This is a genomic window from Demequina lutea (assembly GCF_013409005.1).
Classification (GTDB): Bacteria; Actinomycetota; Actinomycetes; order Actinomycetales; family Demequinaceae; genus Demequina; species Demequina lutea.
The window spans coordinates 1,775,737-1,832,187 of record NZ_JACBZO010000001.1 but is presented as its reverse complement, the minus strand read 5'-3'; the positions used below and the strand labels follow the sequence as shown (position 1 = coordinate 1,832,187).

Here is a 56,451-nt window from a genome sequence, read left to right as displayed (position 1 = left end):
CCAAATGGCGTCAGTCATGGGTTGGCCTCTCTTCGCGGTCTCGGACTCCATCTTCGCCGATGCTGGACGGCGGCGGAACCCGCGAGGGTCCCCGGGGCTACCACTCGGAGCCGCACGCGCCCCCTGCGCCGTCCTCGACCTGGACCGTTGCATGCGACAAACCGTGCTCGCGCAACACCGTCTGGGCCGCACGCACCACGTCCGCAGTGCGGGCCGCCTCGCTCACCAGGTGCACGCTCGCCACGTCCATGCCCGACGTGAGGGTCCAGACGTGAACGTCGTGCACGTCGGTCACGGAAGGCAGCTCGCCCAGGGCGCGGGTGAGGGCGTCAACATCGATCGACGGGGGAGCGGACTGCACCACGATGCGCAGCGCCTCGCCCGCGAGGCGGAGGGCCCGCGGCACGATGAACGCGGCGAGCACGAGGGCCACCACCGCGTCGGTGTATGGCCAGCCGGTGGTGAGGATCACGATTGCCGACACGATCACGCCCACCGAGCCGATCGCGTCCGCCATGACCTCCAGATAGGCGCCGCGCACGTTGAGGCTTTCCTTCGAGCCCGCGTGCAGCAGCCGGAAGCTCACGAGGTTGACCGCGAGTCCCACAACGGCGACCGCGAGCATCGGTCCGGCGTCCACCTCGACCGGGTGGCGCAACCGACCGATGGCCTCGACGGCCACGAAGGCGGCGACGCCGAGCAGCAAGGTGGCGTTGGCGAGTGCGGCGAGCACCTCCCAGCGGTAGTGGCCGAACGTCTGCTTGGGGTTGCGGGCGGCCCTGCGGGCAGCGGTGACGGCGGTGAGAGCCATTCCCACCCCGAGGGCGTCCGTCGCCATGTGCCCCGCATCGGCGAGCAGCGTGAGCGACCGCGTCAGGAGGCCCGCCGCGACTTCCACGCCGACGAATGCGACCACGAGCGCCAGGACCCATGCGAGCGCGCGCCGGTGCTTGCCTCCGGCAGACGCGGCGGTTCCGCCGTGCGAGTGGGTGCCGCTCATCGGGTCTCGGCCGCGTTCTCGCCCAGGTAGTGCTCGGCTGCGACGTCGAGGAGGAGGCGAATGTGGGCGTCGGCCAGCTGGTACCAGATCTCGCGGCCGCGTCGCTCGGACCGCACGACCCCTGCGGCGCGGAGTTTGGCCAACTGGTGGCTCGTGGCCGACTCGCCCGTGCCTGCGGTGGCGGCGATGTCGGAGACGCACATGGGGCCGGCCTCGACGAGCGCGTAGACGATGCGTAGGCGCGAGGGGTCGGACAGGAGTGCAAAGGGGGCGGCGAGGCGAGCGGCTGCCTCGGCGTCAATGCCGCGTGGCAAGGGAGAGTGGAGGTGCGGTTCGGTCATGGCCATCCCTGAATATCTGAACAAGTGTTCATATATTACAGGACGACGGTGCGTCCCGTCGCGGGACTGCGATACTCAAGGCATGCGCCTGCCCCTGATCGGTACCGTCGACCTCACGCCTTCCGGGCTATTTCTCGTTTTCGCCGTGCTGGTGGCGGTCGGCTATGTCGTGTGGCAGATCGTCGAGTCGCGGCGGAAGGGGAGCGGTACGAATTCCGAGGTGGGAGCCGCGGTGAAGGCTGGCGCCGACGACCCCCAGGCGGACAGCGCCGAGGGACAACGCGCCAAGGGAGACGACGAACTGCACACTCCGTAGCGCCCAGCGCCGATCTTGTGCGCGGCTACACGCCCATCTGGTCGAACAGCGTGGCGCGGTTCGCATTGATGGTGGCGCGGTGGCCCGTCACCCAGTCGCCGCGAAAGCCTCTTGGCACGATCTCGATGAGCTGGACGGTGTTGCTCCACAGGCGGTACAGGGCGAGACGCGCGTCGGCCAGCTCGTCGAAGCCGGTGGGGGTGGAGGCTTCCTTGTCGCGGGGGACGGAGCCGCCAGCGCGCGCATAGCCCCTGAGAAGCGGCTCCTCAACCCGTCCCGTGTTCATCGACTGTGCCCCGCAGAAGTCCTGAAGAGGGTCGCCAAAGAGGGCTCGCTCGAAGTCGAGCACGCCGTGAACCCGCCCCGTCGCGGGATCCAACAGGACGTTGCCTGGCCAGAGGTCGTTGTGCACGAGCGTGGGTCTCGTGACCGCTACTAGCGCGTCAGCGCTCGCGGCAAGGGCGTCGATCATGCGGTCGGGCTCGATATCGACGCCCCATAGCTCGGCATCGGCGATGGTGGCATCGATGAGCATCGCTAAGAACGTGGGCCAAGACCGTGCGCCCAGGGCGAAGTCGTGCGCGGGATAGCCAAACACCTCGCCCTCGATGGCCTGCATGGCGGCCATGATGGACCCGACCTGTTCCCAGGCGTGCGCATTCGCCTCGCCGGTCATGCGGTCTGAGACCGTGTCCCAACGCGTGCCTTTCACGTGTTCCATGACGACCACGTCCACGTCCGCAACCTCGCGTGTGAAGTCGCTGAGGATGAGACGCGGGCTTGGCACGCCCTCCAGGCTCGCGAGCAGCGTCAACATGTCTCGCTCTGCGCCGAGCATGTCGTGCTCGTAGGTGAGGAGCCTCGTGCGTTCCGGCGGCGCGGCTTCCGGCACCGAGGTCTTCATGACGACGGTGGTGCCGTCCGCGAGGTCCGCTGACTGGACGGCGCTGAATGTCCCCCCAGACAGAATGCGGTGACTCGTGACCTTCCCGAGCGGTGCGAGGATCCGATCCAACTCGGGGCGGGTCAGGGGTCTTTGTGTGGGCAACATCATCGCGTCGTCGCTCGCCATGACACGAGGCTACGCCCCCACACCGCTCGTGTGGACCCCGCTAACGACCCGTACCCGACTCGTCGAACTCGACGCCCATCTCCCCGAGCAGCACGCGCACCTTGGCCTCGATCTGATCGCGCACGTGGCGCGTCGCCTCGAGGCCCTCGAGCCCCGCGGGAACGTCGAAGGACCAGTCCTCGTAGCGTCGGCCGGGGTAGTAGGGGCACGCGTCGCCGCAGCCCATCGTGATGACAACGTCGGCCGCCCTGATGCGCTCGTCCGTCCACGGCTTGGGGTACTCGCCCGTGATGTCGATGCCCCTTTCGCTCATCGCCTCGACCGCTGTCGCGCTGAGCGACTCGCCGGGCTCGGAGCCTCCCGACCATGCGATCGCGCGTTCGCGCGCGAGTTCCTTGAACCAGCCGAGCGCCATTTGGGACTTGCCGCCGTTCTTGACGCACAGAAAGAGCGCCGCAGGACGGTGGTCATCGGCGCTCGGAATGGGTGCCTGGGAGGTGTCGTCTGTCATGGTTCCTGTCCGGGGGTGAGTGAGTCGGCAAGACGCGCGATGCCGGGATCGGAGAGCCTTTGGGGCGCTGGGCGGCTGGTCGAATATCGCCACCCTAGTCGCCGTCGGCAGCCGACGGGGCGCGCCGGCGAACCAAGGCCACGGTCACCGCCACGAGTGGTATGCCGATGAGGGCAAGGATGCCTGCTTCGAGAGGCCAGTCCTCGGCCGACTTCCCGATGGCGGCCACCCCCAGGATCACTCGCGTGAGCGCTCCGAGCAGGGCGAGGGTGCCGAGGGTTCCGGTCGCCCATGCCATCCGGACGTCCCGAGCGCGGCGGCTGGGTCGATCGGTGAAGGCTTCGGGGCGAGCGCCCGTGTAGCGGCGGCGCCACACCTGAAGACTCGAGAGCTCACCCACGTACTTCCAGCCTGCGTCTTCATAGGTGGCACGGTAGTTTCCGTCGATCTTCTGCTGCGGGTCGACGACGTAGCGGACCTTGGCAGGCTTGGCCTGCTGAAGATGCATGCGAATGGCGCTCATGTCGTCGAGCTCGCGTGGCTCCCAGCCTCTTGAGGCCTGTAGCTCGAGCCAGTCTTCGAGCCTGGCGGGCGTGGGGTGAACGAAGGCGGCGAACCATGCGGTGCGGCGGGTCATGCGATGCCCCTTCCATACGCGTAGAGGCGTTCGATGCGGCGAGTCTGTTCGGCAAGCGCCCTCGTGCCGCGTTCGGTGAGCACGTAGTAGTGCCTGCGTTCCTCGGTCCGCGTGCGATCGATCCATCCGGCGTGCTCGAGCTTCTTGAGACTCGTGTAGATGGTGCCCGCACCGATCTGGACGTATCCCGCGGTGAAGTCGGCGACGTGCTGGATGATGCCGTAGCCGTGTCGTTCCTCGCGCAGCGACAGCAGGATGCAGTACATCGTCTCGCTGAGTTCTTCCTTGAGATCCGCCATGCGGGAACTATATCACGGCGCGATATAGCGCGGAGTAATGTAGCGCGGAGTGATGGAACGTGGCGTGATTCAGCGAGGCACGATGCGGCAGGCGGATATTCACTTGCATCGGTCCGCCGCGCGCGATGACCTTGGTCCCGTTCTCGTCGCTCGCAAATGGACGTACACTTCGATGGTGATCGAACTGACAATGCCCCGCTGGGCACCCGAAAGCGAATCCACTGCCGTGGATCTCCTCGCTGCCGCCACCGAGCCCACTCGCTGGCGCATCCTCGCGACCCTTGCGTCTGCCGGCACGCGCTGCGCCTGCGAGATCGAACCCGTCGCAGACGTGGCCCCCAACGTCCTGAGCTACCACCTCAAGGTTCTCCGCGAGGTGGGCCTCGTCACGTCCGCACGGCGCGGCAAGTGGATCGACTACACGATCGCGGACGACGCGGCTGCACGGCTAGCGATGGCGCTTCCCACCGCTCTGCCAGGTACGATGCGAGACCTGCCATGACCATCGTCGAGCGCCTTCCCGAGACCAAGAGCGGCATCGGCGTCGTCTCTGCGGCCGCCGTGGGCGCCTGGGCGGGGGCATACGCACTCAACGAGCGCATGTGGGACTGGCTCCTGTACGACCGCATCGGCCTCAATCCCGACGCCCGCTCCGTCAGCGCGCTTCACTTCTTCCTGTACGACACCACCAAGATCGCGCTGCTACTCACCGGCATCATCTTCGTGGTGGGGGTGCTTCGCACGTTCATCACGATCGAGCGCACGCGTGCCCTGCTTGGCGGCAAGCGCGAGGGCGTCGGCAACGTCATGGCGGCCGGCCTAGGTGTGGCCACCCCATTCTGTTCCTGCTCCGCGGTGCCGGCGTTCATCGGCTTTGTGGGCGCGGGCGTACCCATCGGCGTGACCCTGAGCTTCCTCATCGCGTCGCCGTTGGTCAACGAGATCGCGGTGGGCCTGTTGTGGACCACGTTCGGTTGGAACATTGCGCTCATGTACATCGGGGCGGGCCTCACGATCGCGATTGTTGCCGGCTGGGTGCTTGGCCGGATGGGCGTCGAGCGTTGGGTCGAACCCTTCGTGCTCAAACAGAACCTGCTCGCCGCGGCGAATGCGGGCGCGGGTGTGGAGTCGCGAATGTCGCCGCAATTGCGCGTGCGCATCGGCCTGCAGGAAGTGCGCGAGATCTTGGGCAAGGTGTGGCCCTACTTGCTCGTCGGCGTCGCCTTGGGCGGGATCATCCACGGCTGGGTGCCTTCGAACTTCTTCGCGGCTCACGCGGGTCCTCACAACCCCTTCGGGGTGCTTGTCGCGGTGGTGCTCGGCGTGCCGCTCTACTCGAACGCCGCAGGTGCACTGCCGCTCGTCCAGGCGCTCGCGGACAAGGGCGTGCCTATGGGCACGCTGCTCGCCTTCATGATGAGCGTCGTCGCGCTGTCCCTGCCCGAAATGATCCTGCTCAAGCGCGTGCTCAAGGTCCCGCTGCTGGGGGCGTACACGGCCGTCGTTTCCGTGGGCATCATCGCGGTCGGCTATCTCTTCAACGCCATCCTCACTTAACGCCATCCTCACATAGGGAGAACGAAATGATCATCAAGGTTCTTGGATCCGGCTGTGCAAACTGCGTGCGCCTCGAGGCGAACGTCAAGGAGGCCCTCGCGGCCAGCGGCATCGTCGATGCCACGGTCGAGAAGGTCACCGACTACGCCGACATCGCGGCGTACGGAATTATGTCGACGCCCGGCCTCGTGGTCGACGAGAGGGTCCTCGTGAGCGGACGAGTGCCCGATGCGGCGGAGGTTGCTCAGCTGATTGCTTCTGCTCGCTAAGGTGGCCTGGTGCGGGCGCGAGGCGCCCGAAGTGTCCTGAGGAGAGTCATGGCCATTGTCGACTGCGCGGTGTATGTCGAGGGCGCCCGTGTCCACGACGCGGTGAGTGTTGAGGACGCGGTCTCGCGGGCCAAGCGGTCGACGGGATTCGCGTGGGTGGGCCTCTTGCGGCCGAGCGACGACGAGCTCGAAAGCGTCGGCTCCGCCTTCGGGATGCACGCCCTCGCGATCGAGGATGCCATGAAGGGCCACCAGCGATCCAAGCTCGAACGCTACGACGAGAACCTTGCGTTGGTGGTGCGTTCGGCTAGGTACCTTGAATCCTCAGAGACGGTGGAGTTTGGCGAGATCCACCTCTTCGTGACGCCCAAGGCGGTCGTGTCCGTCCGGCTTGCCGAGGAGCCCGATCTTGGTACGGTGCGCTCGAGGCTGGAGGAGGAGCCGCGGCTTCTGGAGCTTGGCCCACGCGCCGTCCTGTACGCCGTGCTCGACCAGGTGGCCGACTCCTACGAACCCGTTGTCGCTGGGCTGGAGAACGACATCGACGAGGTGGAAGACCAGATCTTCGGCGAGGAGATCACCGCGAAAGTGTCGAGGCGCATCTATGCGCTCCACCGCGAAGTCATAGGCTTCCAGCGTGCGGTGCAGCCCTTAGCCGGCGTACTCGACGAACTCCGCTTGTTGGCCGCGACCGACGAGACCGACATCGAGTTGCGCCGCCTGTTCCGAGACGTGCATGACCACGTGATCCGGGTGGGGGATCGCGTGGATAACTTCCGTTCGCTGCTCGACAACGCGCTGTCCACGCACATGGCGCTCGTCGCCCAAAGGCAGACCGAGGCGAGCCTCGCCCAAAACGAGCAGACGAAGCAGATCTCCGCTTGGGCCGCAATCCTGTTTGCGCCCTCGCTCGTTGGCACCATCTACGGGATGAACTTTCACCACATGCCGGAACTCGCGTGGGCGTGGGGCTACCCGTTTGCTCTAGGCCTCATGGCGACGCTTGGTGGGGTGCTCTTCGGGGTGTTCAAGCACGTCAAATGGATCTAAACGCCCCTGCGCCTCAGTCCCCACTTACGCAGTTCGGTCACGAGCGGCACCACGGCGGATAGGGCCACGCACGTCGCCCATTGACTCACACTGAGCGGCGCCGTCGAGAACGCCCTGTTGAGCAGCGGCACATGGACGACGGCTACCTGGAGTAGCGCCGACAGGGTCACCGCGCCCCACAGCCATCGGTTCGTGGCCAGGTTCTTCACGACACTGACGGTCTCGGATCGAGCGCTGAACGCGTTCATCAGTTGTGTGAGCACTAGCACCGTGAACGCCGCCGTGCGAGCGGTGTCGAGCGACTCGGAGCCCTCGATCAGGCCGCCAGGCAAGAACGCGTCGAGCGCAACCAGCGTCACCACCGCCATGACGATGCCCGTCAACGCCACTCCTCGCCACATGCGACCGTCGATCAGCCTGTCCGTGGGCTTGCGCGGCTGGCGCGACATCAGGTCGGCCGCATAGGGCTCGGCGCCGATTGCGAGGGCAGGCCCCAAGTCCGTCAACAAATTGATCCACAGGATCTGGGTGGCCAGTAACGGCACCGCAACCACCTCGCCGTGACCTGACAGCCCCAGCACACCAGCGCCGGCGACTCCGAAGAACACAGCCAGCACCTCGCCAGCGTTGGACGCCAGGAGGTAGCGCAGGAATCGCTTGATGTTGTCGAGGATTCCGCGGCCCTCACGAACCGCCGTCACGATCGTCGTGAAGTTGTCGTCCGCGAGGATCATGCTGGAGGCCTCGCGTGCCACCTCGGTGCCGCCGAGTCCCATCGCCACGCCGATGTCGGCGCTGCGAAGTGCGGGCGCGTCGTTCACGCCGTCGCCCGTCATGGCGACTACCTCGCCGCGGGCCTGAAATGCGTCGACGATCCGCAGCTTCAGCTCCGGGGCCACCCTGGCGAAGACCGCGCAATTGGCGACCGCCTCGCCGAGCTCGGCATCGCTCATAGATGCCAACTCCGCTCCCGTCAGTACGGTCTCGTCCGCCGCGATGCCCAGGTCTCGGGCGATGGCAAGGGCGGTCGCCGGGTGGTCGCCCGTGATCATGACGATGCGGATTCCGGCGAGCTGGGCATCGGCCACGGCGTCGCGCGCCTCGGGTCGCGAGGGGTCCACAAGCCCCGCCACGCCGATAAAGGTGAGGTCTTGCTCTGCCGCCTCGTCGCAGGCCTCGCCGTCGCTCAAGGTTCGGAAGGCGACCCCGAGCGTGCGCATGCCACGACCTGCCAAGGTGGCAGTGTTCGCCAACACGCGCTCCCTGGCCGCCGCGTCGAGGGGCACCTGGGTCTCGCCAACGAGCATGCGCGTGGATAGAGACAGCAAGACCTCGGGGCCACCCTTCACGTGAAGAGTGCGCTCGCCGCTGGCGTCCTGCGTCGCCGCCGACATCCGTGCGCGCGCCGCACTGAACGGCACACCCGCGACCCGGTTTTCGGAGGCGTTCCCGGATCCGCCGAGGCTCATTAGCCGCTCTGCGTCCAGGAATGCCACGTCCGTCGGGTCGCCATTGATCTCCCCTCCGTCTGGGTTGGCGACCGCATCGTTTGCCACGCAACTCGACCTGATGAGAGCGGTGAGTTCCGGGCTGGCGCCGGGGTGGGAGGCGGCTGCGTCGGCGATGTCCATGAGGCCGTGAGCGGTAGCCACCGTCATCAGGGTCATGCGATTGAGCGTCAGCGTGCCCGTCTTGTCGGTGCAGATGACCGAGGCCGACCCGAGAGTCTCGACCGACGACAGGTCCTTCACGATCGCGTGGTGATCCGCCATGCGCCTCACACCAAGCGACAGGACGACGGACAGGATGGCGGGCAGGCCCTCTGGCACGGCGGCGACCGCGAGCGCCACGCCGAGCAGCAGGATGCTCACGACTTGTGAAAGCGTGGTCACGTCAGACGTGAGCCATACGGTGCCGATCACCACCACCGCGATGACGACTACCGCGATCCCAAGCGTGCGGCTCAGGTGTGCGATTTCGCGCTGCAGGGGGGTGGGGTCCGGCTCGGTCTCGCCCAGCATGCGCGCGATGCGCCCCGTCTCGGTGTCCATGCCGATGCCCGTCACGATGGCGCGACCCGTGCCCCGGCTGACGGCCGTGCCCGCGAAGACCATGCATGTGCGGTCGGCGACCTCCGCGTGTGCCTCGAGCGGTTCCGTTCGCTTTTGGGCAGGCGCGCTCTCGCCCGTCAGTACGGCCTCGGCCACGCGCAGCTCGGAGGTCACCAGGCGCGCATCGGCGGCTACCGCGTCGCCCTCGGCGAGCAGGAGCAGATCGCCCCTGACGACGCCTGCCGCCGGGATGCGCTGGGCGTTGCCGTTGCGCATGACGAGGGCGCTCGCGGCGCTCATGTGCTGAAGGGCGGCAACCGCAGACTCGGAGCGGCGCTCCTGAACCAGCCCCAGGATCGCATTCGCGATCACCACGATGGCGATGACGATCGAGTCGTAGGGGACGCCTTCGCGGCCGTCGACGAGCCATACCGTGATCGTGACCGCGAAGGCCGCCAGCAGCAGGTAGACGAGCGGGTCGGCAAATTGGAGGAGCAGACGCCGTTGCCACGACACACGCTTTCGCTCGGTGAGCGAGTTCGGGCCGTCGGCGGCTAGTCGGATTGCGGCCTCTTCGCTGGAAAGCCCGAAAGTCGTATCCGCGCCTGCCAGGCGAACGACCTCGTCGGCGGTGAGGAGGGACACATCGGCTGCCAAGCCTAATTCCATCATCCTCAATCGTATGTCTAGGACGCGTCGCATTGCAGGGGACGTCGGGCTACGCCGCGTTAGCGCGAGGAGAGCCCGCCCCGCGCGTGCGTTGCCTGAACGAGTGAGGGGCCGCGCTTCACCCACGCCGAGCTTCGCCACTTCGTCATTCGGCACCCAGCGCGAGCCGTCCTTGACCTCGGATCGAACACGTGTTCGAATGGTGGCATGCGATGGGAAGGTCAGGCACTCGAGGCGACGGAGCCGGACACCCTGCCGGGCCTCGCCAAGATCAGCAACCTGATCCGCTCGGTGCAGACCCCGGAGTTCGCCGGGGTCACATTTCATGAGGTCGCCGCCAAGTCGGCCCTCAACAAGGTGCCGGCTGGCGGGCCCGTGCCGTTCGGGTGGACCATCAACCCCTATCGGGGCTGTTCGCATGCGTGTGTGTATTGCTTCGCCAGGCCCAGCCACCGATACCTCGAGCTCGATGCGGGCACGGACTTCGACACCCAGGTGATCGTGAAGGTCAACGTGGCCGAGGTGCTCAGGCGCGATCTTGCCAGGCCCTCCTGGGCGGGGGAGCACGTGGCGCTAGGTACCAACACGGATCCGTATCAGCGAGCGGAGGGGCGTTATCGGCTGATGCCGGGGATCATCTCTGCGCTCGCCGAGGCACGAACGCCGTTCTCGATCCTCACCAAGGGCACCTTGTTGCGCAGGGACCTGCCGCTCCTTGTGGACGCGGCGCGGTCGGTCGACATCCAGTTGGCCATGTCGATAGCGATATTCGATGACGATCTGCAGTCAACGATGGAACCGGGAACCCCCACGACCGCCGCGCGGCTGTCCACGGTTGCCGCCGCCGCTGACGCCGGTTTCCGGGTGTCCGTGTTCATGATGCCGATCCTGCCGTTCCTCACCGACGGCGAGGCGCACCTCGACGCCGCCCTGGCTCGGATCAAGGCCGCGGGTGCCACGCAAGTCACCTACTCGAGCCTGCATCTGCGGCCCGGCGTGAAGGAGTGGTTCGCACGGTGGCTCAACACTTACCGTCCCGACCTCACGCCGCGATACCGTCGGCTCTACGGCGACGGCGCCTACGCCCCCAAGGATTACCGCCGTCACCTCGCCTCGGTCATCAGGCCGCTCATTGCAGCACACGGCCTCGCTCAGGCAGAGGCGGACGCGGTGCCCGGCAGCGGAACCGCAAGGGCCGAGGCTCGAGACGGGAACGGCGAGTGGCGGAGGGCGCGCGTGGCGTCGCAGGCGCAGGCGGCAATGCAAGTGCAGGCGGCTGCTGCGTCGGAGTCGGCGCTCTTCTGACGGCGCTCCGCACTCGGGCGACTGCGAGGCTTCGTGCCGCCGCGTGGGTGCGTCGGTCGTATGGGATAACCGGTATCGGCCTCAACGGTCGGCGGCCCCCGGTCGCTCCGATTCCTAAAAGATGGGTGCAACTCCTAGGGGTGCGGTGACTCCTACAAGAGGGAGGTGCGCGGGCCGGACACCGCGTTGCGCCCAGCGGACTTGGCCAGATACAGCGCCTCGTCAGAGCGGGCGAGAATGTCCTCGGCCTCGTCATCCGCGCCTTTCCAGCACGCGATCCCGATGCTGACCGTGACGGGAAAAGCGGTGGCCCAAGAGGCGTTGTAGATCGCGCGCCGCATCCTCTCGGCGATGACCTGTGCGCCGCGTGCATTCGTGCCAGGCAGGATTGCCACGAACTCGTCGCCGCCGAGCCTTCCCACAAAGTCGTTGGGCCTCAGACACGTTCGCACGAGCGTGCACGCTGCGGCTAACACGGCGTCGCCTTGGCTGTGCCCGTGCAGGTCGTTGACGTCCTTGAAGTTGTCGATGTCAATCATCAGCAGCGCGTACGGGGCCCCATAGCGAACGGTGCGTTGGTGTTCTTCCACGAGGCGAAGCTCGCACGCGCGCCTGTTCGGACCGTTCGTGACGGGGTCGATTAGAGATTCTTCCCTATACCTTGTCGTGGCTTCCTCGAGTGCTAGACGGTGTTGCTCGAGTGCGTCAACATGGGCGGCCTTCTCGAGCATGAGGCGCTCGAGGTCGGCAATGTGGCGACGTTGCTCCAGATGGGATGCGACGGTCCGTGACAGCGCCTCAAGCGCGGCCAACTGGGCTGCGGTGATATCGCGCGGGATGGTGTCGATGACGCACAGTGTGCCAAGCGCATGGCCCTCCGGTGTGACCAACGGCGATCCTGCGTAGAAGCGAATATGCGGATTTGCGGTGACCAGTGCGCTGTCCTTGAATCGTTCGTCGACCAAGGCGTCATTCACGACGAGTGGCGCGTTGGGAGTCATGATCGCGTGTGCGCAGAACGCGTCCCTCCGGTGAGTCTCGGTCGTGTCGACGCCCACCTTGGCCTTGTACCACTGGCGGTCGTTGTCAATGAGCGACACCATCGCGATGGGGGTTCCGCAGACGGCCGCCGCCAACGTCGCGGCGTCGTCGTAGAAGCGCTCTGGCGGCGAGTTGAGCACTTGGTAGCGCTCAAGGGCCGCCTGTCTCGCGGCCTCGTTGGAGGGCCTAGGATAGTCGCGTTTGTGCAATTGCTCGACTCCTTCCGCCAGAGATCCTTGCAGTAAGAAGGGCATCAACGGGCGAACTTTCTCCCCATTGTCATCGGTCCCTTTTCAGGAAAGTGAAACACATCCGGCGTGTTCCTCTATTCCAAGCATCGCGGGGACTGGGGCCTTCGTCCGAATTGGGGCAAGATTTTCGTGAAATTCTGCGGCTGTCCGCATGTAAACCGAGGAAGCGCAAGCCGCCGCGTCGAAGCGTCGCGATGAGCGCCGGGCCGGGCACGAGGAAGGGCAGCGTGAAGCTAAGGACGGTCAAAAGTGCCATGCGGACGCTCTTTCCGGGCATCGCGGTGGAGCCGCGCAGCGCTGCCCGGGCGGGGGTTCTGGCGCGCCCAAGAGCGAACACACTTCATGGAATCCGCTTGACCTGATACCCTGGGGAGTACTTGCAGGGCCACCCCGGTCCTCCTGCGTCGCAGATTGCTTCTCCTTCTCGTCAGCGCATCAGCCCTTGTGGTAGCGCGGCTCGTAGAATTTCTCTTCGGCGAACGAGCGCGAACACCTTCGCGATTCGCCACCACTGCCGGTGCCGTGACAGTCACGGTTTGCGCGCATGCGCGCCCGGCACGATGCCCGAAAGGCACCATCCCCTTGTCTAGCTCTTTCGCCGAACTCGGCGTTCCCATTCAACTCACCGACGTGCTCGAACGCGAAGGTAAGTCCAAGGCGTTCCCCATCCAGGAGGACACCCTTCCTGACACTCTCGCAGGCCGTGACGTGCTCGGCCGCGGCAAGACGGGCTCGGGTAAGACGCTCGCGTTCGCATTGCCGATGGTCGCGCGCCTTGGTCGCAGCGGCGGCAAGTCTCGGCCCGGTCACCCCCGCGCCTTGGTGCTTGCGCCGACGCGTGAGCTCGCCACCCAAATCGACGCCGTCATCGCGCCGCTCGCGAAGGCCTACGGGCTCACGACCGCCACGATCTTCGGTGGAGTGAGCCAGCAGCGCCAGGAGCGCGCCCTGCGTGCAGGCGTCGACATCGTCGTGGCCTGCCCAGGCCGCCTCGAGGACCTCATGAAGCAGCGCCACGTGACTCTCGACGCCGTCGAGATCACCGTGCTTGACGAGGCCGACCACATGGCCGACCTCGGCTTCCTTCCGGGTGTCACTCGCATCATGGAGGCGACGCCCAAGCGCGGGCAGCGTCTGCTGTTCTCCGCGACGCTTGACAACGGCGTCGACAAATTGGTGCGCCGCTTCCTCGACGCGCCGATCACCCACTCGGTCGACGAGGTCGACAGCCACGTCGAAGCGATGACACACCATGTCTTTCACGTGTCGGGCGTCGACGCCAAGCGTCAGGTAGTCCAGGCTCTCGCGTCCGGAACAGGCCGCCGCATCCTCTTCATGCGCACCAAGCACCAGGCCAAGAAGCTTGCCAAGCAACTCAATGAGGCGGGAATCCCGTCTGTTGACCTGCACGGCAACCTCTCTCAGGGCCAGCGGGACCGCAACCTCGCGCTCTTCCAGGGCGACTCGCACCGTGTGCTCGTTGCCACCGACGTTGCCGCCCGTGGCGTGCACGTCGACAACGTCGAGCTCGTTGTCCACGTTGACCCGCCGGCCGAGCACAAGGCGTACCTGCACCGTTCGGGCCGTACGGCCCGCGCAGGCTCCGCCGGCGACGTGGTCACCGTGGTACTTCCCGAGCAGCGTCGCGAAACCGAGCAGCTCATGAAGAGGGCAAACATCCAGGTGCGTCCGCAGGCCGTGAGCGCGGACTCGTCTCAAGTGAAGTCTCTCGTTGGCGAGGTTGCCGCATACGTGCGTCCGGCCGAGGTCGCCATTCGTACGAGCAACCCGGGTCCGCGTCGGGGCGCCGGGCCGCGTCAGGGTCAGGGCCAGGGCCAACGCCGCGGCCAGGGCCGCGCCGGTCAGGAACGCCACTCGCGTCCCGAGGGTGAGCACGGACAGCATTCCAGTGCACCGCGCTCCAGTGCACCGCGCTCCAGTGCACCGCGCTCTGCTTCACCGAGGAACGGTCGCACGGGCAACGGCTACGCGAGTGCCGCATCGTTCTCGTCGAGCGGCACGTCCAACCGTCGTTCGCGCTAACTAGCTACCGGCACGTCGCGCCCGTCACAAGGGCGCGACGCCCGCCGGTGCTAGATTGTTCGGTGTGCCGAACATTGCGATGGCGCCGGTGTTTCAGCGGGCGAAGACCCACCCTGAGCGTGGCCTGTGGCGCCTGCTTGGCCCCGCCTTTGTGGCGTCGATCGCCTACGTAGACCCCGGCAACGTCGCCGCAAATCTCACGGCCGGCGCGCAGTACGGCTACCTGCTTGTGTGGGTGCTGGTGGCTTCAAACGCCATGGCCGTGCTCGTCCAATATCTGAGCGCCAAGCTCGGTCTGGTGACCGGGCGGTCGCTTCCCGAACTGCTGGCCGTGCGCATGGGGCGCGGGAAGCGGCTCTCCTTCTGGCTACAGGCCGAGGTGGTAGCGGCGGCGACGGATGTGGCAGAGGTCGTGGGCGGAGCGATCGCCCTCGGCCTGCTGTTTCATCTCCCTCTCGTGTGGGGCGGCGTCATCACCGGCGCAGTCTCGATGGTGCTTCTTTCCGTCCAATCGCGACGGGGGCAGCAGCCCTTTGAATTCGTCATCATGGGGCTCCTCGCAGTCATCGCATTCGGCTTTCTCGCGGGATTGTTCGTGAGCCCCGTCGATTGGGTTGGCGCCGCGGGCGGACTACTGCCGCAATTCGCGGGTTCCGGCACCGTGGTGCTCGCGGCATCGATGCTGGGTGCCACCGTGATGCCGCATGCCATCTACCTGCACTCTGCGTTGGCGCGTGACCGTCACTTGCCATCCTTCGGCACGGAGAATCGACGACCGGACGATTTCAAGGGTCCGGGAGTAGCGGCCGAAGCGGATGCGGAAGCCGCGATCGCGCACCTTGCCCGCCTTCCCCGTTTGCTGCGTGCCACGAAGATCGATGTGATGTGGTCGCTCGTGATCGCTGGTTCGGTGAACATCGCCATGCTGTTGCTCGCCGCGGGCTCTCTGCGGGGAGTTGCGGGGACCGACACCATCGCGGGCGCGCACCACGCGATCGTCGTCGCACTCGGTCCGGCGATCGGCGTCATCTTCGCCATCGGCCTCTTGGCGTCGGGGCTTGCCTCCACGTCGGTGGGAGCATACGCGGGCGCGATGGTGATGGGGGGGCTCATCAAGCGACGCATTCCTTTGCTGGTGCGGCGCCTCGTCACCCTGGTGCCCGCGCTCATCGTGCTCAGTATCGGTACCAATCCCACGCAAGCGCTCGTGATCAGTCAGGTGGTATTGAGCCTCGGAATCCCGTTTGCCCTCATCCCGCTCGTGAGGCTCACGTCCTCTCGCGAAGTCATGGGAGGGCACGCCACGGCAGTGGTGCTGCGTTCCGTCTCGTGGCTGGTGGTGGGCCTGATCCTGGCGCTCAATGTGGCGCTCCTGGGCATTACCTTTGCTGGGCTGTGGTGACCCACACGGCCGCCGCGTCGTCAGACTTCAACGCGATCGTCGTCTCACCCACGCGCGCTTCTCCGGCATGCGCGACCTCAACCGGCACGTCCGGCACAATTCCCGCCTGAGCGAAGCGCCGCAGCCTTTCGGGATCCGCATCGGAGACGCGTACCACGGTGGCCATTCCCGGCGCCGCCTGCGCGAGCGTGACCGCATCGGGCAGGTGGGCATCTCCGCCCGCTGATGGGATGGGGTCGCCATGCGGGTCTCGCGTGGGGTGACCCAGAAGCGTGTCAATCGCGTCCAGCATGCGATCAGACACCGCGTGCTCAAGGACCTCCGCCTCGTCATGGACCTCGTCCCAGCCGTAACCCAAGGCGCTTACCAGGTACGTCTCGAGCAGGCGATGGCGCCTGACCATGGCGATGGCGTGCGCGCGACCCGCGTGCGTGAGGGTGATGCCACCGTACGCGATGTGCTCGACGAGGCCCTGCTCGACGAGCTTCTTGATTCCGTCCGATGCGGTCGAGGTGCGCACTCCCAGGCGTTCGGCGAGCGCCGTCATCGACACCGCGCCCTCCGACCACTCTTGGAGCGTCCAGACGCACTTGAGGTAGTCCTGGGTTGCTTGGCTCAAGTCGGTGACGGCCATGGCGCAAGTGTAGGCGGGCACCATGGGCGCGCGACGCTACAGGAACATCGGAGTGAGGGTCTCGTAGTCCTCGATCGTCCCATCGGACATGCAAAGTTCGATGATCTGGCGGCCCAACGGGTCTATGTCGTCGGTGAGGAACTGCTGCAGCTCCGCCTTGAAGAACCCCGCGAGAATCGCCGCACCCGCGTCGTAAGCGGTCACGCCCACTCCGGACTGCAATTCTGGTGTCAGGAGTGTGCGGCGCACCGGCTGGCCGTCGAGCGTGATCTCGGTGGGCGTGTAGCCGAAGAGGGCGCAACGGGCGGGCTCGAGCTGGTTGGCGCGCATGCGGCCGCCACCCTTACGGGCGAGCCACTCGCGCGTCAGCCACTCGGCAGAGAATCCCACCTTGTAGGCGCCGATGTGCTGATTGGGCGTGAGCACGTAGCGCGTGCGTGGGTAGGCCATGATCTGGCGGAGCAGCAGGTTCGCGGCATCGACCTTGGTTCCGGTCGAGAAGGGCCAATACGAGCCGACGCCCTCTGCGACCATGCCGCCGTGCTCGAGCCTTTCGACGGCGTCGGCGGCCTCTCCGATCGAGGGGTTCTTGTCTCCGCGCGGCGCGATGAGGCGCCACAACCAGGCGATCGACGGCGGCACGAAGTGGGTCATGCCCATGATGCCGTACGTGGGCTTGTCGCTCGTGCACGCCGGCATGCGTACTCCAAAGGTGCGCACATCGACCGACTCTGGAGTGTTGATGATGTTGTCGATGTTCGAGCGGGGGATCACCACGCGCGGGTTGGGGCACGGCTTTCCGTTGGAGTCGAGCGTGTGCTCCCACGGCAGCACCGTGGCATCCGGGGCGCCGTCCATGTTGAAGAACACGAGCGGCTCCTTGGGGTGGATCACCGCGCGCTCGAAGTGAACGTCCTCGCCGTACTGACGGAGGTTGTCGACCCGCACGAACCAGCCGTCCTCGGCATCGGCCACAACCATGCGGCCGTCCCCGGTCTGTACCGCTGGGTGGCACAGGGTCATGTCGTCGGTGACCGGGCTGAGCTCACAGGTCTCGCTGAGCGTGATGTAGTACGGCTCGCGTGTGATGACATTCATCCCCAGCAGGATGCGGCCGTCATCCTCGCGTCGCAGGTCCTGGCACATCTCGGACTTTCCTCCGCCGGAGGCGCCCTCGTGCATGACGATCGTCTCGTTGTCGTATGGCGTGGTGACGCGGACGCTCGAGGCGTGGGCGGTGATCCAGCCCTCTTGTTCGCCGATGTCGAGCAGGACGGAGAACACGCCCTTCTTGGCGCTCGGGCCCGGGTACAAGTTGTAGGCGAAAATCTCGTGCAAGGTCTCGCTGCGGTCGTGGACGACAACCTGCTTGCCTTCGTAGTGCGTCTGGCGGAACGGGGGAGCGACGTACAGGATCGAGCGCGGCGTGTACTCGCCGAGTTCCTCGAACGTGACCCAGCCCTGGAGGTCAACGAGGGTCAGCGCGAAGAACGCCGAGTTGAGCGGCATGACCGCGAGCGAGGGCGAGCCGAAAGTGAGTCCTCCCGCCTTGAAGGGAACGACCACGAGCTCCTGAGTGGCAAGCCAATCGAGCGTCTCTTGCTTGACCCGGTCGAAGCTCTCTCCGAAGCGGTCGATGTAGCGGTCCTTGTTCGTGGGGCGTTCGTCCGCGATGAGCATGCAGCGAGGGTCGCGCCTGCGCATGTAGTCCTCGGGGTAGTTGACTGCGATGCCGTTGCGACACCGCGTCACGGTGGCCTCGGTGACCGTCTCGCCATTGGCCTCGTAGTCGACCGAGAAGACTGGCCCGCCCTCGGGGCCGAGAGCGAGCTGATAGAGCTCCGCCCGCGTGGCGGGGATCACCACACGAGGACTCGCCGCGATGGCCGCGCGCACGGACGCCGGCATGTCGACAAAGAGCGGGACTGCGGACTCGGCGGTGGTGCTCACATGTGCTCCCTTGGAACGCGGGCACGCAAAAGTACCCGAACCCGAACTTTACCCAAATTTTGCCGTTGCATGTGCGCCATGAGGCGGGACGTTTGTCTCGCTGAGAGCAAAAGGCAAAACCAGAAGGAGCTGAACCGGTGCCCAGCGGTGGAGTGGATTACTCCCCGGTGGGCTTGCTTTCCGCGTGGCCGCCGAAGCCCTTGCGCATCGCGCTGAGGACCTTCTCGGAGAAGATGTCCAGGTCTCGGGACGCGAAGCGCGAGTACAGCGCTGTGGTCAGCACGGGAGTGGGTACGCCCTCGTCGATCGCGGCGATCGATGTCCACCTGCCCTCGCCGGAATCCGAAACGTGGCCGGAGAACTCCTCGAGGTCGGGCGACGTGCTGAGAGCCTCTGCGGTCAGGTCGAGCAGCCACGACTGAATCACGGAGCCGCGGCGCCACACCTCGGCCACCTGTGCGGTGTCGATGTCGTATTGGTAGAACTCCGGGTTCGACATGGGTGCCGTCTCGGCATTGGCGGTCACCTCGCGGTTGCCCGCATTCGCGTTCTTGAGCACATTAAGGCCCTCCGCGTACGCCGCCATCAGTCCATACTCGATCCCGTTGTGGACCATCTTGACGAAGTGACCGGAACCGCTGGGCCCGCAGTGAAGCCATCCCTCCTCGCCAGGCAGCGGGTCGCCGGACTTTCCGGGAGTGCGTTCCTCGGCGTCGATTCCGGGGGCGATCGTGCGGAAGATCGGGGTGAGGCGTTCCACGTCGGCGTCGTTTCCGCCGATCATGAGGCTGAATCCGCGCTCGAAACCCCACACGCCGCCCGATGTGCCGACATCGATCAGGCCGATGCCGGCTTCGACGAGTTCAGTCGCGTGCCGCAAGTCGTCGCGGTAGTAGGTGTTGCCTCCGTCGATGATGGTGTCGCCGGGAGAGAGCACGTCGGATAGTGCCGCGATCACGTGGTCCGTGATCTGCCCTGCGGGGACCATGACCCACACCGTGCGGGGAGCGTCGAGGGCCGACGCGAAGCCTGCAAGCTCGTGAACCGGAACCGCGCCCTCCTTCGCAAGTTTGTCGACGGCATCGGTGCTCACGTCGTTGACGGCGACGGTGTGGCCATCCTTCATGAGGCGCCTGGAAAGGCCTGTTCCCATACGACCGAGTCCCACCATGCCGATTTGCATGGGCGTGTCTGTTGTCATGACTTCTCCTGGGTTGTGGTGGTGCCTGATGGGGAGCCCGCTATCTCTTTGTCGTCGACCGGTTCGCGCCAGCCGCCCCAGTCAGCCGCGAGGGCGTCCGCAGCTTTGGGGCCCCAGGTTCCTGGGGCGTACGGCAATGCCGCGGCGTGGTCGGTGAGGACGTCATTGACGACTCGCCATGCCGCCTCGACCGAGCCCCGGGACGTGAACAGTGCCTTGTCGCCCTTCATGGCGTCGGACAGCAGCCGTTCATAGGGCGCGCGCTCGAGCGGGCTCTCGGTGTGAAGCACAAACTCCTGCTGGGTGCCAGTGAATTCCTGGCCCGGTGTCTTCACTCGGGCCGCCAGTGCGATTTCTGAAATGGGCGATAGTCGAAAGCGCAGGTAATTCGGGGTCTTGTCCGCCTCGGCGTCCTCGAACAGGACTTGGGGGGGTCGCTTGAAGAACACGACGACCTCGCCGGCCGTGACGGCAAGCTTCTTGCCGGTCCGCAGGAGCCACGGCACCCCCGACCAGCGCCACGAGTCGATGTAGAGGCGCACGGCTGCGAAGGTCTCGACGTCCGAATCGGCGGCCACTCCCTCTTCGTCCTTGTATCCGTCGAATTGCCCACGCACCAGGTCTTCGCGCGCGAGCGGCCGCATGGCGCGGAACACCGACTCCTTGGCCTGCTGCACCGCTTCATAGCCCTGGTAGGAGGGGGGTTCCATGCCGAGCAGCGCGACCACCTGGAAGATGTGGTTCTCGACGACGTCTCGCAGTGCGCCCGCGGACTCGTAAAACGCGCCGCGTCCCTGTACGCCAAAGTCCTCGGCAACGGTGATCTCGATGTGGTCGATGTGATCGCGATTCCACACTGGCTCAAAGATCGAATTCGCGAACCTGAAGTACAACAGGTTCATGATCTCGTCCTTGCCGAGGTAGTGATCGATGCGGAAGATCGCATCCTCGGGGAATGCCCTGTCGACCAACTCGTCGAGCTTTCCGGCGGAGGCGAGGTCGCGACCGAAGGGCTTCTCCACGATTACGCGGGCGTCCTTGTGAAGGCCCGTGCCGCGCAGGCCGTCAATGACGGTTCCAAAGAGTGAGGGCGGGATGGCGAGATAGTGTGTCGGCCTGGAGGCGCCCTTGAGCGCCTTCTTGAGCGCGTCGAAGGTCCCGGCGTCCTTGTAGTCGCCGTCGACGTAGTCCAGAAGCTTGAGCAGCTTCTTGAGGTCGGCGTCGTCCTTCATACCGTTTTCCAGACACGACTCCTTTGCCCGGTCGCGCAGGTCGTCAACCGTCCACCCGGAGTGAGCCACGCCGACCACAGGGACGTCGAGTTCTCCCGCCGCGACCATGGCGTGCAGAGCGGGGAAGATCTGTTTGCGAGCGAGATCGCCGCTCGCACCAAAGAAAACAAATGCATCTGCATGAACGTTGGTGGTGCTCATGGTCCTCCTTTCGAGGCGTGCTCGGGGAGCGACGCGCTTGGGTAGCGCTCTTGGGTACAAGCGCTGTTGGGGACACGGCTCGGGGCGTCAGGCGCCCACCATTCGACAGTAGGCCGCTCCACGAAGTGCTCGCTACCAGTTTCGCCCGAGGCATGATCTGGGTCAGGCTTGGGGGCGCAGGAATCGAATGGCTGGTGTCGTTCGTTGCCGAAGCGAAGGGCTAGCCGGATAGCGGTTTACCGGACGGCCGCGGGAACCACTCGCGGAATCTCGATGACACGCCCTCCGTCGATCAATCTTTGTCGATCAAAGGAGCACGCGATGGCCACTGCAACACTGAAGAACTCTCCCCTCCAAGCGCTCGCCGCAGCGGGAGTGTCAATCTGGCTCGACGAATTGGGCAGGGACAGGCTTCGTTCGGGAGCGCTCACCGCGGACGTCGCCGAACGAAACGTCGTCGGAGTCACGACCAACCCCAGCATCTTCGCCAAGGCCGTCTCGGGCTCTGACATGTACGACGACCAGATCAGCGACCTCGCCGAGCGCGGCGTGTCCGTGGACGAGGCCGTACGGATGATTACCACGGCCGATGTTCGCGACGCTTGCGATGTGTTGCGTCCCGCTTACGATGCGTCGGGCGGCATGGACGGTCGGGTTTCGATCGAGGTCGACCCTCGTCTTGCGCGCAATACGGCCGCGACCATCGCGGAGGCCCGTCAACTGTGGTGGCTCGTTGACCGACCCAACGTCATGATCAAGATCCCGGCGACGCGCGAGGGCCTTCCGGCCATTACCGCGGCGATCGCCGAGGGAATCAGCGTCAACGTGACCCTCATCTTCGCCCTCGACCGCTACCGCGAGGTCATCGACGCTTACCTTTCCGGCCTGGAGCAGGCTCACAAGGCGGGAATTGACCTCTCCTCGATCCGTTCCGTTGCCTCATTCTTCGTGAGCAGGGTCGACACAAAGGTCGACAAGGCCCTCGGGGACGGGAGCCCCGTACGTGGCAAAGCCGCGGTCGCCAACGCGAGGCTCGCCATGGAGATCCACGAGCACACGTTGGCCGGCGCCCGATACCTGGCGCTTGAGAAGGAGGGCGCCCAGCCGCAGCGCCCGTTGTGGGCGTCGACTTCGGTAAAGAACCCCGACTACCCAGACACCATGTATGTGGATGAGTTGGTGACCCGCGGCGTCGTGAACACGATGCCCATGGGAACGCTGGAAGCCGAGGCCGACCACGGCGCTGTTCACGAGGGCGACTGGGACACCGTCACGGGAACGTACGACGCGGCGAGGGCGGCGATCAAGGCCGTCGAGGATGCGGGAGTGTCCATCGATGCCGTCACCAAGCAGCTCGAGGACGAAGGCGTCCAATCATTTGTCGAGGCGTGGGAGAAGCTTCTCGACTACGTCGCCTCGGCGATGAAGCGGTAGAACTCAAGGAAGCGCAAGCAGCGCTACGAGAACATTGTTCCTACGCCGCGAAGGAAGCGCGCGGAAACATCGTCGTACAGGGCGTTGGCTGCGGCGTCGACGCTGCGCCGCTCCGGCTTCTCCATGAACCACTCGATCGACTCGTGGATCGAGTCTTCGAAGCGGTGCTGCGGGCGGTAGCCGGGGACAAGCGAGCGCACCTTGGAGTTGTCGAAGATTGCGGCATTCGCCTTGTCGCCCTTGATGGGGCCCTCGAAGGCTTCTCTGTCGAAACGGACGAGGAGATCGGTGGGGATAAACACGGTCTGCTCGTAAACGCGCTCGGGATCGAGGCCTGCGGCGCTCGCGATGGCCGCGTTGATCTGATTCCAACTCAAGACGTCGTCCGACGTGATGTGGAACTCGTCCGCGATCGCCTTCTCGTTGCCCAAGAGACCGACGAAGGCGAACGCGAAGTCCCTGTGATCCGTCACGGTCCACAGGCTCGTGCCGTCTCCATGCATGAGGATCGGTGCGCCGCGCTCCATGCGGTCGACGACGGTCCACGGGTGCGTCCACGAGTTGATCGCGGCGGGGATGTCGGTTCGCGCGTACGTGTGTGACGGCCGCACAACGGTGTACGGGAAGCCGGTTTCGCCGTAGGCGACGCGGAGTCGCGCCTCCGATTCGGCCTTGTCCCTGCTGTACTTCCAGTAAGGGTTGGTCAGAGGTGTCGAGTCTTCGTGCGTGATGTAGAAGCCGGGAGGGGTCTCGTAAGCCGACGCGGACGAGATAAAGACATACTGCTTGGTGATCCCCGAGAACGTCTCGATGTCGCGGCTGATGTGGTCGGGGTCGAAACCGATCCACTGGACCACGGAGTCGTATTCACCGTGGGCTGCCACGTCCGCCTTGATCGCCGCACGGAACGCCTCGGTGTCGTTGACGTCGGCCACGATGGTGCGCGCACCTTCTGGGGCGTTGGCCTTGAGCGATGTGCCCCTATTGATCAGGGTGAGGTCGTGTCCTCGCGACACGACGAGCGGCGACACCGCCGAAGAAATCAATCCTGTTCCCCCGACAAACAACACGCGCACAGCGGGCTCCCTCAGTCCGTTTGGCAATCCATCGAAACGATTCGACGATCCCGGTACTGTACCTCATCTTGGGCGTCGAGTGAAGCGATTCAACCGCTGCGAGGAGTTATCTCACTCTCGCTTCCCTATGGATGCCTCGAGAGCGACGGAGGGACGTGGCGGGCCGTCACGCGTTGCAGAGTTCGCCGCTGACGCCTTGTGAAATGCCCGTGCCCCAGTACATGTCGCTCACCATGCCCGAGGTCACGTCGAAGACGAGAGAGGTGCCGCCGGGGCCGGCGACAACGAGTTGAGTTCTCGCACCTCGCGCGATGTCATTGATGGAGATGGCTGTCGCGGCGGGATACGCCGTGGTTACCTCGGCCGTCGTCGAACCGACGGAGATGCCCTTCACCGTTTTGGGGGCCCCGAAGGCTGCGGCCGCAGCAGGGTCTCCCTCCCACGTCATGCGGAACATGGAGATCGCGGCGCCGGGATTGTCGGGTCGCGTGATAGCAGCCACATACAGCCCGGGATCCTGGACCGTGAGCAATAGGGCGTACCACGGGCACACCGATTCGCCGTTGACGGGCGGCCCTGGCATCGCGGCCGACGCTGCGGCGAACGACATGCCGAGACATATCTTCGCGTAGCGATCGAAGTCGATGCCTGCGAGCCCATCGAAGCTGACGCTCGGATCGGTGCAAGGGTCGCCTTGAGCGGTGACAGGGGGCGCGGTGTGTGTGGTCTGTGTGGTGGCGGGCGCCGAAGTCGATGGGACGGGCGTCGGTGAGGCCGAATCGGATGGGGTGGCAGAGGGCACGGCGGCCGCCACCGACGGGAGCGAGGTCGGCGTGCTCGAAGCGGTATTCGCGGTGGAGGCGCCCGAGCATCCCCCAAGCGTGAGGCCGACAAGGACCACAAGGGCCCCCTTGATTCGCTGCATGCGCTCAGGTTCCCACACCGCAACAAGGCGCGCCATGGGGCATACGTCTCAGCCGATGGCCGCGGAACGAAGGGCGCCTCGGTAGATCGCGCCGAGCCTGTCGAACATGGCATTCGCCTCGTCGTCGATCGTTTGCCACTCGGGGTGCGCCTCGAACGCTCTGATCGCATTCCCGATGCCCTCTGCGAAGGTGGTCTCCGCTTCCCACCCGGGCACCAGGGATCTCAGCAGCGACGTGTCGTAGACGGCGCAATGCATCTTGTCGCCTCTGATGGAACCAGCCTGAGAAGGGACGGCCGCGATGAGTGCATCGGACGGTACGTGCACCACTTGGGACTCGAATTGGGCGTCGCTCAGCCCCGCCGCATGCGCGAGCGCGCGGTAGATGCCGGTCCACGTGAGCGCCGTATCCGACGTGATGTGAACCGCGAGTCCCCGCGAGGCGTCGGTGTCCAGGAGGCCCCTGATGCCCGCGGCGACATCCGACGCGTGGGTGACGGTCCACAGCGCGGTGCCGTCGCCTGGAACCAGAATGTCCGCGCCGCGGCGCATCCTGTCAATGATGGTCCATGGATGGCGCGAGTTGCCCGTGAAGGCGGGGATCTTGGTGTCACCGTAGGTGTGCGCGGGACGCACAATCGTGAAGTCGAGGCCCGCGGCAGGCGCGTCATTGCGCAAGACGTCCTCGCACGCGATCTTGGCTTGCGCGTAGTCCCACTCGTTGTTCTCGAGAGGGGTGTCCTCCGTCAGCATCTGGAAATGCTCGACGGTGGTGTAGGCGGCCGAGGTCGCAATGAGGACGTACCGGTCGGTGAGCGGCGCAAACGTCACGACATCTTCAGCGACTCGCTCGGGTGCAAAGGCCACGAACTGGACCACCGCGTCCCACCTTTCGCGGCGCAGTCGCGCACCCTGCAGCGCCGAGCGCAGGGCCCCGGCGTCCGTCGCGTCGGCGTGAATGACCTTCGACGATGCGGGGGTGCCCGCCGAGCCGTGCACGCCCCTGGTGATCAGGGTGAGGTCGTCGTCGCGATCTTCGCACTCGCGAGCGAAGGCCGATGAGATGAGTCCGGTGCCGCCGACGATCAGGATGCGCATGACGCGATCGTACTTTGGGGGCGACGATGGCGCTCGCGGCCGACCGCTCGGATAGAGTCGAGGAATCCGTCCTGGGCGACGAGCCCCGAGCCGCCCGCCGCGTCGCGATCACCCGCCGCGACTGAACCGAGGAATCCCCATGACCAGCGAACGCGAAGCCTGGCGTGCCCTCTGGGCGCTCGTCATCGGCTTCTTCATGATCCTCGTCGACACCACCATTGTCACCGTGGCCAACCCGTCAATTCAGCGGGGCTTGCACACCGGCACGAACTCGGTGATCTGGGTGACGAGCGCCTATCTGCTCGCGTACGCGGTGCCCCTGCTGATTACCGGAAGGCTCGGCGACCGGTATGGACCCAAGCGCATCTATCTCGTGGGACTCGTCATCTTCACGCTGTCTTCGCTTGCGTGTGGCCTTGCGGATGCACTTCCCGGCAGCGGCATCGGCAACCTGATCGCCGCGCGTGGCGTTCAGGGAATCGGCGCCGCTCTCATGACGCCCCAGACGATGGCCGTGATCACCCGGACCTTCCCCGCGGCCAAGCGCGGAAGCGCCATGGCGTTGTGGGGTGCCACTGCGGGGGTGGCCAGCCTGCTCGGTCCTTTGCTCGGCGGCGTGCTGGTTGACGGCCCCGGCTGGGAATGGATCTTCTTCGTCAACGTCCCCATTGGCGTGGGCGCATTCATCGCGGCGCGGGCGCTCGTGCCCGATCTTGAGACGCACTCGCACACCTTCGACTGGCTCGGGGTGGCCCTCTCTGGGTTAGGCATGTTTGGTCTTGTGTTCGGTCTCCAGGAGGGGCAGTCCCACGACTGGGTCGCCTGGATTTGGGTCTGCATCGGCGGCGGGGTGGCCCTCCTGGTCGTCTTCGTACTGACTCAGGGCCGCGGCGGACGTGAGCCGTTGCTGCCGCTGAAGCTCTTCAAGGACCGCAACTTCTCGCTGGCCAACGCCACCATCGCCAGCGTCGGATTCATGGTGACGTCGGCATTCATTCCGATCGCCTACTTCTTTCAGGTGGTGCTCGGGCTCAGTCCCACCCAGTCGGCCCTGATGACCGCGCCGTCGGCTGTCGCGACCATGGTATTGGCGCGAGTGGCGGGCAAGTTGACTGATGCCGTGCACCCGCGATACCTGGTGGTGCCTGGAACGCTGCTCGTATCTGCTTCCCTCTGGCTGTACTCCCTGCTCATGGCCCCGGGTGCGTCGATCTTGGCGCTGCTCGTGCCCTCACTGATGCTCGGGGTCGGGTCCGCCTTCATGTGGGGCCCCATATCGTCTACCGCGACGCGCAACCTGCCGCTCCAGGACTCGGGCGCGGGAGCGGGCGTGTACAACACCACGCGTCAGATCGGCTCGGTCCTGGGTTCGGCCGCGATTGCGACCCTCATCGCCAATCGCCTTGCCGCCCACATGCCTGCGGGTTTCGGTGCCTCCCAGGGGCAATCGTCTGCGGGGTTGCAGCTTCCCGCTGCGCTTCAGGGCGGGTTCGCGACGGCCATGAGTCAGACTCTCGTGCTGCCCGCGGTGGTCGTCCTCGCAGGCACGCTGGTTGCGGCGTTCTTCGTGCGGCCTCTTCACCTGCGGGACGGCGCGCAGGGGCCTAGTAAACGGAGCGTGCGAGAAGCGCGACCCTGATGCTGCCGCCCTTGGTCTCCTGCTCAGACAGTCTTTGGAAGCCAAGCCGTTCGTGAAACGCCATCGAACTTGGGTTGGCGGGGCGCACGTTGATTTCGGCCGTGACCTCGTTTGCCCCGCATTGGCGCGCGTGTTCAAACACGGATTCGTAGAGCGCCCTTCCCACACCGGTCCCCTTGGCTGAGGGGCTCACGACGACTCGGTCGATGTACTGGTGGCGCACGCCCCGCTCCTCGAACCAGCGGTAGTTCTCCGACTCGTACGGCTTTCCCATGTTGATGCTCAGCAGAAAGGCGGTGACCTGCTTGTCCCTGTTGGTGGCGACGAGCGAGATGTCACAGAGGGCGAAGAGGTTGGCCATTTCCTCCTCGGTGAGGATCGTGACGGCAGGGTAGGCCGAGTTGTTGAGCTCGGTGACGGCGGGCACGTCGCTCGCACGCATGATGCGCATCCGCAGGTTCTGCATAGGTCCATTGTGACGGAGACGCGTGTCAGCCGCGTCACGCGAGTGTGAAGAATGTGCGACGCGATGGCTTCGATGGTGGCCGCTGGAAATCTTCATTCAGTATCGCGTATAGTTATGCATATGGTGATCAGAGTGGCAGTCGCGGGGGCCTCCGGCTACGTGGGCGGCGAGGTGTTGCGCGTCTTCAGCGCCCATCCCGATGTTGAGTTTGGGGCGCTCACGGCGCATGCCTCGGCGGGTGACACCATCGGCGCTCACCAACCCCACTTGGTGCCACTCGCGTCTCGGGTCATTGAGCCGACGACCGTTGAGGCCCTCTCCGGGCACGACGTGGTCGTGCTCGCCCTGCCGCATGGCGCTTCGGGCGCTATCGCCGCCCAACTTCCCGCCGACGTCCTTGTTCTCGATTGCGGGGCCGACTATCGGCTCGCCTCCGCGGACGCGTGGGCCGAATATTATGGCGGCGAACACGCGGGCACGTGGCCCTACGGAATGCCCGAACTCGTCACCCCGAATGGGCTACAGAGGAGCCTCCTACCTGGTAGTAAGCGCATTGCGGTGCCCGGCTGCAACGTCACCGCTGTCACGCTCGCTCTGCAGCCTGGCATCGCGGCCGGAGTCATCGACGCCTCCGATGTGGTCGCCACCCTTGCGGTGGGATATTCGGGTGCGGGCAAGAAGCTCGCCGCGAACCTGCTCGCGGCGGAGGGTCTTGGCTCCGCGGTGCCGTACGCGGTGGGAGGGACGCACCGACACGTCCCCGAGATACTCCAAAACTTTGCGTCGGCTGGCGCTCCCAACCCGCGGATCAGCTTCACTCCCGTTCTCGTCCCGATGTCGCGCGGCATTCTCGCCTCGGTCACGGCACCGCTGGCACCGGGAGCGGACGCCGACTCCGTGCGCGCGGCGTGGATCGATGCCTACGCGGACGAACCCTTCGTGCGCGTGCTCCCCGAGGGGTCGTGGCCTGCCACCGCCTCGACGGTCGGCGCCAATACGGCACTCGTCCAGGTCACGGTCGACGCGAAGGCGGGCAGGGTGGTCGCCGTGTGCGCGATTGACAACCTGGTCAAGGGCACCGCGGGTGCCGCATTGCAGTCGATGAACGTGGCCTTGGGTCTGCCGGAGACGATGGGTCTGACGATGATGGGGCTCGCGCCGTAGGGTTTCACGGGCGGCCGACACGCCCACAGCGCGGCGAGTGTATCTAATTGCGCTGCATCTATTTACATCGTGATGTATGCTTATGCACATGACCGTTACCCACCCGCGCGGCTTCATCGCCGCTGGTATCACCGCTGGCCTCAAGGCGTCAGGGAAGAAGGACGTCGCACTCGTGGTGAACGAGGGCCCCACCTTCGTGGCCGCAGGAGTGTTCACGTCTAACCGCGTGGTCGCGGCTCCTGTCGTGTGGACCCGCCAAGTGGTCGCCGACGGTCGCGCCGACGCCGTCGTGCTGAACTCCGGTGGAGCAAACGCCGCGACTGGACCTGAGGGCTTTCTCGACACCCACACGACCGCGGAGCACGTCGCATCGGCACTTCAGGCGCAAGGGAGAGACGTTTCTCCCGGAGACGTGGCCGTGTGCTCGACGGGCCTCATCGGCATGCGTTTGCCGATGTCGACGCTGCTCGCGGGAGTCGACGCCGCGGTCGCGAGCCTCGCTCCCGACGGGGGAGCGGTCGCGGCGGAAGCGATCATGACGACGGATTCGGTGGCAAAGACGACGGTGTTCGAAGGCGACGGATGGAGCATCGGGGGCATGGCGAAGGGTGCGGGCATGCTTGCGCCGGGAATGGCCACGATGCTGTGCGTCATCACCACCGACGCGATCATTGATCCCGCCCAGGCGCGCCTCGCCCTTACCGAGGCCGTGCGCACCACATTCAATCGCCTTGATTCCGACGGCTGCATGTCGACAAACGACACCGTCGTGCTCATGTCTTCAGGCGCATCGGGTTTTCAACCCTCTCCTTCGGAGTTCCAGACCGCGCTGACGGCGGCCGCTCATGACATCGCCCAGCAGTTGCTGCGTGACGCCGAGGGCGCCGAGCACGACATCGCGATTCGCGTGGTAAATGCCACGAGCGAACTTGCCGCCGAGAAGGTGGCTCGCGCCGTATCGCGGTCGAATCTGTTTAAGGCTGCCATCTTCGGCAAGGACCCCAACTGGGGTCGCATCATTTCGGCGGTCGGCACCGTGCCGGAGGACGAGGCACCCTTCAATGCCGAGACGCTCGACGTGTGGGTGAATGGCGTTCACGCGTGCAAGGCGTCCGGCGTCGGCGAGGACCGCTCGCTGATCGATCTGAACCCACGCGCCGTCGACATCGTCATCGACCTTCACGCTGGCGAAGCAACCGCGACCGTCTGGACCAATGACCTGACCCACGACTACGTCCACGAGAACAGCGCGTACAGCACATGAGCGAATTGATCGAGACCCCAGATCTCAGCCCCCAGCAGAAGGTCAGCGTCCTCATCGACGCGATGCCGTGGATTGAGCAGTTCAAGGGCGCAATTGTTGTCATCAAGTACGGCGGCAACGCCATGACGGACGACGTGTTGAAGCGCGCATTCGCCCAAGACATAGTCCACTTGCGCCTCCTTGGGCTCAAGCCCGTCGTGGTGCACGGTGGCGGACCCCAAATCAGCGACATGCTCAACCGGCTGGGCATCGAGTCGGAGTTCAAGGGCGGCCTGCGCGTCACGACGCCCGAGGCGATGGACGTGGTTCGCATGGTCCTCACGGGCCAGGTCTCTCGCGAACTCGTGGGACTCATCAACGATCACGGACCGCTTGCGGTCGGCCTGTCCGGTGAGGATGCGGGGCTACTGCAGGCCAAGCGTCGCGATGCTGTTGTCAAGGGGGAGAAGATCGATGTGGGGCTCGTGGGCGACGTGGTCAAGGTCAACCCGGCCGCCGTCCAGGACATCATTTCCGCCGGCCGCATCCCCGTGGTGAGCACCGTGGCGCCGGACATCGACGACCCCACGACGGTCCTGAACGTCAATGCGGACACTGCAGCGGCCTCGATTGCCGTGGCGCTGCGTGCCCGCAAGCTGATCGTCCTCACCGACGTCGAGGGCCTGTACGCGAACTGGCCGGATCCGTCGTCACTCATCCGCCGCATGCACGCGACGGATGTCGAGAAGCTACTCCCCACCCTCGTGTCGGGAATGGTGCCCAAAATGGAGGCGTGTCTGCGTGCCGTGCGCGGCGGCGTCGGCCAGGCCCACATCATCGATGGCCGCGTTCCGCACTCGATCCTCACCGAGATCTTCACCTCTTCCGGCATCGGCACGATGGTCCGGCCAGACGATGTGGACCTGTGGGGATGACCGGCCCGCGCGATGTCCAAGCACTCAGTGAGCAAGGCCTCGACCGCTACGGGAACGCCGTCATGGCGACCTTTGGGCGTCCCCTACGCGTGCTCACCAAGGGCGAGGGTTCTTACGTGTGGGATGCGGACGGCAACCGTTACCTCGACCTGCTTGGCGGCATCGCCGTCAACGCTCTCGGCCATGCCGACCCCGAATGGGTCGCGGCGATCACGTTGCAGGCATCGACGCTCGCCCACACCTCCAACTTCTTCGCCACCGTGCCACAAATCGCCCTGGCGGAGAGGCTCATCGACATCTGTGGGGCCCCTGAGGGCTCGCGCGTGTTCCTCGCGAACTCCGGCACGGAGGCAAACGAGGCGGCATTCAAGATGTCGCGCAGGACGGGACGCACCCGCATCCTCTCGCTCGAGGACTCCTTCCACGGCCGCTCGACCGGCGCTCTCGCGCTCACGCACAAGGCCGCCTATCGCGAGCCATTCGCGCCCCTCGTGCCCGGTGTGGAATTCCTGCCTCCTGGCGACATCTCGGCCCTCGAAAACGCGATGGGTGACGATGTCGCGGCCCTCTTCATTGAGCCCATTCAGGGCGAGGCTGGCGTGGTGCCGCTGGCGCACGCCTACCTGCAGGCGGCGAGAGACCTGTGCACGCGCTACGGCGCGCTGTTCGTCGTCGACGAGGTGCAGACGGGCATCGCCCGCACCGGTCAGTGGCTCGCGATGCACGCTCACGGGATTGCTCCCGACGTCGTCACTCTTGCCAAGGGCCTCGGTGGGGGCTTTCCGATTGGGGCGGTCGTCGCGTTCGGACCACGGGCGGCAACTTTGCTGACCGCGGGCCAACACGGCAGCACCTTCGGTGGCAACGCGCTCGCGTCGGCCGCCGCACTGGCGACCCTCGACGCGATCGACTCGCGCGGACTCCTTGCCCACGTGAAGGCGATGGGCGAGTGGCTCAAGGAGACCATTGGTGCGATTCCAGGCGTTGCCGAGGTACGGGGAGAGGGCCTCTTGCTCGGCATCAGGCTTGAGGCCGAAATCTCGGCCGAGGTCGCCGCCGCCGCGCTCGAAGATGGCTTCATCATCAACCCGCCCAACCCGGACACCATCCGCTTGGCGCCGTCGCTCACGCTCACTCGCGAAGAGGCCGCCCCGTTTGTCGCATGGCTCACCGACTACCTGACCGCCCACGCGGCCTTCGCAAAGGAGACGTGATGGTGCGTCACTTCTTGAGGGACGACGACCTCAGCGCAGCCGAGCAGCGTGAGGTTCTGGAGCTCGCCCTCGCCTTCCGTGCCGACCGCCATTTGCACCAGCCGTTCGCGGGCCCCCGTGCCGTGGCGGTGATTTTTGACAAGCCGTCGACCAGGACGCGCGTGTCCTTCGCGACCGGCATTGCCGAGCTCGGCGGCTATCCGCTGGTTCTCGACGCGGCGTCGTCCCAAATGGGTCGTGGCGAGTCCGTGGCAGACACCGCCCGCGTGCTCGGTCGCCAGGTCAGCGCGATCGTGTGGCGCACCTTTGGTCAGGATCGGGTCGAGGAGATGGCGGCGCACGCTGGGGTCCCGGTCGTCAACGCGCTCACCGACTCGTTCCACCCTTGCCAGATCCTCGCGGACCTTTCCGCGATTGCCGATGCTCGGGGCGGCGTCGACGCCCTCGCGGGCCTCACGCTCTCCTATGTGGGCGATGGCGCCAACAACATGGCCCATTCCTACCTGTTGGGCGGCGCGCTCGCGGGAATGCACGTGCGCGTGGGCGCCCCGGACGACTACATGCCCGACGAGCGCATCGTGCTCGACGCCAAGAAGCTCGCGGCCGAACACGGCGGCTCGATCCAGGTCACGACCGACCACGACGACGCCGTCATCGGAGCCGACGTCATCGCGACCGACACGTGGGTTTCGATGGGCGACGAGGGTGAGTCGGGCGACCGCATCGGCCGCTTCGATGCCTACCAAGTGAACGCCCGCACCCTCGAGCTCGCGGCCCCAGGTGCTCAGGTGCTGCACTGCCTGCCCGCCTACCGCGGCAAGGAGATCACCGCCGACGTCATCGACGGACCCCAAAGCATCGTGTGGCTCGAGGCCGAATACCGCCTCCACGCACAGAAGGCGCTACTCACGTGGCTGGCCGCGCGGACGGGGGAGTGATGGCGAGCCCCACGATCCCTGCCACGAAGGCGGCGCGCCAAGCGCTGATCGCGAAACTCATCGAGACCGAGGGCTTCGGCTCTCAGGGCGACCTGGCGTTGCGCCTCGAGGCCGAGGGTATCTCGGTCACCCAGGCGACCCTTTCGCGCGACCTCGTCGAGGTGCGAGCCGTCAAGGTGCGTGACGCGCACGGCCGCATGGTCTACACGACACAGGCGGCCATGGAGGAGTCGCAGGACACCGGCGCGCGGCTCAACCGCATGTGTGCCGAGCTGGTTCATGCCACCGACGGCTCGGGCAATATCGCGGTGATCCGCACGCCCTCCGGCGCCGCCCAATTCCTGGCGAGCGCGATCGACGGTCACGACGACCCCGATGTGGTCGGCACCGTCGCAGGTGACGACACCGTTGTCGTGATCTCTCGCGACGTTGATGGAGGCATTCGCCTCGCCCAGAAGTTTCTCGACCGCGCCAGCGGCGCACTGAACTGATCCTCAGACAACACAGCCACACAGACACCACAGAAAGCGACTCATCACATGACCGAACGCATCGTCCTGGCCTACTCAGGAGGCCTTGACACCTCCGTAGCAATCGGCTGGATCGCCGACGCGACCGGCGCCGAAGTGATCGCCGTCGCTGTCGACGTCGGTCAAGGTGGCGAGGACCTCGATGTCATCCGCCAGCGCGCGCTCGACTGTGGCGCCGTAGAGGCCTACGTGGCCGATGCGCGCGACGAGTTCGCGAACGAGTACTGCATGCCCGCCCTGAAGGCGAACGCTCTTTACCACGACAAGTACCCGCTGGTCTCGGCGCTCAGCCGCCCCGTCATCGTCAAGCACATCGTGAAGGCGGCGCGCGAGTTTGGCGCCACCACGATGGCTCACGGCTGCACCGGAAAGGGCAACGACCAGGTGCGTTTCGAGGTCGGAATCGCCTCGCTCGCACCCGAACTCAAGTGCATTGCTCCCGTGCGTGACCTCGCGCTGACGCGTGACAAGGCCATCGATTATGCGGAGCGCAACAACCTGCCGATCGTGACCACCAAGAAGAACCCCTTCAGCATCGATCAAAACGTGTGGGGCCGCGCCGTCGAGACGGGCTTCCTCGAGGACATCTGGAACGCGCCCACCAAGGACGTCTACGACTACACGGACGACCCGTCGTTCCCGCCGGTGCCCGACGAGGTCATCATTCGCTTCGAACGCGGCATCCCCGTCGCGATCGACGGCCAGTCCGTCACGCCGCTGCAGGCGATCGTGGAGATGAACCGCAGGGCGGGCGCCCACGGCATCGGCCGCATCGACATCGTTGAAGACAGGCTCGTTGGCATCAAGAGCCGCGAGATCTACGAGGCACCCGGCGCGATCGCGCTCATCGAGGCGCACCGCGAGATGGAGAACGTGACCCTCGAGCGCGAGCAGGCGCGGTACAAGCGCGTGATCGGCGAGAAGTGGACCGAGTTGGTCTACGACGGCATGTGGTCGAGCCCGCTCAAGAAGTCGCTCGACGCTTTCATCGAGTCGACCCAGGAATACGTCACCGGCGAGATTCGCATGGTCCTCCATGGGGGCACCGCGGTCGTGACCGGCCGTCGCTCCGACGTGGGCCTATACGACTTCAACCTCGCGACGTACGACGAGGGCGATACCTTTGACCAGAGCGCCGCTCGCGGCTACATCGAGATCTATGGCCTTGCCGCCAAGCAGGCCGCGGCTCGCGAGGCCAGGGTGCTCGGGCTGTAGTTCGGTCGTATCACTGTGTGAGGTGGCCTCCGCCATGGGTATGTCCCTGGCGGGGGTGCCGTCGTTGACGAGAGGACATCATGGCCGACGCATCGGGAACGAACGAGGGTGCCCTGTGGGGCGCGCGCTTCGAGGGCGGGCCCGCCGAGGCCCTCGCACGGTTGAGCGTGTCGACGCACTTCGACTGGCGATACGCCGACGATGACCTCACGGCCTCGATCGCTCACGCTCACGCCCTCGAACGCGCGGGGCTGCTGACGGCCGACGAGGCCTCGCAGATGGTCGGGGCCCTCTCCGCGCTGCGGGAGAAGGTGGCGTCCGGCACTGCGGTGCCCGCGCCGTCGGATGAGGATGTCCACGGGGCGCTCGAGAGGCTGCTGATCGAGGCCGTCGGGCCGCAGCTGGGCGGAAAGTTGCGGGCCGGCCGTTCGCGCAACGATCAAATTGCGACTCTTCCCCGCATGTATTTGCGCCGCCACGCGCGTCAGATCGCGGGCCAGGTGCTCGATGTGGTCGACGCGCTGCTCGAGCAGGCCGATCGCCACCTCGACGCACCGATGCCAGGTCGCACCCACTTCCAGCACGCCCAGCCGGTCACGGTGGGTCATCACCTGATGGCGCATGCGTGGCCCCTGCTTCGCGATGTGGAGCGGCTCACCGATTGGGACGCGCGCGCGGCGTGGTCGCCGTACGGAGCGGGGGCGTTGGCGGGCTCGACTTTGGGACTGGATCCCACGGCGGTGGCGCTCGAACTCGGGTTCGCGGGCCCCACCGAAAACTCGATTGACGCCACCGCTTCGCGCGACGTCATCGCCGAATTTGCGTGGGTGGCCGCCATGATCGGCATCGACCTGTCGCGCCTTGCTGAGGAGATCATCGCGTGGGCCACCGTCGAGTTTGGGTTTGTGTCGTTGGATGACGCGTACTCGACAGGGTCGAGCATCATGCCCCAGAAGAAGAACCCCGACATTGCCGAGCTCGCCCGCGGAAAGGCCGGGAGGCTCATCGGTGACCTCACGGGGCTGCTTGCCACGCTCAAGGGCCTCCCGCTCGCGTACAACCGCGACCTGCAAGAGGTCCACGAGCCCGTGCTCGACGCGGTGGACACGCTTGAGGTGCTGCTGCCCGCGTTCGGCGGGATGGTGCGCACGCTCGTCTTCCACGTGGAGCGCATGGCGTCCCTGGCCCCCGCGGGATTCTCGTTGGCCACCGACATCGCCGAATGGCTCGTGAAGCAGGGTGTGCCCTTCCGTGACGCGCACGAGGTCTCCGGCGCGTGCGTGCGTTTGTGCGAAACGCGCGGCAAGGAACTGCACGAGATGACTGTGGAGGAGATGGCTGGGGTTCACCCTGCGTTGACTGCCGATGTGTTGGCCGTGCTGACCGTCGAGGGCTCGCTCGCCGCGCGTGATGGGGCGGGCGGTACCGCTCCGGAGCGGGTCATCGAGCAGGGCAAGGCCGCGCGTGCGCGCGTGCGCCAGTTCAGGCCGTGGACGGCGTTGTAGTGCTCGATCACAGATTGGCGGGGCCCCGTAGCCCCCGCCGCGCCTTAGTCGACCTCGACCTCGGTCGCGCCGGTGGCCCGCAGTAGATCGGCATACGTGATGGGGAAAAGCGACGCCGCGATGCCGGCGGCCGCCCACACCTCGTCGTAGGCGCCCAGCGTTACGTCCAAGTACGTTCGGACGGGCGCTGGGTGTCCCACCGGAGCCACGCCACCGATGACCTGACCTGTCGCCGCCTTCACGTCGTCGGGCTTGGCGCGTGTGATGGCCGTAGCGCCGATGCGCCCAGCCAACAACGTGGTGTCAACCCGATGCGCGCCCGACGTCAGCACCAGGATCGGCTCGCCGTCGGCCATGAAGATGAGCGAGTTCGCGATAGCGCCCACCTCACAGCCGAGGTATTCGGCGGCGGCAGCCGCGGTCGGAGTGGCCTCGTCGATCTGGCGCACGGTGACGTCGATGCCCGCGGCGTGAAGCGCCGCCTGGACCTGGGCAACCTTGGGGTGAAGTTCGCTCATGCGCCCACCGTAGCGGCGACGCCGTAACCTGTCCGCATGTCCACGGCCGCGCCTCGCAATCCCTCGATCGCGGGACTGGCCGCAGCGATGCTCGAAGCACCCGCCCGATGCGGGGCCACCCGCGTCGTGCTGATCGACGGCCCCGCGGGCTCCGGTAAGACCACCCTCGCTGAGCGCCTGGGCAAGGCGCTCGGCGCCCAGGTTGTCCACGCGGACGACATGTACGAGGGCTGGACCGGGCTGCCTGTCCTGTGGGACATCCTCGGCAAGCGCATCCTCGAGCCACTCTCGCGCGGCGAGAAAGCTGGCTTTGAGGGGTGGGACTGGGCCGCATCGGCGCGGGCGGAACGCATCGATGTCCTCGCGGCCGATGCCGTGGTGATCGAGGGCGTCGGGGTCGCCCAACGCGCCGCCCGGAAGCACGCGAGCCTCGTCCTCTACGTCGACGCGCCATGGCCCGAGCGGCTCGCCAGGGGCGTGGCTCGCGACGGCGAGTCAATGCGAGCACAATGGGAGGTGTGGCAGTGCGCGGAAGAGGAGTTCCTCAACGCCGAGGGCACCTTGCAGGCATCTGACGTCGTGGTTGACGGTCTGGCCCCAGTGCCGGATGCCTGGTAATTCCCGCGAAACCTGGCGCGTGGAAGGATGGCGATGTGGCCATGTTGGATACCTGCAGTGAACGCCTTGGGGCGATTCTCGACGACGCCCAGCGGCTCATGTCTTGCGAGTCGCCATCCGACGACTTGGCGGCGATCGCGCGTAGCGCGGATGTCGTGGCCGAGGTCGTGGGAGCGCGTCTCGCCGAGGCAGGACTTCCCTCCACGCCGGAGCGCATTGTCGTCGGCGGATGTACTCATTTGCGGTGGCGGTTCGGGGGAGGGGGACGCGTCCTCATCCTGACCCACCACGACACCGTGTGGCCCATCGGCTCGCTCGCGACGTACCCAATCCACATCACCGGCGGCGTCCTCAGCGGCCCCGGTTGTTTTGACATGAAGGTCGGCCTCGCGCAGGCCGTTCACGCGATCGCGGCGCTCGCCCAGAAGGCGGGCCCGGCGGCGGTCGCCGGCGTTACCCTGCTGGTCACCGGCGATGAGGAGATCGGCTCGCCCACCTCACGGGGTCTCATCGAGGACGAGGCGCGCGGAGCAAAGGCCGTCTTCGTTCTTGAGGCCGCAGGCCCTGATGGGTCACTCAAGACCGCGCGAAAGGGAGCATCGGTGTATGGAGTGGACGTCATCGGCCGTGCCGCGCACGCGGGCCTCGAACCGGAGAAGGGCATCAATTCCGTCGTCGAATTGGCGGCCCAGATTCCCGTCATCGCAGCCCTCGCCGACACCGACCATGGCACCACCGTCACGCCCACGCGGCTCCGCGCTGACACCACCGTCAACACGGTTCCCGCCCACGCACGCCTCGACGTCGACGTGCGCGCCACGACCGCCGCCGAACAACACCGCGTCGACCACGGGATGCGATCGCTCGAGTCCACGCTGTCGGGATCCCGCATCGACGTGTCCGGTGGCATTACCCGCCCCGTCATGGAGCGCACGAACACCGCACATCTGTTTTCGAGGGCGACGACGCTCGCGGACTCCGCCGGAATTCACCCCCTCCATGCGATTGCAGTCGGAGGCGCGTCGGACGGCAACTTGACGGCCGGCATGGGGGTGCCGACGCTCGATGGGCTCGGCGCCGTGGGTGGGGGAGCGCACGCCGCCGACGAACACGTGGTCATCGAGCACATTCCGCACCGCACGGCGCTGGTGGCTTTGCTCATTGCGGACACCCTCGCGGGCGGGGGCCGATGAGTCTGCACGCCTGGAGCGACTATGTGCGCGCTTCCGAGTCTGCGGGCGTTACCGTCCGCAACCTCCGTCCTCAGGAGTGCGTGACCGCCGCGGCCATCCTCACGGAACTATGGGGAGGCTCTCCGATGGGCGCTCCGTTGCTCGTCGCGATGGAGCATGCGGGAACGTATGTGGCGGGGGCGTTCAGGGCCGATGAGCTCATCGGCGTGTGCGCCGGCTTCTTTGGTCCACCGGACGCACGGTCCATGCACTCTCACGTCGCGGGCGTCAAGGGCGGGAGGGCCTCCAAGGGCGTCGGCACTGCGATGAAGCTGCATCAGCGCGCGTGGTGCCTCGATCACGGTGTGGCCGAGATGACGTGGACCTTCGATCCGCTCGTGGCCCGCAACGCCGCGTTCAACGTGCGGCGGCTGGGTGCGAGTCTTGACGAGTACTTGGTCGATTTCTATGGGCAGATGACCGATGGCGTGAACACCGGGCAGGGATCCGACAGGATCCTGGTGCGCTGGCACCTCGACTCCCTCATACCCCGGCAGCCACGCGAGCCAGGCGACGCGCCGCTCGTGCTGTCAGTAGGGGCAGATTATCGTCCCGTCGCCATGCGCGCTCCTGAAGGAGCCGATGCGGTCGCGATCGTCGTTCCTTCCGACGTGGAATCCTTGAGGGCGCGCGACGGCGCGCTTGCCGCCGAATGGAGGCTTGCGCTGCGCGAAGCCATGGCGCCACGGTGGGATGAGGGCTGGCGCCCCGTAGCCGTCGGCCGGGATGGTCGCTACCTGATGGAGAAACGATGAAGGTCCTCGAGTTCGCCCTGCACACGATCGCGTTGCCGCTCGTGACGCCGTTCACCACGAGCTTCTCGAGACAGACAGAGAGGCGGGTCCTTATCATCGAGCTCACCGCGGAGGTCGGTGGTGCCCTCGTGGTCGGCTGGGGCGAGTGCGGGGCGCTCACGGAGCCCGTGTATTCGTCGGAGTACCTCGACGGAGTCTTGGACGTGACGGTGGAGCATCTCTTGCCGCGCCTTGCCGCAGCATCGGCCGCCGATGACCTCACCGCCGAGTCGGTCGCGGGCCTGCTCAGTAAGGTGGTTGGCCACCGCATGGCGAAGGCCGCGATCGAGATGGCCGTGCTCGACGCCCAACTTCGGGCCGCGGGCGTGAGCTTCAAGAACTACTTGGGAGTCACCCGCGATCGGGTGCCCTCCGGAGTGTCCGTGGGGATCCAGGACTCGATCCCGGAGCTGCTCGACGCCGTGGCCGGCTACCTTGACGAGGGTTACCAGCGCATCAAGCTCAAGATTCGGCCCGGCTGGGACATCGAACCCGTGCGCGCCGTGCGCGAGGCACACCCGGCGGTTCCCCTTCAGGTCGACGCGAACACGGCCTATACGCTCGCCGATGCCGAACACCTGGCTCGGCTCGACGCCTTCGATCTCCTGCTCATCGAACAGCCGCTCGGCGAGGAGGACATGCGTCACCACGCCCTGCTCGCCCAACGCATGACCACGCCCATGTGCCTCGACGAATCGGTCGTATCTGCGGCATCGGCCGAGGACGCGATTGAGTGGGGCGCCGCCGCGATCATCAACATCAAGCCGTCGCGGGTGGGCGGCTACCTCGAGGCGAGGCGGATCCACGACGTCGCCCTCGCTCACGGCACCCCTGTGTGGTGCGGTGGGATGCTGGAGACCGGCATCGGCAGGGGCGCGAATGCCGCGCTCGCGGGGATGCCCGGCTTCACGATCACGGGTGACATCTCCGCGTCTGGCCGCTTCTACAAGCAAGACATCACGGAGCCCTTCGAACTCGTCGACGGGCACATCCTCATTCCCGATGTGCCTGGCCTGGCCGCGGTGCCTAGCCGTCAGCGGCTCGCGGAGGCAACCGTCGAGACGGTCCGCATCGGGTTCCCTTAGTCGCTCAACGCCGTGCCTCGTGGCCGCGCGCCATGGACGCTGACAGAATGGCCACACTATGGCTGACCAAAACCTGACGGCTGAACACATTCTGGACGACCTCGCATGGCGGGGACTTATCTCGCAGACTACGGGCGACGATGAGTTGCGGGCCGTGATCGACGCGGGTCCCATCACTTTGTATTGCGGCTTCGACCCCACGGCGCCCAGCCTGCACATCGGCAACTTGGTGCAGATCCTCACCCAGCGGCGCTTCCAGGATGCGGGCCACTACCCGCTGCTGCTCGTGGGAGGCGCGACGGGACTCATCGGTGACCCCAAGATGGCCGGCGAGCGCACCCTCAATCCCGTGGACGTCGTCCACGAATGGGTGGAGCGGATTCGCGCGCAGATCGAACCCTTCATGAGTTTCGAGGGCGACAACGCCGCACGGATGGTCAACAACTACGAGTGGACCAAGGACCTCAGCGCGATCGAGTTGCTGCGCGACATCGGCCAGTACTACAGGCTCGGCACGATGATTGCGAAGGACACCGTCGCGCGCCGGCTCAATTCCGACGAGGGCATCTCCTACACGGAGTTCTCCTACCAACTGCTCCAAGGGATGGACTTCCTTGAGTTGTACCGCCGCTACGGATGCGTGCTCCAAACCGGAGGATCGGATCAGTGGGGGAACCTGACCTCGGGCACCGAGCTCACCCGTAAGGCGGAGGGAGTGACGGTTCACGCGTTGGCGACGCCGCTCATCACCAAGGCCGACGGCACCAAGTTCGGGAAGACGGAGTCCGGGACGGTATGGCTCGATCCGGAGCTCACGAGCCCCTATGCCTTTTACCAGTTCTGGCTCAATCAGGCCGATGCCGACGTTGTCGGCTACCTCAAGGTGTTTACCTTCTTGTCGCGTGCGGAGATTGCGTTGCTAGAAGAGGCGGTCGCTGCGGAACCCTTCAAGCGCGAGGCGCAGCGGCGTCTCGCGTGGGAGGTGACCTGCTTGGTGCATGGCGCCGCGGCAGCCCAGGGAGCGGCGGACGCGTCCGAGGCGCTCTTCGGCAGGGGGGAGTTGTCGAACCTGGATGCTTCGACGCTGGCGGGCTGTGCCAAGGAGTTGGGTGGGGGTGCCGTATCGCCAGGCACAACCGTCGTCGACGCGCTCGTTGAGGCCGGTGTCGTCGAATCAAAGTCGGCCGCTCGTAGAGCCGTTCTGGAGGGCGGAGCGTACGTCAACAACGTCAAGGTGAGCGATGCCGATGCGACCCTCGACACCGGCGCAGCTTTGGCGGGCGGTTGGTTCGTGCTCCGGCGCGGAAAAAAGACGATCGGAATTGTCAGGGCCTTCGAGTAGGACCTCGAGTGGGTGACGGCACAACCAGTCAATTACCAGGGACAATACGTGCGACACGCCCGAGATCCTCGCGATTTGACTCGGGCGTAACCAGCCCGTAATGTCTTCCTTGTTGCCGCAGACGGAGACAACGCGCAGGGACTGAAAAGGCCCCGCGAACTCCACGAGGTAGCCACCCTCCATCGCATGGAATTTGGTTCGCGATTGCGCGCCAGAAGATGTACGATGGAAACCCCCTCCGACCTGGAGACACGCCGATGAGGCAAGTTGACAGGGAAGGTCAAAGGGAGTAAGTTAGAACGGTTGCCCCAAATCAGACCCGACAGGGAATGGTGAGGTGCGCGTCCGAACCTTGAGAACTCAACAGTGTGCCACATGTCGATGCCAAAAAACTCCGGCGTCGTGACGGCTAATGCCTGATCGATGACGGATTCCTTTGGTAAACGAAACAAATGTCAGTGACATTTTGTTCATTTGCTAGAGATTAAACTGGTCCCTTCGGGGGCCGCTTCGTAAGACTGTGACTCGCTTCGGCGAATTGCTAACAAACATTTACGGAGAGTTTGATCCTGGCTCAGGACGAACGCTGGCGGCGTGCTTAACACATGCAAGTCGAACGGTGACGGAGGAGCTTGCTCCCCCTGATCAGTGGCGAACGGGTGAGTAACACGTGAGTAACCTGCCCCAGACTCTGGGATAACATCGGGAAATCGGTGCTAATACCGGATATGAGACGAGACTGCATGGTCATCGTCTGGAAAGATTTATCGGTCTGGGATGGACTCGCGGCCTATCAGCTAGTTGGTGAGGTAATGGCTCACCAAGGCGACGACGGGTAGCCGGCCTGAGAGGGCGACCGGCCACACTGGAACTGAGATACGGTCCAGACTCCTACGGGAGGCAGCAGTGGGGAATATTGCACAATGGGCGCAAGCCTGATGCAGCAACGCCGCGTGGGGGATGAAGGCCTTCGGGTTGTAAACCCCTTTTAGCAGGGAAGAAGCGAAAGTGACGGTACCTGCAGAAAAAGCGCCGGCTAACTACGTGCCAGCAGCCGCGGTAATACGTAGGGCGCAAGCGTTGTCCGGAATTATTGGGCGTAAAGAGCTCGTAGGCGGTTTGTCGCGTCTGCTGTGAAAGTCCGAGGCTCAACCTCGGATCTGCAGTGGGTACGGGCAGACTAGAGTATGGTAGGGGAGACTGGAATTCCTGGTGTAGCGGTGGAATGCGCAGATATCAGGAGGAACACCAATGGCGAAGGCAGGTCTCTGGGCCATAACTGACGCTGAGGAGCGAAAGCGTGGGGAGCGAACAGGATTAGATACCCTGGTAGTCCACGCCGTAAACGGTGGGCACTAGATGTGGGGCTCTTTCCATGAGTTCCGCGTCGCAGCTAACGCATTAAGTGCCCCGCCTGGGGAGTACGGCCGCAAGGCTAAAACTCAAAGGAATTGACGGGGGCCCGCACAAGCGGCGGAGCATGCGGATTAATTCGATGCAACGCGAAGAACCTTACCAAGGCTTGACATATACGGTCTATCCCTAGAGATAGGGAGTGCTTCGGCGCCGTATACAGGTGGTGCATGGTTGTCGTCAGCTCGTGTCGTGAGATGTTGGGTTAAGTCCCGCAACGAGCGCAACCCTCGTTCTATGTTGCCAGCGCGTAATGGCGGGGACTCATAGGAGACTGCCGGGGTCAACTCGGAGGAAGGTGGGGATGACGTCAAATCATCATGCCCCTTATGTCTTGGGCTTCACGCATGCTACAATGGCCGGTACAAAGGGCTGCGATACCGCAAGGTGGAGCGAATCCCAAAAAGCCGGTCTCAGTTCGGATTGAGGTCTGCAACTCGACCTCATGAAGTCGGAGTCGCTAGTAATCGCAGATCAGCAACGCTGCGGTGAATACGTTCCCGGGCCTTGTACACACCGCCCGTCAAGTCACGAAAGTCGGTAACACCCGACGCCGGTGGCCTAACCCGTAAGGGAGGGAGCCGTCTAAGGTGGGATTGGCGATTGGGACTAAGTCGTAACAAGGTAGCCGTACCGGAAGGTGCGGCTGGATCACCTCCTTTCTAAGGAGCACTTGGCACTCTTCGGGGTGTCCATATCTCGCTTCGGACTCATATGTAGTTCGGCGAGAGCTCATGGATGGAACATCGACGTGGTAGAGACGCTGAAAGCGTTGAGATCAAGTACGCCCTAGGGCTGGAACGATCCCACGAAAGAACATCACTACAAGGCACACTGTTGGGTCCTGAGGGATCGGGCGTTTACGCCAGAACCTTCAGGCCAGTCGAAAGACAGGCCGCGCGGAGCACTGAATCCAGATGAACCACCCGACAACATTCAACGAATGTGCCCGGGTAGGCGCTGGTGGAAAGTGGGCCCGCCCGTATTTTGAGAACTGCACAGTGGACGCGAGCATCTTTGATTTCTGTAAGTTAAGTTTTTAAGAGCACATGGTGGATGCCTTGGCAGTAGGAGCCGAAGAAGGACGTTGTAGCCTGCGATAAGCCTCGGGGAGTTGGCAAACAAGCTTTGATCCGAGGATGTCCGAATGGGGAAACCCCGCTGGAGTCATGTCCAGTGACCCTCACCTGAACACATAGGGTGAGTGGAGGGAACGTCGGGAAGTGAAACATCTCAGTACCGACAGGAAGAGATATTCCGTGAGTAGTGGCGAGCGAAAGCGGAAAAGGCCAAACCGTTAATGCGTGATAGCCGGTAGGCGTTGCATTAACGGGGTTGTGGGACCTTTCAGTGGGATCTACCGATCCCACAGAGAGTCAGAAATCCGCGTGATAGTCGAATGGCATTGAAAGGCCAGGCATAGAGGGTGTGACCCCCGTAGACGAAATCAAGCGGACTCTCGAGAGTCATCCCAAGTAGCACGGGGCCCGAGAAATCCCGTGTGAATCCGTAGAGACCACTCTATAAGCCTAAATACTACCTACTGACCGATAGCGGAACAGTACCGTGAGGGAAAGGTGAAAAGTACCCCGAGAGGGGAGTGAAATAGTACCTGAAACCGTGTGCTTACAATCCGTCGGAGCCTCCCTAGCAGGGGTGACGGCGTGCCTTTTGAAGAATGAGCCTGCGAGTTAGTGGTACGTGGCAAGGTTAACCCGTGTGGGGAAGCCGTAGCGAAAGCGAGTCCGAATAGGGCGATTGAGTCGCGTGCTCTAGACCCGAAGCGAAGTGATCTATCCATGGCCAGGTTGAAGCGCGGGTAAGACCGCGTGGAGGACCGAACCCACTTGGGTTGAAAACCGAGGGGATGAGCTGTGGATAGGGGTGAAAGGCCAATCAAACTTCGTGATAGCTGGTTCTCCCCGAAATGCATTTAGGTGCAGCGTTGCGTGTTTCTTACCGGAGGTAGAGCTACTGGATGGCCAATGGGCCCTAAAAGGTTACTGACGTCAGCCAAACTCCGAATGCCGGTAAGTGAGAGCGCAGCAGTGAGACGGTGGGGGATAAGCTTCATCGTCGAGAGGGAAACAGCCCAGAACACCAACTAAGGTCCCAAAGCGTGTGCTAAGTGGGAAAGGATGTGGAGTTGCACAGACAACCAGGAGGTTGGCTTAGAAGCAGCCACCCTTGAAAGAGTGCGTAATAGCTCACTGGTCAAGTGATTCCGCGCCGACAATGTAGCGGGGCTCAAGTACACCACCGAAGTTGTGTCATTCACACATTGCTTGGTCTTCGGACCCAGGCGTGTGGATGGGTAGGGGAGCGTCGTGTGGCCAGCGAAGCGGCGGAGTGATCCAGCCGTGGAGGCCACACGAGTGAGAATGCAGGCATGAGTAGCGAAAGACGGGTGAGAAACCCGTCCGCCGAATGATCAAGGGTTCCAGGGCCAGGTTAATCCGCCCTGGGTAAGTCGGGACCTAAGGCGAGGCCGACAGGCGTAGTCGATGGACAACGGGTTGATATTCCCGTACCGGCGAAGGACCGCCAATGCCGAATCAGGTAATGCTAAGCGCCCGAAGTCACTTAACCCTTCGGGGAGCGGTGAAATAGCGCGCGAACCGAACTTGTAGTAGGCAAGCGTATTAACAGGGGTGACGCAGGAAGGTAGCTGAGCGTGGCGATGGTAGTCCACGTCTAAGGGTGTAGGACGAGTTGTAGGCAAATCCGCAACTCATTAAGTCTGAGACCTGATGGTGACCGCTTAGGCGGGAAATCGGTGATCCTATGCTGCCAAGAAAAACCTCGGCGCGAGGTTCTAGCCGCCCGTACCCCAAACCGACTCAGGTGATCAGGTAGAGAATACCAAGGCGATCGAGATAATTGTGGTGAAGGAACTCGGCAAAATACCCCCGTAACTTCGGGAGAAGGGGGGCCTGAGGCGTGAAGGCACTAGCTGCCGGAAGCGTTTGAAGGCCGCAGAGACCAGGGAGAAGCGACTGTTTACTAAAAACACAGGTCCGTGCGAAGTCGCAAGACGATGTATACGGACTGACGCCTGCCCGGTGCTGGAAGGTTAAGAGGAGAGGTCAGCCGCAAGGCGAAGCTTCGAATTTAAGCCCCAGTAAACGGCGGTGGTAACTATAACCATCCTAAGGTAGCGAAATTCCTTGTCGGGTAAGTTCCGACCTGCACGAATGGCGTAACGACTTCTCCGCTGTCTCCACCGCAAGCTCGGCGAAATTGCATTACGAGTAAAGATGCTCGTTACGCGCAGCAGGACGGAAAGACCCCGGGACCTTTACTATAGCTTGGTATTGGTATTCGGTGCGGTTTGTGTAGGATAGGTGGGAGACTTTGAAGCTGATACGCCAGTATTGGTGGAGTCATTGTTGAAATACCACTCTGATCGCTCTGGATATCTAACTTCGGTCCGTAATCCGGATCAGGGACAGTGCCTGGTGGGTAGTTTAACTGGGGCGGTTGCCTCCCAAAAAGTAACGGAGGCGCCCAAAGGTTCCCTCAGCCTGGTTGGCAATCAGGTGGCGAGTGCAAGTGTACAAGGGAGCTTGACTGTGAGACTGACAGGTCGAGCAGGGACGAAAGTCGGGACTAGTGACCCGCTGGTGGCAAGTGGAAGCGCCAGCGCTCAACGGATAAAAGGTACCCCGGGGATAACAGGCTGATCCTCCCCAAGAGTCCATATCGACGGGATGGTTTGGCACCTCGATGTCGGCTCGTCGCATCCTGGGGCTGAAGTCGGTCCCAAGGGTTGGGCTGTTCGCCCATTAAAGCGGTACGCGAGCTGGGTTTAGAACGTCGTGAGACAGTTCGGTCCCTATCCGCTGCGCGCGCAGGAAACTTGAGAAAGGCTGCCCCTAGTACGAGAGGACCGGGGTGGACCAACCTCTGGTGTGCCAGTTGTTCCGCCAGGAGCACGGCTGGTTAGCTACGTTGGGAAGGGATAACCGCTGAAAGCATCTAAGCGGGAAGCCTGTTTCAAGATGAGGTTTCCATGGGCTTTGCCCTGAAGGCCCCCAGTAGACCACTGGGTTGATAGGCCGGACGTGGAAGAGGGGACTAAAGACCCTTGAAGCTGACCGGTACTAATAGGCCGATAACTTAACTCACATTCAAGATTTCATTGCATTGCTACGCGTCCACTGTGCGGTTCCCGAGATACGGTCGGGTAACCGATATATCTCCATAGAGTTTCGGCAGCCATAGCGAGAGGGAAACGCCCGGTTCCATTCCGAACCCGGAAGCTAAGCCTCTCAGCGCCGATGGTACTGCACTGGAAATGGTGTGGGAGAGTAGGACGCTGCCGGACATACTTTCGCGAGGGGCCTCCCATTTGGGAGGCCCCTACGCGCATTTTGTGTTCTTTGTCTTCGCGCGAGATCTCTCCGCGGAGAGACTATTGCTGTGGCATGAAGGAGTATGACGTGAGCGAGGAGCCCGGACAGGCCTCCGGAGGTGACGACCGTTCAAACGGACGTCCCGCTCGAGCCAATGATTCGCGTGGCGAATCGATTCGCCGAAATTCTTCCCCAGGTGCCGGTCGAGGTCGTGGCGCTGCCGGTGGTTCGTATTCCGGACGCGGCGGGCAAGGTTCGGGACGGCCGAGCTCGACTTCGGGTGGTACCTGGAGTGATCGGCGTTCTTCGCCCACAGCCGGCCGCGGTGACTCTGGCGAAAGGCCCGTGCGTTCGTCCGATTCTCGGACGGGGTATTCCGGGGCGCAGAGCTCTGACCGCCCTCGTACGTCGGGCACCGGCCGCGGTTTTGGCGCCGATGGAGGACCGCGCACTGGCGATCGATCGGGTGCTGCGAACCGTGGCGGCGATCGTGGTGGTCGCCCCGGTGCTCCGAGCCGCGATGGTCAGGGTCGTGGTGGCGAGCGTGGTGGTCAGAACCGTGGTGGCGTCGATAGGGATCGGGGCCCGCACATTGATCGGCCCATCCGTAGAGTTGATGCCCCGGACATTCCGGAAGAGGTCATGGCCTCTGAACTGGACAAGGACGCCCGTGGTCGCCTGCGCACCCTGTCCAAGGACAACGCGGACGACGTTGCGCGTCACCTCGTCATGGCTGGGCGCTTGATCGATGACGACCCGGAACTCGCCTACAGGCATGCCCAGGTCGCGCTTGCCAGGGGCGGCCGTGTCGATATCGTGCGTGAGGCTGCCGCGATTACTGCATACGCGACGGGCCGTTACGCGGAGGCGCTTCGCGAGTTTCGTACGGTGGTAAGGCTTAATGGCACCACTGAACATTTGCCCCTCATGGCGGATTGTGAGAGGGGTCTTGGTCGTCCCGCTCGCGTTCTTGAGCTCGCCGCCTCGGCTGAGGCTGCGAGCCTCGTTGGCGACCCCAAAATGGAGATGCAAATCGTCGTTGCCGGTGCACGTGCGGACATGGGCGAGTACGACGCCGCGCTACATGCTCTTGACTCGATCACCGGCGCCGGACAGGAAATGGCCGAGCGCGTGGCAGAGGCACGCCTGCAGATTGTCGGGTCACTTGAACCAGGGGGACCGAAAGACGGAGAATACCAGGAGTCCTCTACGGATGTCGTCGACCCACTTGACGATGAGGTGATCGTCTACGACCTGGAGGATGACGCAGATGAGTGAATCGGCACTCAAGGGATCCGCACAAGCGCTTCAGGTTGCGTTTGATGCGGCACTGGTCGACCTTGACGGCGTCGCTTATCGGGGACCCTATGCCATTCCCACCGCCCCCGCAGCGCTCAACGGCGCACGCGCGGCGGGGATGCGGATCGTGTACGTCACGAACAACGCGAGCAGAGAGCCGCACGAGGTGGCTGACCACCTCACCAGTCTGGGCATCCCGACGGGTCCCGCGGAAATACTGACGGCCGCTCAGGCAGTTGCACGCCTGATGGCGGCGGATCTGGATCCGGGAGCGACCGTGCTCGCGGTCGGCGGGAAAGGCCTACGCTCGGCGCTCGTCGAGTACGGGTTTGTCTTGGTCTCGTCGGCTAACGACGAGCCGGATGCGGTGGTCCAGGGATTCGTGCCAGACATCTCCTGGCGGGACTTGGCCGAGGCGTCGTACGCCATACAGGGTGGGGCAAGGTTCTTTGCGTCGAATCTCGACATGACGCTCCCGAACGAGAGGGGCATCGCCCCAGGCAACGGTGCGCTCGTTGGCGTGGTCATCAGTGCGACGGGAGTGCGTCCCACAGCGGCGGGAAAGCCGTTGCCCACGATGTTCCACCTTGCTGCCGCATCGGTCGGTTCGGTGCGCCCGTTGGCCATAGGGGACCGACTCGACACGGACCTCAAAGGGGCAAGGGCCGCGGGGATGCCTGGCCTGCTCGTGCTCACCGGTGTCTCCTCGGCGAGGGATGCCGTGTTGGCGCCGGCCGACCAACGCCCCTCCTATATCGGCGAAGACCTGCGTTGTTTGGAGCAGGTGCATCCGACTCCGGTTCGTGTGGGCACGGTGTGGACCGTGGGCGGGGCCTCGGCTTCTGTTGATGGGCGCACGCTGATCGTTGACGGTGACGGGATCGACGCCGTCAGGGCCGCGTGCGCCGCCGCTTGGGCGGCTGCGGACATAGGCATTATGGTTGACGCTGGAAGCATCCCCGACTTCAGAGTAGGCTTATGACATGAGTAAGTTCGAAGACATTCGCGAGTTCTTGGGCGAGGTCCACTATCCGCTTGAGGTCGAGAAGGCGCTCGAGGCCGTCACCGAGGTCCCAGAGGACCTTGAGGAACAGGCGGAGTTTTTCGACAAGATTCAGCACTCACTGACCTCGCGCTTGCGCGAGGAGTCCTGAGCCCGAGCCGCCATGCGGCTTGACCGCGCGGTCACCGCGCGGGGTTTAGCGCGATCGCGTTCTCACGCACACGATCTCATCACAACGGGGAACGTTTTTGTCGACGGCGAGTGTGAGCGACGTCCCGGTCGGGTGATCGGAGTTGACGCCGAGGTGACCCTCGCGGACGGAATTGATCTGTACGTCTCGCGGGCGGCACACAAGCTGATCGGTGCCCTCGATGCCTTCTCGGCGCTTGGGCTTGTCGTCGAAGGCCGACGCACGGTGGATGCTGGTGCGTCGACCGGAGGCTTCACGCAGGTTCTGCTCGAACGAGGCGCCACCCATGTGACCGCGATTGACGTGGGTCACGACCAACTCGTGCCCGGCTTGCGTGACGACCCACGTGTCACCTCGATCGAGGGAATGAACGTCCGCGAACTCGAGGCGGGATCTCCGGGTTCCGGTGCAGACCTGGTCGTGGCGGACCTCTCGTTCATCTCCCTCACGCTCGTGATCGGCCCTCTCGTGGCGGTCACGGCGTTGCGCGGCGACCTCGTCCTGTTGGTCAAGCCCCAATTTGAGGTGGGACGGAACCGCCTTGACAAGAACGGGGTCGTGACACGCGACGTCGATAGGATCGCGGCCGTGAGAAAGGTGTGCGACGCGGCCATGCGTGAGGGCCTTGAGATCGTCGCCCTCGAGCGCAGTGTGCTTCCGGGACCGAGCGGCAATGTGGAATTCTTCGTGTGGGTCCGCCGGTCATGGCAGGCTAGGGGCGTGGCGGAACAGCCAGTGCTCGACGAAGAGGCGCTGGCCAAGGCAATCGCCACAACCGTCAAAGGAAGACCATGAATCGCCGCATTCTGATCGTCTCGAACCCCTTCAGGCCCGAGACTCTCGAGGCCGCAGAGGTGGCGCGGGTTGCGCTCGCCGAGCGTGGCATCGAATCGTGTACCGAAAAGGGCGACGGGCGCATCGATGCGGCGATCGTCTTCGGCGGCGATGGCACGATGCTTCGAGCTGCTCGCGAGGTGCACGGTACGGGCGCACCGCTTCTGGGCGTCAACATGGGCCACGTGGGATTTCTCGCTCAACTAGAGCGCGAGGACGTGTCTCGCGCTGTCGACAAGCTTGCAACGGGCGAATACGAAGTTGACGAGCGCCGCACGGTCGAAGTCATCGTGCGTCAGCCCGAAGGCACCGTAGATAGCGGATGGGCCCTCAATGAGGCCACCGTGGAGCGATCGGAGCTTTTGCGGACCCTGGACGTCGCGGTGGGCGTCGACGGCAGGGCCTTGTCGAGTTTCGGTTGCGACGGCATCGTGATCTCGACGGCCACCGGATCGACCGCTCACGCCTTTTCGGGCGGGGGGCCCGTCGTGTGGCCAGACGTCGATGCTCTCCTCCTGGTTCCGCTCGCTGCGCACGCACTATTTTCGCGACCGTTGGTCGTCGGGCCGGCGTCGTGGTTCACGGTTGAGGTACTCGAGCGCTCGTCCGCCGAGGCGCTGGTGGTGCTCGATGGCGCCCACACGATCGTGGCCAAGAGGGGCGCTCGTATCGAGGTGCGGCTCGGCAGCGACAAGGTGCGGCTCGCGCGCACCTCTGACGCCCCGTTTACGGAAAGGCTCGTGCGCAAGTTCGGCCTGGACACCGAGGGCTGGCGCGGCGCCAATCGTGCATCGGGGGCCTGAAGCATGCTTCATGAACTGTCTATCTCGTCACTGGGGGTGATCGCTGGCGCGCGCGTCACCCTTGGCGAGGGACTCACCGTCGTCACGGGTGAGACCGGCGCAGGCAAGACGATGATCCTCACCGGTCTGAACTTGATTTTGGGCGGTAAGCCGACCCCGGACGCCGTGCGTACCGGTGCGGCGGAGGCATCTGCGGAGGCCGTGCTCGACCTGCCGGAGGGCTCTGGGGCGAGGGCGCTGGCACTGGAGGCTGGCGCGACCGTCGACGAGGACGGAACAGTGACGGTGGTCCGCACCGTGGGCGCCGCGAGCCGTTCCAGGTCGATCCTTGGTGGACGCACGGTCCCGCAGGCTCTGCTCGCCGAATTGGGCGCCGAGCTGGTGACCGTTCACGGCCAGGCCGACCAGGTGCGCTTGCGGACGCCTGCCAAGCAGCGCGAGACACTCGACTCCTACGCGGGCTCGTCCCACTCGCGCGTGTTGGACGAATACCGCACGGCATGGGCCGCATGGCGTGACGCCTTTGAGAGGCTCGCGAGGCTCGAGGACTCGGAGGGAGCCGAAAGGGAGCGCTTGGGCAGGCTGCGTGAGGATCTCGTCGCGCTCGAGGCGGGCAATGTGCAACGCGGGGAGAAGGCGGGGCTTGCCGCCGAGGCGGAGGTGCTGTCCCACGCTGAGTCGCTCCGTACGGACGCGGCCTTGGCTCACGATGCCCTCGCGGGAGACGCGGCAGTGACCGCGGCATCGGCGCTCGAGGCGGCCCGACGCGCGCTTGCAGACGGTGGCGGCTACGACCCCGTCTTGGGGGCAATGGCGGTGAGGGTCGCCGACTTCGCCTATGGCGCGGCGGACGTCGCTCAGGAACTTGCGTCCTATCTGGACGGCCTCGACGCCGACCCCACGCGGCTCGACGCCGTGCACTCGAGGCTTTCCGCGCTTGCGGGGCTCGAGAGGCGCTTCGCTTGCGGCGCGGACGAACTGGTCGCGCTGCGCGAGCGCATCGAGGCCGACCTGGCTCAAGGCGCGGACTGGGACGGCGTCGTCGGCAACGCGAGGGCGATGGAGCAGGCCGCGCGGGTCGCCTTGGTCGAGAGCGCGGCACTTCTGACCGCAGGAAGAAGCGAGGCCGCCAAGCGATTGTCGGTCAGCGTGGGAGCGGAACTTGCCGAACTGGCAATGCCCGACGCGACCGTCGAGGTGCGCGTGACGGACAAGGAGCCAGGGCCTCACGGTGCCGACGACGTCGCGTGGCTTCTCTCAGCCCACCCCGGCGCGCCCGCGCGACCCATCGCAGACGCGGCATCGGGCGGCGAGCTTTCTCGAATCATGCTGGCGGTCGAGGTCACGCTTGCGGGGGCTGGCGAGCAGTCGCACACCTTCGTCTTTGACGAGGTGGACGCGGGGGTCGGCGGCAAGGCCGCGCAATCGGTTGGCCAACGCCTCGCGGCGCTCGCGCGGAACAATCAGGTGATCGTCGTGACGCACTTGGCGCAGGTCGCGGCCTACGCTGACAGGCACGTGGTGGTGACGAAGGCCTCCGACGGCGCCGTCACCGTCTCCCACGTGATCGAGGTCGCAGGAGACGATCGGGTGCGCGAGGTCGCGCGCCTATTGTCTGGCGAAGAGGAATCCGTCACGGCGCGCGCCCACGCTCTTGAGCTCATCGACGCCGCTCGCGTGGCACCATGACGGGATGAAGCATTCCCGTTCCACCGTAGGCGCGTCGTCGGTATCAGGCGTTGTGCGCGTCGGCCACGATCCGCGGACTCTGTCTCGCAGGCTTCGCAAGGGCGACATCGCCATCATCGACAGGGCGGACCTTGACGCCGCGTCTGCGGAGATGCTCGCGGACCGTTCTCCCGGGTGCATCATCAATGCGAGCTCGTCCATCACGGGCCGCTTCCAGGCACGGGGCGCCGAGAGCTTGGCGTCCCGGGGCATTGCTCTCGTCGACATCGATGACAGGGCAGTCCTTGCCGCAACCGACGGTGAGACGGTCACGATCGATCTTGCCGCGGCCGATGGGGGAGCGACCGTGACGATTGGCGGAACGACCTTCGAGGGCGTCGTCGTTGACACAGAGTTCGTGAAGGAACGCCTCGCCGCCGCGATGCCGGGCGCCGGTTTGCGAATTCCTCAACTGGCGGCCAGTGCGCTTGACCTGATTCACAGGGATGGACCTGCGCTTGTCGAGGGACGATCCGTGCCGGCACTCGAACTGGATCTGAGCAACAGGGACGCACTCGTGGTGACTGCGGGTCCCGGCTTTCGGCCGCAGCTCAAGGCGCTCAAGGGCGCGATTCGAGACCTGAACCTCGTGGTGGTGGTGACGGGAGATGCGGCCGACGCGGTCGCGGAGAATCACAAGATTGACGTGATCGTCGGCCCACTCGACGGAGTGTCGGACGAAGTTCTCGCGGGAGCCAAGGAGGTGGTGGTCCACGGGGAGTCGCTGGCCGTCGCGGCGACGCGCCTGGGCTCTCTTGGCGTGCGGCATGTGGCGAGCGAGTCGCAGTTGTCGTCCGAAGACCTTGCGGTCGCGATCGCGGCCTCTGCAGGCGCACGCATGATCGCCACGGTCGGGATCGAGTCCTCGCTTGCAGACCTTGTCGATTCGCACCGCGGCGCCTCCTCGGTCCTCGCCCGACTCGCAGCGGGACCAGCGTGGATCGATGGCCGGATGCTCGCTCGCCTGCACCGCTCGCCTTGGTCTCGGCTGCAGAGATGGCTCTTGGTGCTCATCGCGGCGGCATCGCTTGCAGCCGCTCTGAGCCTCCATCCCGTCGTCAGGGCCGCCGTCGAGCGGCTGGTGGGTGGCTCATGAGCGGCAGGATCGTCGCTGGCGCCCTCGTGGCGACCGCCCTCGGTGTAGGCGTCGTCGTCGGACTTGCTGCGCCCAGGAGCCAGCAGGCGGAGAACACGAGCGCGACGACCACCGCTCAAGTCGCTCAGATGGAAGCCGACATGGCAACGAGGGACAAGTGGCTCGCCGCCATTGGCGACGCCGCGGTGACGCGGCGGATAGACGGGATGCGAGTGGCGCTTCTCATCACGGACGGCACCCCCGCACAGACCGTTGACCAGGTGACGTCGGCCCTTGAGCAAGGCGGCGCAACGGTCGAAGCGACGGGGCGTCTGGGAGCGGACTGGTGGGACCCCACGAAGTCGTCGTTCAGGGGCGAACTGGCGACGCAGATGTCCGCGTCCATTGTGGGCGTCGAGGGTCTCGGCGCTACCGATGTCCTCGAACACGCGATCGTTCAGGCAATGGTGCCTGGCGCACAGCCAGGCGGTACCGCAAAGTCCGCCGGATCGGATGCGACGGGAGCCAGCACTGTGGCCGAGGGCGTCCCCAACCAGGCAGTGCTGCTCGAAGTACTGAATCGCGCCAATATCCTTACCCTCGACCACCCGGCGACCGGCGGGGTCGACGCCTTAGTGATCGTCACGGCCGAGGGCCCCAAGGGCGCAGGCGCGGCCGTCAACGCCGCCGCGACCGTATGGGAGCAATACCTTGGAGCTACGGAGATAGTCGTGGGTGGAGAAGCCGCTGGCGGCTCTGGAGCGACATCGGACAGCATTCCGGCCACGGCGAGCGATGCAATCGCGGCAGCGGCCGACACACCCGAGTCGACACGCCCGAGTGTTGTCGTGATTTCCGAGCCGAAGATCACCGCCGCGGAGATCGTCATGGGACTCAAGGAGCAGGATTCAGGCGGATCCGGCACGTACGGAACGGCCGCTGGGCTCGACATCGTTGCCGTTCCGTAGCGTGCCACCTCGCCCGGAGGGGCAAAAGGGGTGATACTCTCGAAGCCCGTGGAGAGATCTCGTTTTGAGTCCCGTGCGGACCATGTCACCAGGCACATTTTCGTTACAGGTGGCGTCGTTTCGTCACTCGGGAAGGGCCTGACGGCTTCAAGCCTCGGTCGACTTCTCAGATCGCGCGGCATCCGCGTCACGATGCAAAAGCTGGATCCGTACCTCAACGTTGATCCGGGCACGATGAATCCGTTCCAGCATGGCGAAGTCTTTGTGACCGAGGACGGGGCCGAGACGGACCTCGACATCGGCCACTACGAACGCTTCCTGGACGTGAAGCTGTCCGCCACCTCCAACGTCACCACGGGCCAGGTGTATTCGCAGGTGATCGCCAAGGAGCGCCGCGGGGAGTACCTCGGCGACACGGTGCAGGTCATCCCGCACATCACCGACGAGATCAAGCGCCGCATGCGAGCCCAAGCGGGCCCCGACGTCGACGTCATCATCACCGAGGTGGGCGGCACGGTGGGCGACATCGAATCACAGCCGTTCCTCGAGGCGGCCCGGCAAGTGCGGCACGAGCTCGGCCGCGACAACGTGTTCTTCCTCCACATCTCGCTCGTGCCGTATATCGGCCCCTCCGGCGAACTCAAGACCAAGCCGACGCAGCACTCGGTCGCCGCACTGCGCAGCATCGGAATTCAGCCCGACGCGATCGTGCTGCGTTCCGACCGAACCGTGCCTGCGGCGCTCAAGAGCAAGATCGCGCTCATGTGCGACGTCGATGTC

General features: G+C 65.0%; 50 protein-coding genes and 3 rRNA genes (2 of these 53 cut by a window edge). 35 read left to right on the top strand and 18 right to left on the bottom strand.

Features of this window, described 5'->3' with window-relative positions; genetic code table 11:
- The 3 genes from BKA03_RS08900 to BKA03_RS08890 form a co-directional block, all read right to left on the bottom strand.
- Window positions 1-18, bottom strand: partial view of a sugar O-acetyltransferase gene (locus BKA03_RS08900; RefSeq protein WP_179398034.1) — the beginning only. It extends 594 nt beyond the left edge of the window; only the first 18 of its 612 coding nucleotides appear in the window; its start codon is at window positions 16-18; its stop codon lies beyond the left edge, outside the window.
- A 79-nt stretch (window positions 19-97) separates the two neighbouring features.
- Window positions 98-1,000 carry a cation diffusion facilitator family transporter gene (locus BKA03_RS08895; RefSeq protein ID WP_179398033.1) on the bottom strand — a complete coding sequence of 301 codons (903 nt, stop codon included), beginning with the start codon at window positions 998-1,000 and terminating at the stop codon, window positions 98-100.
- Window positions 997-1,341: an ArsR/SmtB family transcription factor gene (locus BKA03_RS08890; protein WP_179398032.1), complete on the bottom strand. Its 345-nt coding sequence runs from the start codon at window positions 1,339-1,341 to the stop codon at window positions 997-999. Before BKA03_RS08890 ends, BKA03_RS08895 begins: the two co-directional genes overlap by 4 nt.
- Before the next feature lie 82 nt (window positions 1,342-1,423).
- On the opposite strand from BKA03_RS08890, the gene BKA03_RS08885 reads away from it, so the two are divergent.
- Window positions 1,424-1,657, top strand: a complete 234-nt coding sequence (locus BKA03_RS08885; protein ID WP_179398031.1) for a hypothetical protein — start codon at window positions 1,424-1,426, stop codon at window positions 1,655-1,657.
- A 25-nt stretch (window positions 1,658-1,682) separates the two neighbouring features.
- Here the strand turns inward: BKA03_RS08885 and BKA03_RS08880 are convergent, their stop codons facing one another.
- The 4 genes from BKA03_RS08880 to BKA03_RS08865 form a co-directional block, all read right to left on the bottom strand.
- Window positions 1,683-2,729 (bottom strand): phosphotransferase family protein, encoded by a 1,047-nt coding sequence (locus BKA03_RS08880; RefSeq protein ID WP_179398030.1) that lies wholly within the window; start codon window positions 2,727-2,729, stop codon window positions 1,683-1,685.
- A 40-nt stretch (window positions 2,730-2,769) separates the two neighbouring features.
- On the bottom strand, window positions 2,770-3,240 hold the full coding sequence (locus BKA03_RS08875) for an arsenate reductase ArsC (protein ID WP_179398029.1): 471 nt from the start codon (window positions 3,238-3,240) through the stop codon (window positions 2,770-2,772).
- A gap of 94 nt (window positions 3,241-3,334) precedes the next feature.
- Window positions 3,335-3,877: a DUF2812 domain-containing protein gene (locus BKA03_RS08870; RefSeq protein ID WP_179398028.1), complete on the bottom strand. Its 543-nt coding sequence runs from the start codon at window positions 3,875-3,877 to the stop codon at window positions 3,335-3,337.
- On the bottom strand, window positions 3,874-4,176 hold the full coding sequence (locus BKA03_RS08865) for a PadR family transcriptional regulator (protein WP_179398027.1): 303 nt from the start codon (window positions 4,174-4,176) through the stop codon (window positions 3,874-3,876). The genes BKA03_RS08870 and BKA03_RS08865 overlap by 4 nt, the downstream gene beginning before the upstream one ends.
- A 64-nt stretch (window positions 4,177-4,240) precedes the next feature.
- On the opposite strand from BKA03_RS08865, the gene BKA03_RS08860 reads away from it, so the two are divergent.
- Genes BKA03_RS08860 through BKA03_RS08845 form a run of 4 tightly spaced genes read left to right on the top strand, consistent with a single transcriptional unit; the run spans window position 4,241 to window position 7,052 of the window.
- Window positions 4,241-4,678, top strand: a complete 438-nt coding sequence (locus BKA03_RS08860; protein ID WP_308477971.1) for an ArsR/SmtB family transcription factor — start codon at window positions 4,241-4,243, stop codon at window positions 4,676-4,678.
- The gene (locus BKA03_RS08855) at window positions 4,675-5,733 is read left to right on the top strand and encodes a permease (RefSeq protein ID WP_179398026.1); all 1,059 of its coding nucleotides are present in this window, start codon (window positions 4,675-4,677) and stop codon (window positions 5,731-5,733) included. Before BKA03_RS08860 ends, BKA03_RS08855 begins: the two co-directional genes overlap by 4 nt.
- Before the next feature lie 26 nt (window positions 5,734-5,759).
- On the top strand, window positions 5,760-6,002 hold the full coding sequence (locus tag BKA03_RS08850) for a thioredoxin family protein (RefSeq protein ID WP_179398025.1): 243 nt from the start codon (window positions 5,760-5,762) through the stop codon (window positions 6,000-6,002).
- A 48-nt stretch (window positions 6,003-6,050) separates the two neighbouring features.
- Window positions 6,051-7,052: a magnesium and cobalt transport protein CorA gene (locus BKA03_RS08845; RefSeq protein WP_179398024.1), complete on the top strand. Its 1,002-nt coding sequence runs from the start codon at window positions 6,051-6,053 to the stop codon at window positions 7,050-7,052.
- Here the strand turns inward: BKA03_RS08845 and BKA03_RS08840 are convergent.
- Window positions 7,049-9,760, bottom strand: coding sequence for a cation-translocating P-type ATPase (locus BKA03_RS08840; RefSeq protein WP_218856016.1), 2,712 nt, complete (start codon window positions 9,758-9,760; stop codon window positions 7,049-7,051). The two genes, BKA03_RS08845 and BKA03_RS08840, sit on opposite strands and share 4 nt — an antisense overlap.
- A 219-nt stretch (window positions 9,761-9,979) precedes the next feature.
- On the opposite strand from BKA03_RS08840, the gene BKA03_RS08835 reads away from it, so the two are divergent.
- Entirely contained in the window at window positions 9,980-11,077 is a 1,098-nt protein-coding gene (locus BKA03_RS08835; RefSeq protein WP_179398022.1) for an Rv2578c family radical SAM protein, read from the top strand.
- A gap of 152 nt (window positions 11,078-11,229) precedes the next feature.
- Here the strand turns inward: BKA03_RS08835 and BKA03_RS08830 are convergent, their stop codons facing one another.
- Window positions 11,230-12,327, bottom strand: coding sequence for a sensor domain-containing diguanylate cyclase (locus BKA03_RS08830; protein WP_179398021.1), 1,098 nt, complete (start codon window positions 12,325-12,327; stop codon window positions 11,230-11,232).
- Window positions 12,328-12,951: 624 nt separating this feature from the next.
- Here BKA03_RS08830 and BKA03_RS08825 point away from each other — a divergent pair.
- Both BKA03_RS08825 and BKA03_RS08820 read left to right on the top strand, forming a co-directional pair.
- Window positions 12,952-14,412, top strand: coding sequence for a DEAD/DEAH box helicase (locus BKA03_RS08825; protein ID WP_218856015.1), 1,461 nt, complete (start codon window positions 12,952-12,954; stop codon window positions 14,410-14,412).
- 79 nt (window positions 14,413-14,491) lie between these two features.
- Window positions 14,492-15,814 (top strand): Nramp family divalent metal transporter, encoded by a 1,323-nt coding sequence (locus BKA03_RS08820; RefSeq protein WP_179398176.1) that lies wholly within the window; start codon window positions 14,492-14,494, stop codon window positions 15,812-15,814.
- On the opposite strand, the gene BKA03_RS08815 is transcribed toward BKA03_RS08820, so the two are convergent.
- From BKA03_RS08815 to zwf, 4 genes are all read right to left on the bottom strand, one after another.
- Window positions 15,792-16,448, bottom strand: a complete 657-nt coding sequence (locus tag BKA03_RS08815) for a metal-dependent transcriptional regulator (protein ID WP_179398020.1) — start codon at window positions 16,446-16,448, stop codon at window positions 15,792-15,794. The genes BKA03_RS08820 and BKA03_RS08815 overlap by 23 nt on opposite strands.
- A 36-nt stretch (window positions 16,449-16,484) precedes the next feature.
- On the bottom strand, window positions 16,485-18,398 hold the full coding sequence (locus BKA03_RS08810) for a DUF4914 family protein (RefSeq protein ID WP_308477970.1): 1,914 nt from the start codon (window positions 18,396-18,398) through the stop codon (window positions 16,485-16,487).
- 157 nt (window positions 18,399-18,555) lie between these two features.
- Entirely contained in the window at window positions 18,556-19,599 is a 1,044-nt protein-coding gene (gene gnd, locus BKA03_RS08805) for a phosphogluconate dehydrogenase (NAD(+)-dependent, decarboxylating) (protein WP_257020125.1), read from the bottom strand.
- Window positions 19,596-21,032, bottom strand: a complete 1,437-nt coding sequence (zwf, locus tag BKA03_RS08800) for a glucose-6-phosphate dehydrogenase (protein WP_179398019.1) — start codon at window positions 21,030-21,032, stop codon at window positions 19,596-19,598. The genes gnd and zwf overlap by 4 nt, the downstream gene beginning before the upstream one ends.
- A 321-nt stretch (window positions 21,033-21,353) precedes the next feature.
- On the opposite strand from zwf, the gene tal reads away from it, so the two are divergent.
- A complete protein-coding gene (tal, locus tag BKA03_RS08795; RefSeq protein ID WP_179398018.1) occupies window positions 21,354-22,466 on the top strand; it encodes a transaldolase in 1,113 nt (370 codons plus the stop codon).
- Between the two features lie 23 nt (window positions 22,467-22,489).
- Here the strand turns inward: tal and BKA03_RS08790 are convergent, their stop codons facing one another.
- The 3 genes from BKA03_RS08790 to BKA03_RS08780 all read right to left on the bottom strand — a co-directional run bounded on the left by BKA03_RS08790 (window position 22,490) and on the right by BKA03_RS08780 (window position 25,565).
- On the bottom strand, window positions 22,490-23,542 hold the full coding sequence (locus BKA03_RS08790; protein ID WP_218856014.1) for an NAD-dependent epimerase/dehydratase family protein: 1,053 nt from the start codon (window positions 23,540-23,542) through the stop codon (window positions 22,490-22,492).
- 166 nt (window positions 23,543-23,708) lie between these two features.
- Window positions 23,709-24,467 (bottom strand): hypothetical protein, encoded by a 759-nt coding sequence (locus BKA03_RS08785; RefSeq protein WP_179398017.1) that lies wholly within the window; start codon window positions 24,465-24,467, stop codon window positions 23,709-23,711.
- A gap of 48 nt (window positions 24,468-24,515) precedes the next feature.
- Window positions 24,516-25,565 (bottom strand): NAD-dependent epimerase/dehydratase family protein, encoded by a 1,050-nt coding sequence (locus tag BKA03_RS08780; RefSeq protein WP_179398016.1) that lies wholly within the window; start codon window positions 25,563-25,565, stop codon window positions 24,516-24,518.
- Window positions 25,566-25,704: 139 nt separating this feature from the next.
- On the opposite strand from BKA03_RS08780, the gene BKA03_RS08775 reads away from it, so the two are divergent.
- Complete coding sequence (locus tag BKA03_RS08775; protein WP_179398015.1) at window positions 25,705-27,204, top strand: DHA2 family efflux MFS transporter permease subunit; 1,500 nt, start codon at window positions 25,705-25,707, stop codon at window positions 27,202-27,204.
- On the opposite strand, the gene BKA03_RS08770 is transcribed toward BKA03_RS08775, so the two are convergent.
- A complete protein-coding gene (locus BKA03_RS08770) occupies window positions 27,170-27,670 on the bottom strand; it encodes a GNAT family N-acetyltransferase (RefSeq protein WP_179398014.1) in 501 nt (166 codons plus the stop codon). The genes BKA03_RS08775 and BKA03_RS08770 overlap by 35 nt on opposite strands.
- 114 nt (window positions 27,671-27,784) lie before the next feature.
- Here BKA03_RS08770 and argC point away from each other — a divergent pair, with 114 nt between their 5' ends.
- The 8 genes from argC to argH all read left to right on the top strand — a co-directional run bounded on the left by argC (window position 27,785) and on the right by argH (window position 36,414).
- Window positions 27,785-28,834 (top strand): N-acetyl-gamma-glutamyl-phosphate reductase, encoded by a 1,050-nt coding sequence (argC, locus tag BKA03_RS08765; protein ID WP_179398013.1) that lies wholly within the window; start codon window positions 27,785-27,787, stop codon window positions 28,832-28,834.
- Window positions 28,835-28,922: 88 nt separating this feature from the next.
- The gene (gene argJ / locus BKA03_RS08760) at window positions 28,923-30,098 is read left to right on the top strand and encodes a bifunctional glutamate N-acetyltransferase/amino-acid acetyltransferase ArgJ (RefSeq protein WP_179398012.1); all 1,176 of its coding nucleotides are present in this window, start codon (window positions 28,923-28,925) and stop codon (window positions 30,096-30,098) included.
- Entirely contained in the window at window positions 30,095-31,012 is a 918-nt protein-coding gene (argB, locus tag BKA03_RS08755; RefSeq protein WP_179398011.1) for an acetylglutamate kinase, read from the top strand. The genes argJ and argB overlap by 4 nt, the downstream gene beginning before the upstream one ends.
- Window positions 31,009-32,226 carry an acetylornithine transaminase gene (locus tag BKA03_RS08750; RefSeq protein ID WP_179398010.1) on the top strand — a complete coding sequence of 406 codons (1,218 nt, stop codon included), beginning with the start codon at window positions 31,009-31,011 and terminating at the stop codon, window positions 32,224-32,226. The genes argB and BKA03_RS08750 overlap by 4 nt, the downstream gene beginning before the upstream one ends.
- The gene (gene argF, locus BKA03_RS08745; protein WP_179398009.1) at window positions 32,226-33,164 is read left to right on the top strand and encodes an ornithine carbamoyltransferase; all 939 of its coding nucleotides are present in this window, start codon (window positions 32,226-32,228) and stop codon (window positions 33,162-33,164) included. The genes BKA03_RS08750 and argF overlap by 1 nt, the downstream gene beginning before the upstream one ends.
- Window positions 33,137-33,655, top strand: coding sequence for an arginine repressor (argR, locus tag BKA03_RS08740; protein ID WP_308477969.1), 519 nt, complete (start codon window positions 33,137-33,139; stop codon window positions 33,653-33,655). Before argF ends, argR begins: the two co-directional genes overlap by 28 nt.
- A 48-nt stretch (window positions 33,656-33,703) precedes the next feature.
- Window positions 33,704-34,909, top strand: a complete 1,206-nt coding sequence (locus BKA03_RS08735; RefSeq protein WP_179398008.1) for an argininosuccinate synthase — start codon at window positions 33,704-33,706, stop codon at window positions 34,907-34,909.
- Between the two features lie 80 nt (window positions 34,910-34,989).
- Entirely contained in the window at window positions 34,990-36,414 is a 1,425-nt protein-coding gene (argH, locus tag BKA03_RS08730; RefSeq protein ID WP_179398007.1) for an argininosuccinate lyase, read from the top strand.
- A 44-nt stretch (window positions 36,415-36,458) separates the two neighbouring features.
- Here argH and BKA03_RS08725 read toward each other — a convergent pair whose 3' ends face one another.
- Window positions 36,459-36,932 carry a YbaK/EbsC family protein gene (locus BKA03_RS08725; protein ID WP_179398006.1) on the bottom strand — a complete coding sequence of 158 codons (474 nt, stop codon included), beginning with the start codon at window positions 36,930-36,932 and terminating at the stop codon, window positions 36,459-36,461.
- A gap of 36 nt (window positions 36,933-36,968) precedes the next feature.
- Between BKA03_RS08725 and BKA03_RS08720 the strand changes: the two genes are divergently transcribed.
- The 17 genes from BKA03_RS08720 to pyrG all read left to right on the top strand — a co-directional run.
- Window positions 36,969-37,550 (top strand): AAA family ATPase, encoded by a 582-nt coding sequence (locus BKA03_RS08720; protein WP_179398005.1) that lies wholly within the window; start codon window positions 36,969-36,971, stop codon window positions 37,548-37,550.
- A gap of 41 nt (window positions 37,551-37,591) precedes the next feature.
- Entirely contained in the window at window positions 37,592-38,743 is a 1,152-nt protein-coding gene (locus BKA03_RS08715; RefSeq protein WP_179398171.1) for a M20/M25/M40 family metallo-hydrolase, read from the top strand.
- Window positions 38,740-39,537: a hypothetical protein gene (locus BKA03_RS08710; protein ID WP_179398004.1), complete on the top strand. Its 798-nt coding sequence runs from the start codon at window positions 38,740-38,742 to the stop codon at window positions 39,535-39,537. The genes BKA03_RS08715 and BKA03_RS08710 overlap by 4 nt, the downstream gene beginning before the upstream one ends.
- The gene (menC, locus tag BKA03_RS08705; protein ID WP_179398003.1) at window positions 39,534-40,661 is read left to right on the top strand and encodes an o-succinylbenzoate synthase; all 1,128 of its coding nucleotides are present in this window, start codon (window positions 39,534-39,536) and stop codon (window positions 40,659-40,661) included. Before BKA03_RS08710 ends, menC begins: the two co-directional genes overlap by 4 nt.
- Window positions 40,662-40,719: 58 nt before the next feature.
- Window positions 40,720-42,003 (top strand): tyrosine--tRNA ligase, encoded by a 1,284-nt coding sequence (gene tyrS, locus BKA03_RS08700; protein WP_179398002.1) that lies wholly within the window; start codon window positions 40,720-40,722, stop codon window positions 42,001-42,003.
- Window positions 42,004-42,554: 551 nt separating this feature from the next.
- Window positions 42,555-44,078 (top strand): 16S ribosomal RNA (locus BKA03_RS08695).
- A gap of 367 nt (window positions 44,079-44,445) precedes the next feature.
- Window positions 44,446-47,543: ribosomal RNA gene (locus BKA03_RS08690) — 23S ribosomal RNA — on the top strand.
- A gap of 83 nt (window positions 47,544-47,626) precedes the next feature.
- Window positions 47,627-47,743 (top strand): 5S ribosomal RNA (rrf, locus tag BKA03_RS08685).
- The 16S, 23S and 5S rRNA genes sit together here, the layout of an rRNA operon.
- Window positions 47,744-48,413: 670 nt before the next feature.
- Window positions 48,414-49,049: a hypothetical protein gene (locus BKA03_RS08680; protein WP_257020124.1), complete on the top strand. Its 636-nt coding sequence runs from the start codon at window positions 48,414-48,416 to the stop codon at window positions 49,047-49,049.
- Window positions 49,042-50,052: an HAD-IIA family hydrolase gene (locus BKA03_RS08675; RefSeq protein ID WP_179398001.1), complete on the top strand. Its 1,011-nt coding sequence runs from the start codon at window positions 49,042-49,044 to the stop codon at window positions 50,050-50,052. Before BKA03_RS08680 ends, BKA03_RS08675 begins: the two co-directional genes overlap by 8 nt.
- A gap of 1 nt (window position 50,053) precedes the next feature.
- On the top strand, window positions 50,054-50,224 hold the full coding sequence (locus BKA03_RS08670) for a hypothetical protein (RefSeq protein WP_179398000.1): 171 nt from the start codon (window positions 50,054-50,056) through the stop codon (window positions 50,222-50,224).
- A 12-nt stretch (window positions 50,225-50,236) separates the two neighbouring features.
- Window positions 50,237-51,058 carry a TlyA family RNA methyltransferase gene (locus BKA03_RS08665; protein WP_179397999.1) on the top strand — a complete coding sequence of 274 codons (822 nt, stop codon included), beginning with the start codon at window positions 50,237-50,239 and terminating at the stop codon, window positions 51,056-51,058.
- A complete protein-coding gene (locus BKA03_RS08660; protein ID WP_179397998.1) occupies window positions 51,055-51,900 on the top strand; it encodes an NAD kinase in 846 nt (281 codons plus the stop codon). The genes BKA03_RS08665 and BKA03_RS08660 overlap by 4 nt, the downstream gene beginning before the upstream one ends.
- A 3-nt stretch (window positions 51,901-51,903) precedes the next feature.
- Window positions 51,904-53,589 carry a DNA repair protein RecN gene (gene recN / locus BKA03_RS08655; protein WP_179397997.1) on the top strand — a complete coding sequence of 562 codons (1,686 nt, stop codon included), beginning with the start codon at window positions 51,904-51,906 and terminating at the stop codon, window positions 53,587-53,589.
- Window positions 53,590-53,593: 4 nt separating this feature from the next.
- Entirely contained in the window at window positions 53,594-54,724 is a 1,131-nt protein-coding gene (gene steA / locus BKA03_RS08650; RefSeq protein ID WP_179397996.1) for a putative cytokinetic ring protein SteA, read from the top strand.
- Window positions 54,721-55,671 carry a copper transporter gene (locus tag BKA03_RS08645; protein ID WP_179397995.1) on the top strand — a complete coding sequence of 317 codons (951 nt, stop codon included), beginning with the start codon at window positions 54,721-54,723 and terminating at the stop codon, window positions 55,669-55,671. The genes steA and BKA03_RS08645 overlap by 4 nt, the downstream gene beginning before the upstream one ends.
- 48 nt (window positions 55,672-55,719) lie before the next feature.
- Window positions 55,720-56,451, top strand: the beginning of a protein-coding gene (gene pyrG / locus BKA03_RS08640) for a CTP synthase (RefSeq protein ID WP_179397994.1). The gene runs 987 nt beyond the window's last position; 732 of the gene's 1,719 nt are visible here — the first part of the coding sequence; it begins with the start codon at window positions 55,720-55,722; the stop codon falls past the right edge of the window.

What these genes read in the sequence shown, in the direction of transcription:
- BKA03_RS08895 (WP_179398033.1), bottom strand. Translation starts at nt 1,000, where the DNA reads ATGAGCGGCACCCACTCGCACGGCGGAACCGCCGCGTCTGCCGGAGGC.
- BKA03_RS08890 (WP_179398032.1), bottom strand. Translation starts at nt 1,341, where the DNA reads ATGACCGAACCGCACCTCCACTCTCCCTTGCCACGCGGCATTGACGCC.
- BKA03_RS08885 (WP_179398031.1), top strand. Translation starts at nt 1,424, where the DNA reads ATGCGCCTGCCCCTGATCGGTACCGTCGACCTCACGCCTTCCGGGCTA.
- BKA03_RS08880 (WP_179398030.1), bottom strand. Translation starts at nt 2,729, where the DNA reads ATGGCGAGCGACGACGCGATGATGTTGCCCACACAAAGACCCCTGACC.
- BKA03_RS08875 (WP_179398029.1), bottom strand. Translation starts at nt 3,240, where the DNA reads ATGACAGACGACACCTCCCAGGCACCCATTCCGAGCGCCGATGACCAC.
- BKA03_RS08870 (WP_179398028.1), bottom strand. Translation starts at nt 3,877, where the DNA reads ATGACCCGCCGCACCGCATGGTTCGCCGCCTTCGTTCACCCCACGCCC.
- BKA03_RS08865 (WP_179398027.1), bottom strand. Translation starts at nt 4,176, where the DNA reads ATGGCGGATCTCAAGGAAGAACTCAGCGAGACGATGTACTGCATCCTG.
- BKA03_RS08855 (WP_179398026.1), top strand. Translation starts at nt 4,675, where the DNA reads ATGACCATCGTCGAGCGCCTTCCCGAGACCAAGAGCGGCATCGGCGTC.
- BKA03_RS08850 (WP_179398025.1), top strand. Translation starts at nt 5,760, where the DNA reads ATGATCATCAAGGTTCTTGGATCCGGCTGTGCAAACTGCGTGCGCCTC.
- BKA03_RS08845 (WP_179398024.1), top strand. Translation starts at nt 6,051, where the DNA reads ATGGCCATTGTCGACTGCGCGGTGTATGTCGAGGGCGCCCGTGTCCAC.
- BKA03_RS08835 (WP_179398022.1), top strand. Translation starts at nt 9,980, where the DNA reads ATGCGATGGGAAGGTCAGGCACTCGAGGCGACGGAGCCGGACACCCTG.
- BKA03_RS08820 (WP_179398176.1), top strand. Translation starts at nt 14,492, where the DNA reads ATGGCGCCGGTGTTTCAGCGGGCGAAGACCCACCCTGAGCGTGGCCTG.
- BKA03_RS08815 (WP_179398020.1), bottom strand. Translation starts at nt 16,448, where the DNA reads ATGGCCGTCACCGACTTGAGCCAAGCAACCCAGGACTACCTCAAGTGC.
- gnd (WP_257020125.1), bottom strand. Translation starts at nt 19,599, where the DNA reads ATGACAACAGACACGCCCATGCAAATCGGCATGGTGGGACTCGGTCGT.
- zwf (WP_179398019.1), bottom strand. Translation starts at nt 21,032, where the DNA reads ATGAGCACCACCAACGTTCATGCAGATGCATTTGTTTTCTTTGGTGCG.
- tal (WP_179398018.1), top strand. Translation starts at nt 21,354, where the DNA reads ATGGCCACTGCAACACTGAAGAACTCTCCCCTCCAAGCGCTCGCCGCA.
- BKA03_RS08785 (WP_179398017.1), bottom strand. Translation starts at nt 24,467, where the DNA reads ATGCAGCGAATCAAGGGGGCCCTTGTGGTCCTTGTCGGCCTCACGCTT.
- BKA03_RS08780 (WP_179398016.1), bottom strand. Translation starts at nt 25,565, where the DNA reads ATGCGCATCCTGATCGTCGGCGGCACCGGACTCATCTCATCGGCCTTC.
- BKA03_RS08775 (WP_179398015.1), top strand. Translation starts at nt 25,705, where the DNA reads ATGACCAGCGAACGCGAAGCCTGGCGTGCCCTCTGGGCGCTCGTCATC.
- BKA03_RS08770 (WP_179398014.1), bottom strand. Translation starts at nt 27,670, where the DNA reads ATGCAGAACCTGCGGATGCGCATCATGCGTGCGAGCGACGTGCCCGCC.
- argC (WP_179398013.1), top strand. Translation starts at nt 27,785, where the DNA reads ATGCATATGGTGATCAGAGTGGCAGTCGCGGGGGCCTCCGGCTACGTG.
- argJ (WP_179398012.1), top strand. Translation starts at nt 28,923, where the DNA reads ATGACCGTTACCCACCCGCGCGGCTTCATCGCCGCTGGTATCACCGCT.
- argB (WP_179398011.1), top strand. Translation starts at nt 30,095, where the DNA reads ATGAGCGAATTGATCGAGACCCCAGATCTCAGCCCCCAGCAGAAGGTC.
- BKA03_RS08750 (WP_179398010.1), top strand. Translation starts at nt 31,009, where the DNA reads ATGACCGGCCCGCGCGATGTCCAAGCACTCAGTGAGCAAGGCCTCGAC.
- argF (WP_179398009.1), top strand. Translation starts at nt 32,226, where the DNA reads ATGGTGCGTCACTTCTTGAGGGACGACGACCTCAGCGCAGCCGAGCAG.
- BKA03_RS08735 (WP_179398008.1), top strand. Translation starts at nt 33,704, where the DNA reads ATGACCGAACGCATCGTCCTGGCCTACTCAGGAGGCCTTGACACCTCC.
- argH (WP_179398007.1), top strand. Translation starts at nt 34,990, where the DNA reads ATGGCCGACGCATCGGGAACGAACGAGGGTGCCCTGTGGGGCGCGCGC.
- BKA03_RS08725 (WP_179398006.1), bottom strand. Translation starts at nt 36,932, where the DNA reads ATGAGCGAACTTCACCCCAAGGTTGCCCAGGTCCAGGCGGCGCTTCAC.
- BKA03_RS08720 (WP_179398005.1), top strand. Translation starts at nt 36,969, where the DNA reads ATGTCCACGGCCGCGCCTCGCAATCCCTCGATCGCGGGACTGGCCGCA.
- BKA03_RS08715 (WP_179398171.1), top strand. Translation starts at nt 37,592, where the DNA reads ATGTTGGATACCTGCAGTGAACGCCTTGGGGCGATTCTCGACGACGCC.
- BKA03_RS08710 (WP_179398004.1), top strand. Translation starts at nt 38,740, where the DNA reads ATGAGTCTGCACGCCTGGAGCGACTATGTGCGCGCTTCCGAGTCTGCG.
- menC (WP_179398003.1), top strand. Translation starts at nt 39,534, where the DNA reads ATGAAGGTCCTCGAGTTCGCCCTGCACACGATCGCGTTGCCGCTCGTG.
- tyrS (WP_179398002.1), top strand. Translation starts at nt 40,720, where the DNA reads ATGGCTGACCAAAACCTGACGGCTGAACACATTCTGGACGACCTCGCA.
- BKA03_RS08680 (WP_257020124.1), top strand. Translation starts at nt 48,414, where the DNA reads ATGGCCTCTGAACTGGACAAGGACGCCCGTGGTCGCCTGCGCACCCTG.
- BKA03_RS08675 (WP_179398001.1), top strand. Translation starts at nt 49,042, where the DNA reads ATGAGTGAATCGGCACTCAAGGGATCCGCACAAGCGCTTCAGGTTGCG.
- BKA03_RS08670 (WP_179398000.1), top strand. Translation starts at nt 50,054, where the DNA reads ATGAGTAAGTTCGAAGACATTCGCGAGTTCTTGGGCGAGGTCCACTAT.
- BKA03_RS08665 (WP_179397999.1), top strand. Translation starts at nt 50,237, where the DNA reads ATGCGGCTTGACCGCGCGGTCACCGCGCGGGGTTTAGCGCGATCGCGT.
- BKA03_RS08660 (WP_179397998.1), top strand. Translation starts at nt 51,055, where the DNA reads ATGAATCGCCGCATTCTGATCGTCTCGAACCCCTTCAGGCCCGAGACT.
- recN (WP_179397997.1), top strand. Translation starts at nt 51,904, where the DNA reads ATGCTTCATGAACTGTCTATCTCGTCACTGGGGGTGATCGCTGGCGCG.
- steA (WP_179397996.1), top strand. Translation starts at nt 53,594, where the DNA reads ATGAAGCATTCCCGTTCCACCGTAGGCGCGTCGTCGGTATCAGGCGTT.
- BKA03_RS08645 (WP_179397995.1), top strand. Translation starts at nt 54,721, where the DNA reads ATGAGCGGCAGGATCGTCGCTGGCGCCCTCGTGGCGACCGCCCTCGGT.